Below are 55,013 nucleotides of genomic sequence, written 5' to 3'. Positions count from 1 at the left end.
GTGGCGACGCCCGCCAGGAACAGCGCGAAGCTCATCCGGCGGTAGCCGGGACCGCCCGGTGTCATGCGTGAGTCGGCCGAGGAGGAGCCGGAGGCGGCAGGGTCCGCGGAGGCGGCGGATGCGGCGTCCACGGCCGTGGACGCCCCGGTATCGGCGGGAGTCATGCCACGACGGTACGAAGCCCCTTACTCATCCGTCCAATGCATGGAATGGCCATAATCGTTCCCATGGTGCATCAGTCAAGCTCACGGCCCCGCCTGTCACCGTCCGGTGACACGGAAGACATCGTCGCGCTGCTCGCGCCCCGCCTCGCGCACTTCGCCGGCGTGGCCCGCACCGAGCACGTCACCCGGGCCGCCCAGGAGATGAACGTCCCCCAGTCGACCCTCTCCCGCGCCCTCGTCCGCCTGGAGGAGGACCTCGGCGTCGACCTGTTCGTGCGCCGCGGCCGCACCCTCGCCCTGACCGTCGCCGGGCGCACCTTCCTCGGCTCCGTGGAACGCGCCCTCGCCGAGGTGGAGCGCGCCGCCGACGAGGTCCGCGCCGACGCCGACCCGGCCACCGGCAAGGTCGCCTTCGGCTTCCTGCACACCATGGGCGCCGAGACCGTCCCCGGCCTGCTGCACGCCTTCCGCGCCGACCACCCCCGCGTCCGCTTCAGCCTCGTCCAGAACTACGGCGAGGCCATGCTGGAGCGGCTGCGCGCGGGGGAGTTGGACCTGTGCCTGACCTCCCCGGTCCCCGACGCACCCGACCTGGTCGCCCGCCGCCTCGACGAGCAGAAGCTGCGCCTGGTCGTCCCGGCCGACCACTCCCTGGCCGGGCGCCGACGCATCCGCCTCGCCGAGGCCGCCGACGAGATCTTCGTGACCCTGGAGCCGGGCTACGGGCTGCGCCGCATCACCGACGCCCTGTGCAAGGAGGCCGGCTTCCGGCCCAAGGTGGCCTTCGAGGGGGAGGAGGCGGAGACGCTGCGCGGCCTGGTCGCGGCCGGACTCGGCGTCGCCCTGCTGCCGCCGCCCGCCGTGCCCCGCCCCGGCGTGGTCGAACTGACCGTCACCGCCCCGCGCGCCGCCCGCGAGATCGGCGTGGCCTGGCTGGCGGGGCGCACGGACACCCCGCCGGTGGCGGCGTTCAAGAGGTTCCTGCTGTCGCGGCGGGGGAGCCTGCTGCCGGCGTAGCGAGCGCGCCCCGCCCGGCGAACGACGGCAGCGTCGCCGGGTCCAGCGTGTACTCCTGGGTGCCCGCGCAGCCGAGGGCCCGCGCCGCCACGGCACAGCCGAGCCGGGCCGCCCGGTCCAGGGGCAGACCGTGGGCGAGCCCCGCGAGGAAACCGGCCCGGAAGGCGTCGCCCCCGCCGGTGGGGTCGACCACCTCGGCGACCGGCACGGCCGGGACGCTCTGCGTCGGCGTGCCCCGGCGGGCGATGTCGACGCCGTCCGCGCCCCGCGTCGTCACCCATACGCCGACCCGCTCCAGCACCTCCGCCTCGGTCCAGCCGGTGCGTTCCCGCAACAGGGCCGCCTCGTAGGCGTTGGTGAACAGGAACCGGGCGCCCGTCACCAGTTCGCGGGTCTCGGCGCGGCCGAGCCGGGCCAGTTGCTGGGACGGGTCCGCCGCGAACGGGACGGAGCCGGAGCGACAGGCCCGGGTGTGCCGCACCATCGCGGCCGGGGCGTCGGCGCCCACCAGCACCAGGTCGAAGGGGCCGTGACGGCGTGCGACCGCCGCCAGGTCGATCGCCTCCGCCTCCGCCATCGCACCGGCGTAGAAAGTGGCGATCTGGTTCTGGTCCAGGTCCGTGGTGCACACGAAACGGGCGGTGTGCCGGGTGGCGCTGATGCTGACCGCGGAGGTGTCCACGCCCACCGCCCGCAGCCGCCGCGCCGGGCCGTCGAAGTCCGCGCCCGCCGCGCCGACCAGGAGCGCGCCGATGCCCAGCAGGCCGAGCCCGTAGGCGATGTTGGCCGCGACCCCGCCGTCGCGGACGGTCAGGTCGTCGACGAGGAAGGACAGCGCGACGGTGTCGAGCCGGTCGGCGACGAGCTGCTCGGTGAACCGGCCGGGGAAGGTCATGAGGTGGTCGGTGGCGATGGAACCCGTGACGGCGATGCGCATGGCGTGGCCCCTCACAGTCCGGCGGCCGAGCGCAGCGCGTCCACCCGGTCCGTGCGTTCCCAGGTGAACTCGGGCAGCTCGCGGCCGAAGTGGCCGTAGGCGGCGGTGCGCGCGTAGCGGGGCCGCAGCAGGTCCAGGTCCCGGACCAGGGCGGCGGGACGCAGGTCGAAGACCTCCCGCACGGCGTGTTCGATCCGGGCGACCGGGACCGCGGCGGTGCCGAAGGTCTCCAGGAACAGGCTCACGGGGCGGGCCACTCCGATGGCGTAGGCGACCTGCGCCTCGCAGCGCCGGGCGAGGCCGGCCGCGACGACGTTCTTGGCGACCCAGCGCATCGCGTAGGCGGCGGAGCGGTCCACCTTGGAGGGGTCCTTGCCGGAGAAGGCCCCGCCGCCGTGCCGGGCCATGCCCCCGTAGGTGTCGATGATGATCTTGCGGCCGGTCAGACCGGCGTCTCCCATGGGCCCGCCGGTCTCGAACCGGCCGGTGGGATTGACGAGCAGGCGGTAGTCGTCGGCGGCCAGGTCGAGCCCCGACTCGCGCGCGTCGGCCAGCACCTGGTCGACGACGTGTTTGCGGACGTCGGGCGTGAGCAGCCCGTCCACGCTCACGCCGGGCGCGTGCTGGCCGGAGACCACCACGGTGTCCAGGCGTACGGCACGGGCGCCCAGGTACTCGACGGTGACCTGTGTCTTGCCGTCGGGACGGAGATAGGGCAGCGTGCCGTCCCGCCGTACCTCGGTGAGGCGTTCGGCGAGCCGGTGCGCCAACTGGATGGGCACCGGCATCAGCTGCGGCGTCTCGTCGGTCGCGTAGCCGAACATCAGGCCCTGGTCGCCGGCGCCCTGCCCGTCGAGCGGGTCGCCGTCGTCGCCCGAGGCGTCCACCCCGAGGGCGATGTCCGGGGACTGGGTGCCGAGGGAGACGCTGACGCCGCAGGAGGCGCCGTCGAACCCCTTCGCCGACGAGTCGTACCCGATCTCCAGGATCTTGGCCCGGACGAGCGCCGGTATGTCGGCCCAGGCCGTGGTGGAGACCTCGCCGGCCACCTGGACCTGGCCGGTGGTGATCAGCGTCTCCACCGCCACGCGGGCGGCCGGGTCGTCGCGGAGCAGGGCGTCGAGGACGGTGTCGCTGATCTGGTCGGCGATCTTGTCGGGGTGGCCCTCGGTGACGGATTCGGACGTGAACAGGCGGCTGGGCATGACGGGTTCCTGTCGGTCGGGATCGGGCGGACGGGAAGGGTCGGGCGAGGAGGCCGTACGCGCGGGCCCCACGCGCAAGCCGCACGCGCAGGCAGCCGCAGGCACAGGCAGCGGCATGCGCAGGCCGTACGCGCAGGCCGCACGCGCAGGCCGTACGCGGCAGGCCGGCGGAGCCGGGCGCGGGCGGGTCAGAGCCAGAGGTGCACGGCGCCGAGCAGCAGCAGGTTGCACACGCCCTGCGCCACCGCGCAGGCCACCGCGGAACCGGTGACCGCGCGGCACACGCCCAGGGCGAGGCCCATGAGGAAGACGGACGGCAGCACGCCGCAGATCACCTGGGGGTTGAAGGGCCGCAGCCCGTAGTCGCCGAGGTGGACCAGGGCCCACCCGGCGGCGGTGAGGACCACCGCGGCGCGGGTGCCCCAGGGGCGTTCCACCGCGCGGAAGAGGACACCGCGGTAGCAGACCTCCTCCACCAGCGGCACCAGGACACCCATGGCGAGCACCATCGCCACGACGTCCGCCCAGGGCGCGCCGGGCACCAGGCCCTCGAACAGTTTGGGCACCCACCGCGTCCAGTTGTCCTCGTCCGTGCCGAAGGCGGCGCGGGTGGCGAGGAACGTCTGGGCGTAGACCACGGCCACCACGGCGGTGCACCACAGCAGCGGCCCCCACCCGGTGAAGCCCCGTATCCCGGCGTCCGCCCACCGCGAGCGGGGCACGAGTCCCAGGGCCGCGGCGCTCAGGGCGACCGCCAGGACCATCACCGGCACGCTGAAGGCGCCGCCGATCCGCACCGCGGCGAGCAGCGCGAAGAGGGCACCGGCCGAGGCCACCGGGGCCGCGGCCACCCGGCCGCGCAGCCCCGGGGCCCGGTGGGCGGGCGCGGGCAGGCCACTCATCGCGCGTCCGCCGTACGGTGCTTGGCGCCCCGGCGCAACCGGGGCAGCCACCAGTTGTACCGGCCCAGGAGCAGCAGCGTGGCCGGCACGAACAGCATCCGGATCACCGTCGCGTCGAGCAGGACGGCGAGGCCGAGGCCCGCGCCGTACTCCTGGAGCATCAGCGTGGACGACAACGCCATCGTGCCGAGGCTGCCCGCCATGACCAGGCCCGCCGCGTTGATGACCCGGCCGGTGTCCACGACCGCGTTCACCGTGGCCTCCTCCTGGGAGGCGCCCGCCCGGACGAGGTCGCGCACCCGGGTGACCAGGAAGATCTCGTAGTCCATGCCCAGGCCCATCATCAGGACCGTGAGGAAGATCGGCAGGTCGTCGATGACCGCCTCGCCGCGCCAGTGGTGGAAGATCAGGACGGTGAGCCCGATCGCCCAGACGTTGCTCAGCATGATCGTGGCGATCAGCCGGATCGGGACGAACAGCGACCGCAGCGTGATCACGAGCATCACGAAGACCCCGAGGCTGACCAGGGCCACCATCTGCCAGAAACTGGACCGCAGCGCGGCCCCGTACTGGAGGTCCACCTCCGTGGCCCCGCCGACCACCAGCTCCCCGACACCCGCGTCCGTCTCCCGGACGGTGTCCCGCAGCCGGTCCAGGGTGTCGGCCGCGGCGGCCGAGTAGGGGTCGTCGTCCAGCACCACGACGAACCGCAGGGTGCCGTCGCGGGCCACGTGGTCGGTGAGGAAGGCCGGTCCGGCGGCGGCCTGTTCGGCGGACCAGGGCGTCCCGAAGGGCTGCGTCGCCGAGTCCACGGAGGCCACCCCGTCGGTGGCGGCGAGCCGCTCCGTGAACCGCGCGACCGCGGCCCGCCCCTCGTCGGTCAGCGCACCGTCGCGTACGACGCCGGACGCGGCAGGACCGAGCACCGTGGTGGGCAGCGCGGCACTGTTGCCCCACTCGCCGGCCAGCGTCTCGAAGCCCTGCCGGGCGTCGGTGACCGGGCTCAGCGCGACCGGGTCGGAGGTGGAGCGGTTGCCCGCCACCAGCAGGGCGAGCGGAGCCGTCACCACGAGGAACACGGCGACGATCGCCACCTTCCGGCGGCGGGCGAAGTGCGCCGTGCGCAGCAGGTGCTGGCCCATCGCCCCCTCGTGCTCCAGATCGGCCAGCGCGCCGCGCCCCAGCGCGAAGAACCGGTCGCCGAGCAGCACCAGCAGACAGGGGGTGAGGGTCAGCGCGGCGGCGAGCACGATGGGGATGCCGAGGAGCCCGCCGTAGCCCAGCGGCGGGATCCAGTCCACCGGGGACAGCAGCGTGGCGCCGAAGGCGAGGGCCACGGCGACCGCGGCCAGCAGCATGCTCTCGCCGGCGTGCACCGTGGCGTGCACCGCCGCCTCGCGCGGAGGCCGCCCCGCGAGCCGCTCCTGGCGGTAGCGGGACGACAGCAGCATGCTGTAGTCGACGCCGGCGCCCAGCATCACGAACTGCATGATGGTCACCGTGAACTGGGTGAGCGTCACCTGCTGGCCCAGTCCGTACAGCGCGGCCTGGCTGACGCTCATGGACAGGCCCACGACCGCCAGTGTGAGGACCGCCGGCACCACGGCCCGGAAGAAGACCAGCAGGATCACGAAGATGATGACGTACGCCACCGACTCCATGAGGGCGTTGTCCGCCTCGGCCTTGGCGTACGTGTCGTGGATGAGCGCCAGTTCCCCGGTCACGTGCACCGTGAAGCCGTCGCGGTCGCCGGCCAGGTCGCGCACCGAGGTGCGCAGCCCCTCCACGTCCGGGTCGCCGTGGCCGTCCGCCGCGTAGGCGACCGACACCAGCGCCGTGCCGCCGTCCTGGGAGAGCAGCCGGGCCGCCGCGCCGCCGGGGACGTCCACGGGGAAGTCGCGCCAGTCGGTGGCGACGGTGAAGTCGCCCGCCAGCCGCGTGACCTCCTGGCGCGAAGCGGCCTCGACCGCCTTGCGCGCGGTGGGCGCGAGGGCGGCCGGGACGCGCCCGGCGGCCACCTCGGCGTCCACGTACGCGCGGCGCCCGGCGGCGGAGTCGCCCCGGTCGCGGGCCTGCTCGCGCACCCCGCCCAGCAGCGCGGCGGTCGCGTCCCGGTACAGGGTGAACGCGGACGCGGTGCTCTGGACCTCGCCGCTGCGCAGGGGGCCGGCCAGGCGGGCGTCCAGAGCGGCCAGCAGTGCGCGCAGGCCGGGGCCGTAGGCCTCGGTGGCCTCGGCCACCACCGTGACCTCACGTTCCGAGCGCTGCGGGAAGGCCCGCTTGGTGAGCTCGTCGGCGCGGGCACTGGTGGTGCCGGGCACCACCTTGGAGGCGCCCTGGTCGGTGAGGACCGAGTGCAGCTGTCCCGCGACCGGTGTGCACAGGGCGATGAGTACGGCCCACACCGCGATCACCGTCTTCGGGCGCCGGGCGAGGCCCTCGGCGAGCCGGAACAGGGCGCGCTGCACCGGGGACCGTGCCGGTGCCGGTCCGGGCGAGGGATCGGGCGGAGACGGTACGTGGACCGTGCCGGTCGCGCCAGGGGAGGTCGGAGTGTCCGTCATGCCGGCACGACCCCGTCCGGGCGGTCGGCGTGCCCCGTGCGGACGTCGGCGGGCTTGGCGCCGGTCACCACGACGAAGGTGTGCTCGATGTCCAGGGTGCCCTGCCGGCGGAGCAGCTCGGCCAGTCCGTCCTCGATCCGGCTGAGCACGAGCTGCTCCCGGTCGCTGTCCACGGCGGTCTTGAAGCCGGCCGCGGCGCCGGAACGCTGCACCCACTCCATGACGGCGGCCGGGGTGTGCGCCGGGATCGTCTGGGCGCCGTCCCGCTGGGTGCGCACGGTCAGCCCGGCCTTGGCGAACCAGCGGGCCACCGTCGCCGCGTCCTTCGGCAGCGAGACCCTGATCAGGCCGGTGAGCAGGGAGGGGTCGTCGGCGAAGACCCGCTCGAGGGCACCGGTGAGCGCGTGGTGCGCGTCGGCCCGGGTCTCGATCACGACGACGTGTCCGCCCGGCCGGAGGATCCGGTTGATCTCGGCGAGCAGCCGAGGCGGCTTCGTGTAGCAGATCGCCCACCCCACCACGACGAGGTCGGCCCGGCCCGCGGGGATGCCCCGTACGAAGCCGTCCATGTCTCCCTCGGAGAGTTCCACCCGCAGGTCCGGTGCGTCCTGGGCGAGCGGCAGCACCTTCCGCCTCGCGACGTCGAGCATGCCGGGCGACTTGTCGACGGCGAGCACGGTGCCGCGGCCGCGCAGCCGGCGCGTGATCTCGGCGGTCAGGTGGCCGGTCCCGCAGGCGAGTTCGACGACCGTGTCGCCCGGGGAGACCGGTACGTCGTCGAGGGCGGCGACGGAGTGTCCTCCCATCACCGGGCTGAAGAACGTGTCGTAGTCACCGCTGGCTGCGTCGTAGTCGGCGGTGGGATCTGCGTGCGCCTTGGTGGCGGCGAGGCGCAGCGCGCGGACGGCGAGGCCTATTCGTGACATGCGGACTCCTTCGGAGACAGGGCGTGGGCGGGAAGGCCGGAGGGAGGAGCGGAGGGGAGGCGAGGTGAGGGGACGAGGCGGCGCGGCGGTGGGGCGGTAGGGCGGTAGGGCGGTACGGCGGTGGGACGGCGGGTCGGCGGGCCGGCGGGCCGGCGGCCCGCGGACACAAGGCCGCCGGGCCCGTCACCCGGGCACGGGCGTACGGGTCAGCTGGAGCAGGCCGCAGCAGCAGGCCAGCGCACTCGCGGCAGCACGGGCCTCCGGCAGCCGGACGGCCGCGGCCGCACACCCGAGAGCGACGGCCAGACACAACAGGACCACCGCACTCCGCACGGGCACACCACCCCCGGGGCCGGAGGCTGGGGTCGAACCCGAACCCCGGCCCGGCCCTGAGTCCGGACCAGAGCCAGCACCAGCACCAGCACCCGGACCAGCACCAGCACCGCCCTCGCGCGCCGGGCCCACCAGTGCGGCCGTCACGAGCCCCGCCGCCACCGCGCAGCACGCCCCGCCCAGCAGCAGTCCCCACCGGCCGCCCGGACACGCGACCGCCAGGCCCAGGGCGAGCAGTGCGGTCGGCAGTGACCGGGGCGGTGTGCCGCCCAGGGTGTGTGCCGCGCCGGCGGTGAGGAGGAACGCGAGCAGGAGCAGTGCCGACGTCACCAGGCCGTCGTGTCGCACCACTTGGGCCGCCGCGCTGACCCCGAGCGCGAGCCCGGCCGCGGCCAGCGCCGACGTCGCCCCGGCGCGGGCGCTGACGGGCCCCGGGGCGGCGCCGGTGTCCACGCCGGTCATGCCACGCTGGTCGACGCGGCCGGCCGCAGCGCCCGCTGGTGCGGTGCGACCTCGGCGGCGAAGGCGTCGACGACCCGGTCGAGCTGCGTGACGGTGTGGGCCGCGGTGTAACTGGTGCGCAGCCGCGGCGAGGCGGCGGGCGGCAGTACGGGATTGACGTACACGCCCCGCTGTACCAGGCGCTGCCAGATCCGTACGGTGTCGGTCGCGCCGGCGGTCGGCAGGGGGATGATCGGGGTGCTGCTCTCACCGGCCAGCACTCCGGCGCGGGTCAGACCGCGCCGCACGTGGTCGGCGTTGGCGAGCGCGGTCGCCGGCAACTCCGGTTCGGCGCGCAGGATCCGCAGCGCCGCCAGGGCGGACGCCGTGTTGGACGGGGTCATGGAGGCGCTGAACATCAGGCTGCGCGCGTTGTGCTTGAGGTAGTGGATGGCCTCGCGACTGCCGAGCACGGCGCCGCCCAGCGACGCGAGCGACTTGCTGAACGTGACGGTGATCAGGTCGACCCGGTCGGTCAGCCCGAAGTGCGCGGCCGTGCCCCGGCCGCCCGCCAGCACCCCGAGGCCGTGCGCGTCGTCCACGAGCAGACGCGCTCCGTACTCCTCGCAGACGCGGGTGACGGCGGGGAGGTCGCAGATGTCGCCCTCCATCGAGTAGACGCCGTCCACCACGACGAGGCGCCCGGCGTCGTCGGGCAGGCGCTCCAGGACGCGTCGCAGCCCGGCGGCGTCGTTGTGCGGGAACTTGCGCATCCGGGCGCCGCTCAGCCGGCAGCCGTCGACCAGCGAGGCGTGGGCGTCGTGGTCGATGAGCACGTAGTCGCGCGGGGTGAGCAGGGCGGCCAGGACGCCGAGGTTGGTCTGGTAGCCCGTCGACATGACCAGCGCCGCGGGCTTGCCGAGGAACGCGGCGAGCTCCACCTCCAGTTCCTCGTGCAGTTCGGTGTTCCCGTTGAGGAACCGCGATCCGGTGCTGGAGCTGCCGTACCGCTCGGTGGCGCCGCGGGCGGCGGCCAGGACCCGGGGGTCGCCGGTCAGGCCCAGGTAGTTGTTGGAACCGCACATGACCAGGTCACGGCCGCCGGCGCGCACCGTGCTGCCCTCACCGCTTTGGAGGGCCTGGAAATACGGATAGAGCCCGGCCGCGATCAGGTCGTCGGCCGCAGTGAATGCGGCGAACCGGGAGTATATGTCGGGCGGGGATTTCACGGTTCCGCTTTTGGTGCCGAGTTCAGCTGTCACGAACTTTCCCTTTGTTGAATTCAAGTCACTAAAGGGCGTGCAGGAATGCCGAAGGGCGCGGATGAGCGCATGCGGCCAGGGCAGGATGCCGTTTCGCCCTGATCGGGTCACCGTTGACCGAGGGCGATGAAGGTGAGGCGAAGAAGGGCGGGCAGCGCCGTGGACCACGGGGCCCGCAGGGTTCGCTAAGCGCTCGATTCGATCATGTATTCCCCCGAATGATCGTATGCGCCGGCCGGTCTGGGCAGGCGAGGGCGAACATAACCGGTCGCCGTCAAGTGTGTCAACGAAATCATTTTAAGCCGTAGAATATTGCACGGAATTCATGGTTCCGGCCTTCTTGATGTCGCAGGTCAGGGCGCGTTGCGTGTGGTACGGTTCATTCGACCGTCCAGACGGTCGGGAATGCTGGTAAGCCCTTTCGGAAACGGATGAGTACGTGCGCGACCGAATCCTTGACGCCGTGGAACGCCTGCTGGTCAGGGGCGGGGTGGACGCTGTCCGGCTGGACGCCGCGGCCGCGGAGGCCCGGGTGAGCAAGGGCGGCCTGCTCCACCACTTCCCCTCCAAGCGCGCGCTCGTGGAGGGCGTGGTCACCCGGCTGGTCGACCGCTTCGAGGCCGTACTCCCGGGGCCGGACGCGCCGCCCGGGGCCTTCGCGAAGGCATGGCTCGACGCCTCCATCCCGCCGGAGGTCTCGGAGGACGGTGAACCGGCCGCCTCCGCCGTACCGGTGGCCCTGCTCGCCGCGGCGGGCGGACCGGAGGTCCTCGACATCCTCCGCGAGCGCTACGAGGCCTGGCAGCGCCGGCTGGACGAGGACGGGCTGGCACCCGGCGTGGCGACGCTGGTCCGCATGGCCGTGGACGGCTGGTGGACCACACGGCTGCTCGGCCTGGCCCCGCCGCACGGCGAAGAGCACCGCCGGCTGCGGGCGCTGGTGGAGGAACTGACGACCCGACAGGATCAGGGGGACGGCTGATGGGATTCCTGCTGGTGGCCGGAGCGATCGTGTCCGAGGTGGCCGCGACCCTCGCGTTGCGCGCCTCGCACGGACTGACCCGCCTCGCCCCGAGCCTCCTCGTGGTCGCCGGCTACGCGGCGGCCTTCGTCCTGCTGGCCCAGGCGCTCAAGTCGCTGAACGTGGGGCCGGTGTACGCCGTGTGGTCCGGCGTGGGCACCGTCGGGGCCTTCGTCGGCGGCGTCCTCCTGTTCGGCGAGCAGCTGCGCACGGCGACCCTGGTCGGCATGGTGATGATCGTCGGCGGAGTGGCCGTGATGTACCTGGGCGGAGGCGTCGAGCACTGATGAGCGCCGCGACCGACACCGAATCCGCCACCCGTGCCCCCTGCCTGACCGGCATCAAGACGGCGATGCTGGTGACCGACCTGGGCTTCCTGCTGTACTGGTCGGTGGCCCTGCTGGCGCTCATCCCGGCCGAGTACGCCTACAAGGACTACGACGACCCGGTCATGAGCGACTGGAACTACTCGTTCCTGCCCCTCGACACCGCCGCCAGCGTCACCGGACTGCTCTCCCTGGCGCTCTCCCGGGGCGCACTGGGACGCCGCGCACACCGGCACCGACCGCTCTGGCTGCCCCTGATGCTCGTCTCGCTCACCCTCACCAGCACGGCCGGACTACAGGCCGTCGTCTTCTGGGCGCTGCGCGGCGACTGGTCCCCGACGTGGTGGATCCCGAACCTGGCCCTGCTGCTCTTCCCGGTCTACGCCATCACCGTCCTGCTCCGCCACGGCGGCACCACGACGCACTGGCCGGCCCGGCGGCAGCCGGGCCGCTGACGCGCTACCGCCGCAACGACTTCCCGAACCCCGCCGCCAACGGCATCCGCAGCCCCAGCGGCGGGGGAGCGGCCAGGGCGTCCTCCACCGGACGCGAGAAGGACTGCCCGAACAGCACGCCCATCACGAAGTCCACGGCCAGCGCGGCGACCTCGTCCCGGTACTGGCGCAGCCCGTGGCCGTCGGAGTGCACCTCGAACCGGCACACGGCGCGGTTCGCCTTCTTCGCCCGGGACGCGAGCCGGAACGACAACTCCGGGTCGCTGCGCACGTCGTTGGTGCCGTGCACGAGCAGCACCTGGCGTCCGGCGAGCTGCTTCACCGGTTCGGGTGGCGCGGCCACGTCGTCCTCGGGCAGCCAGGGAGCGATCGCCAGTGCCGAGTTGACGGCCTCGTGCCCGGCCGCCCGCAACGCCGCCCGGCCGCCCATGCCGACGCCGGCCAGGCAGACCGGTACGTCCCCGTAGCGCCGTACGGCCTCGTCGGCGGCCCACTCGGCATCCCGGGCCAGGTGCGCCTCGGCGCCGTTCCAGCCGCGGTAGCGGTAGTGCACGACGTGCGTGGCCAGCCCCTCCTCCCGGCCCGCGCGTGCCAGCCTGCGCCCCAACGCGCGTACGGACGCGGCCGCGAGCAGCGCGGAGGGCCTGCGGTCGGACACCTCGTCGCCCTCGGGGAGCAGCAGCACCACACCGCTCACCGCCGTCCCCTCCGGACCGAGCGTCCGCCCCAGCCGGGCCCGACGGACCGGCGTCGCTTGCTGTGCCATGGCAGAAGATTCTCAGAAGTCCGGGTGTACGGAACCCGTCCGCGCAGTCACCGTTACATATCGGGGAGTCCGTACACCGCGCCCGGTCCCGGCATTCGCCCGGTGTTCTACGCGCGTAGGAGTTAGAGTGCGGAAATGACGAGCCGAAGCACCGAGAAGAGCGCCGCGGCGAACACCGCGGCGGTCTCGAAGACACCGTCGCCGGACCGGATCCGCCGGGCGCCCAAGGTCCTGCTGCACGACCACCTCGACGGCGGGCTGCGCCCCGGCACGGTCGTCGAACTCGCCCGCGAGACCGGCTATACGGACCTCCCCGAGACCGACGCCGACCTGCTCGGCGCCTGGTTCCGGCAGGCCGCCGACTCCGGGTCCCTGGAGCGGTACCTGGAGACCTTCTCCCACACCGTCGGCGTCATGCAGACCCGTGACGCCCTGGTCCGGGTCGCCGCGGAGTGCGCGCAGGACCTCGCCGAGGACGGCGTCGTCTACGCCGAGGTGCGGTACGCGCCCGAGCAGCACCTGGAGAAGGGGCTGACCCTCGAAGAGGTCGTCGAGGCCGTCAACGAGGGCTTCCGGGAGGGCGAGCGGCGCGCCCGGGAGAACGGCCACCGCATCCGGGTCGGCGCCCTGCTCACCGCCATGCGGCACGCGGCCCGCTCCCTGGAGATCGCCGAACTCGCCAACCGCTACCGCGACCTCGGCGTCGTCGGGTTCGACATCGCGGGCGCCGAGGCCGGTTACCCGCCCACCCGGCACCTGGACGCCTTCGAGTACCTGAAGCGGGAGAACAACCACTTCACCATCCACGCCGGCGAGGCGTTCGGGCTGCCGTCCATCTGGCAGGCCTTGCAGTGGTGCGGCGCCGACCGGCTCGGGCACGGGGTGCGCATCATCGACGACATCCAGGTCCACGAGGACGGCTCGGTCAAGCTCGGACGGCTCGCCTCCTACGTCCGGGACAAGCGGATCCCGCTGGAGCTGTGCCCCAGCTCCAACCTCCAGACCGGCGCCGCCGACTCCTACGCCGAACACCCCATCGGGCTGCTGCGGCGACTGCACTTCCGGGCCACCGTCAACACCGACAACCGGCTGATGTCCCACACCAGCATGAGCCGGGAATTCGAGCACCTTGTCGACGCGTTCGGTTACACGCTCGACGACATGCAGTGGTTCTCCGTCAATGCGATGAAATCAGCGTTCATTCCTTTCGATGAACGACTGGCCATGATCAATGACGTCATCAAGCCCGGATATGCCGAGCTGAAATCCGAATGGCTGTTCCAGCAGACGGCTTCGACCAGCGGTTCTTCGGAGTCCGAGGGCTGAGTACGGGATGGCGGTCACAGGGAAACGCGGGCGGGCTTTCACAATCCTTCCGCATTTCGATGTTTGCCGTCGGGGGGCGGGCGTGTTTACGGTCGAGGACCGCTCACATCCCCGTCTCCCCATTTACGAGGACGCATTTCCATGAAGCAGTCTGCTGCCAAGACCCTCGGTGTCGCCGCCCTCGGTGCCGCCTTCGCCGCCGCCGGCGCGGGCGCGGCCACCGCGGCCCCCGGGCTCCCCGACACCGCGCAGACGGTGGACTCCGTCGCCCGCACCCTCCCCGCGGAGACCGTCTCCCAGGTGGCGCCCGGCGCGGGCAACGCGCTGGAGCAGGGCCGCAGGATCTCCCACACCGGTCTGACCGTCGCGCAGCCGGTCGTCGAGCAGCTGGTCGCCGAGCAGCTCGCCGAGGGCCCGACCGAGCCGGTCGCCAAGCTGCTCGGCGGGGTGCCGCTGCAAGGGCTGCCCACCCAGGGCCTGCCGGTCAACGGCCTCCCGCTGGGCGGCTGAGCACCAGCGCCTCCCCCCCCGTACGCGCCGAAGGGGCGCACCCGGTCGCCGGGTGCGCCCCATCGGTGTACCAGAGGGGAGGTACGTCCTTCACCAGGCCGTGCGGGCGGCCTTCTCCTCGGACGGGAGCAGGATCCACAGGGCCAGGTAGAGCAGGAACTGCGGGCCGGGCAGCAGGCAGGAGACCAGGAAGATCACCCGCATCGTGCCGGCGGAGGTGCCGAAGCGCCGGGCCAGCGCGGCGCACACTCCGCCGATCATGCGGCCGTGGGTGGGGCGGGCGAGGCGGGACATCGCGGCTCCTTCGTGAGCGTGTGGGTGGGGCCGCCCTTCGGCTTCCCCTTCATCTGCCCTCCACGCTACGGAGACGAACGGCACAAAGCGTCGCTCTACGGGGCGATACCGACCCTGGGAATCGTCGGGGTCCGACCCTGAGCGGGCTCCTCCTGGGGGACGCCCTCGCACCCGGCCCGCCGGTACCGGCGACGGAGCCGGGCCCGGCCCGCCGGGACCACGGCGAGGTGCGCCAGGGCCACGCCCACCGTGTTGAGCAGCACGGAGTCGATGTCGACGACCTGACCGGGCACCCCGGTTTGCAGCAGCTCGATGCCCACCGACAGCAGCGCGGCGGCGGCCGTGGTGCGCAGCAGGGACGCCAGCGGCGAGACGTGCAGCCGCCCGCCGGCCATCGGCAGCAGGACGCCGAGCGGAGCCAGCAGGACCAGCGACCCGCCCAGCGAACGGGCCGCCTCGCGCCCGCCCAGCGCCAGGTCGGCGCGGATCCCGGCGAAGGGCTCCAGGTTCGGCGGCAGCACCCAGGGGACGTCCAGCGGCCGCAGCGCGTACCAGGCGACGAACGCGAAATGTGCGACGAGGAGAACACTTCCTGTCACACGGATGCGGAGCGCGGCGCTGCCGCCGAGGAACCCAAGACGCTGCACGTACCCCAAGACGCACCCCCCGCCGTGCGCGGTTCCGGGCTCTCGCCCGCAAGGGTGAGGCTTGCGCCACATGGCCCCGCGGGGGCCGCGCGGCGGTCCCTCAGCCGTCGGTGACCTCGTCGGCCGGCGGTTCGTTGCTGCCGGGCCGGGCCCGGACCTCGTCCGTGCAGGAGTAGCGGCGGGCGGGCCGGTCGGTGGGCCCGGCCAGGATCACGGAGCCGTCGCCCTCGGCCGCGGCGGAGTCCGAGAAGGTGCACACGACCTGCGCGAGGGCGTACGAGGTGAGGTCGTCGGGATCGGCGCTCAGCCGCAGTGCGTCCTCGGGGTCGCCGGACCGCGGTCCCGTCACCTTGATCCCGCGGCGCACGTCCGACGTGTACCCGGCCTCCTTCTCCGCGGCCGACGGCTGTGCCGCCAGCTCGTCCAGCAGCCCCTGGGCCACCAGCACGCGCCGTCCCGAGTCCGAGGCGCCGTCCGCCACCCGCACCGTGCGGTCCACGGCCACCAGCGACGAACCGCACAGCAGGAACACCTGCGCGGGCAGACCGGGCGCGGCCTGCGTCGACACGTCCGGCTCGGGGAGCGAGCAGCGCACCCGCGAGGGCGCCGGACCGTAGTCCGTGGGCACCTCGGTGGCGCGGATGCCGCACCCGGTCAGCAGCACGGCCAGTACCAGGAGCCCGGTCAGGGCCGGCAGCCGGCGTACGGTCATCAGACCTGTCCCTTCGCGTCCTTGCCCTTGCTCCCGTCGCCCGCGGCTTCCGCCGTGTCCTCGGCGTCCTCGTCCGCGGGCGGGGACGGGTCCTGCGGCAGCCGCAGCGTGAACACCGCACCGCCCTCGGCGGCGTTCTCGGCGGTGATCTCGCCGCCGTGGATGTGCGCGTTCTCCATGGCGATGGACAGGCCGAGCCCGCTGCCCTCGGAGCGCGGCCGGGAGGCGCTCGCCTTGTAGAAGCGGTCGAAGACGTGCGGCAGGACGTCCTCGGGGATACCGGGGCCGTTGTCCCGCACCCGGATGACGACCTCGTCGTCCGCCCGCGCCACGGACACCCTGACCGGCGACCCGCCGTGCTTGAGGGCGTTGCCGATCAGGTTGGCCAGGATGACGTCCAGGCGGCGCGGGTCCAGCCGGGCGTGGATGCCGCGCTCGGCCTCCAGTTCGACGGCGTCCAGCCAGGCCCGGGCGTCGATGCAGGCGGTGATCTGGTCGGCGACGTCCACGTCGTCCAGGACCAGGCGGGCGGTGCCCGCGTCGAAGCGGGTGACCTCCATCAGGTTCTCCACCAGGTCGTTCAGCCGCCGGGTCTCGCTCACCACCAGCCGTACGGCGGGTTCGACCATCGGGTCGAAGCTGCCGCCCTCGCCCTCACCCGCGTACTCCAGCTCCTCCTCCAGCACCTCCGTCACCGCGGTGAGCGCCGTCAGCGGCGTACGCAGCTCGTGGCTCATGTCCGCGACGAAGCGCCGGGAGGCCTGCTCCCGGCCGGCCATGTCCGCGACCCGCTTCTCCAGGTTCTCGGCGGCGCTGTTGAACGTCCGGGACAGATCGGCCAGTTCGTCGGTGCCGGACACGCGCAGCCGGGTGTCCAGCTTGCCCTCGCCCAGGCGCCGCGCCGCGGCCCCGAGCCGTTGCACGGGCTTCAGCACGGTCGTCGCCAGGGCCTGCGCGAGCAGCGCGGAGCCGAGCAGGGCGAGCGCGGTGGCGATCCCCAACGACCAGGCGAGCGAGTTCAGGTCCTTGGCCTCCGGTTCCAGCGACTTGAGCATGTAGCCGGTCGGACCGCCGCCGATCACCCGGGTGCCGGCCACCAGGTACGGGGTACCGTCGTCGGTGATCCGCTGCCAGTACAGGTGGTACGGGTGCTTGTTGGCCGAGGTGACCTTCTGCTCCTTGTTCACCGCGGTGCGCAGCGACTCGGGCACGTCGGACAGCGCGAAGCCGCCCAGGCCGCCCGAACTGCCGTACACGGCACCGCCGTCGGTGCCCTCGGCGACCAGCAGCACCGAGAACCGCTGGCTGCTGTTGGCCATCTGCCCCGCGGTGTGCTGCACCTCGTCCTGCGTGGGGTGCTCGGGCAGCGCGCCCGCCCGGTTCTGCATCTCCTGCTCGAAGTCGCGCAGCACGGCGTCCTGGGTGCGGGTCAGCACCGCCTCCCGGTTCAGCCAGTACGCGATGCCGGACGCGGACACGGCGGCGGTGAGCGCGACCAGGCCGAAGACCAGGACCAGCCGCAGCCGGAGGCTGGTGAAGCGCAGCCCGGACCAGAATCCCTTGCGCGCCGCGGCCAGGCCGCGGGTACCCCCCTGGTGTTCCCGTGTCACTGAGGCGGATCCAGCCGGTAGCCGACACCGCGCACGGTACGGATCAGGGTCGGGGACGACGGCACGTCCTCGACCTTGGCGCGCAGCCGCTGCACGCACGCGTCCACCAGCCGGGAGTCGCCGAGGTAGTCGTGCTCCCACACCAGCCGCAGCAACTGCTGCCGGGACAGCGCCTGTCCGGGCCGCCGGCTCAGTTCGAGGAGCAGTCGCAGCTCGGTCGGCGTGAGCTGGAGGTCCTCGCCGTTCTTCGTCACGGTCATCGCGGAACGGTCGATGACCAGGCTGCCGAAGCTCGCCGAGTCGGTGGACTCCCGCTCCCCGCGCCGCAGCACGGCCCGGATCCGGGCGTCGAGCACCCGGCCCTGGACGGGTTTGACGACGTAGTCGTCGGCGCCCGACTCGAGACCGACGACCACGTCGATGTCGTCGTTGCGCGCGGTCAGCAGGATGATCGGCAGCTGGTCGGTGCGCCGGATGCGGCGGCACACCTCGAAACCGTCGATGCCGGGCAGCATCACGTCCAGCACGATCAGGTCCGGCCGCTGCTCGCGCAACAGCTTCAGACCGTCCTCACCACTGGCAGCGGTGGCCACCCGGTGGCCCTGGCGGGTCAGGGAGAGCTCCAGGGCCGTGCGGATGGCGTCGTCGTCCTCGATCAGCAACAGGGAAGGCACGCGCTCATTCTGGCCCATGAGGGGGTGGGTGTTCGACCTGCGGGTGCGGTTGGGGTCCCACGACGCCGCCGGACCCTGTGAAGGAAGCGTGGCGCAGACGTGACGGACCCCTGTGACAGCTCTGTGACAGTCGGCGGACACGGCCATGAAATGGCCGGGGCAAGCTTTTCGTCACAAGCAACCGGCAGTCCACGACGGGGGGCGCGAGATGAACACGCTGAAGGGCACCAACACCAGCGCAGTGGTCACGCGTCTGCACGACGTGCACGGACACCGGGGTGCCGAGAAGTCCGGTGCCGTGAGCGGGCGGGGGTGCGCTCGCGGCACCGGGCGTCAGCACACCGTGTACATGACGGTGGTTGACGCGCACACGGGGGAAACGGGGAACACGGGGGACCGGGGGGAGACGCACGGGGGAACCGCGTACGGGGAGGCCCGGGGGGAGCGCCGCTCCCTGTCGGAGGCGGAGTTCACCGCCTACGTCCAGGAGCGCCGCTCCTCCCTGTACGCGACCGCCTACCACCTGACCGGCGACCGCTTCGAGGCCGAGGACCTGTTGCAGAGCGCGCTGTTCTCGACCTACCGGGCGTGGGACCGGATCAGTGACAAGGCGGCGGTCGGCGGCTACCTCCGCCGCACCATGACCAACCTGCACATCAGCGCCTGGCGGCGCCGCAAGCTCAACGAGTACCCGACCGAGGAACTGCCGGAGACGCCCGGCGACATGGACGCGATGCGCGGCACCGAGCTGCGTACGGTCCTGTGGCAGGCGCTGGCCCGGCTGCCCGAGCTCCAGCGCACCATGCTGGTGCTGCGCTACTACGAGGGCCGTACGGACCCGGAGATCGCGGACATCCTCGACATCAGCGTCGGCACGGTGAAGTCCAGCATCTGGCGGTCGCTGCGCCGGCTGCGCGAGGACGAGGTCCTCAGCTTCGGCCGTGACCAGGAGGACGCCTTCGGCGAACTGGTCGCCTGAAGGTACGGGCCGGGAGCACCGGCCCGGGGGCGGGGCCCCGTGAAAAGAAATTCGGAGCCGGGGTGTATCAGGGGGAGCAACCCGGGCTCTTACTCACGGGGAAGCACCACGGGGGAACAACGGGGGACACGGGGGACGGGGATCACGGGGGATCCACGGGGGAGTGGAAAGGGAGCGGGACTGGAGGGCCGGGGGGTCCGTCCAGTCCCGCTTCCGCGTGCGGGGGCGGGCGTTACACCGTCGTACGGCTGGTGGCGCACCGGCCCGCGGCCGCGGCGGCCAGCCGGCCCATCGCCTCGTCCCGGTCGCAGGCGTGGGCGCCCAGCGCCGTCTGCCGGGCGATGAGGGACCGCTCGAGCCGCATCAGCCGCCAGCCCCTGCGCAGCAGGAACGGCACGGACTTGCGGCTCTCGCGCAGGTCCCGCAGGAAGCGGCGCCGGAACGTCCTCAACGGGCCCCGGCTCAGGCACAGCGCGTCGGCCAGCACGCCCAGCTCCCGGCAGCGGTCCACCAGTTCCGCGGCGAAGATGCCCTCCGCGAGGAACAGCGGCGTCCGCCCGATGTCGACCGTCCCCTCGCCGGTGCGGGCACTCAGCGAGATGTCGTAGACGGGCACGTCGGTACGCCCCGTGCGGCACAGCTCCCCGATGGCGGCGACGGCCGCGTCCGCGTCCCAAGACGCCGGATGGTCCCAGTCGATGTCGGAACCGAGCGGCACCGTCGGCAGCGTCGGGTCGGTGCCCTCCTTGTAGAAGTCGTCGAGGCGCAGCACCGGGAGGCCGGAGTGCGCGGCGAGGAGGGACTTGCCGGAGCCGGAGGGGCCGCAGAGCAGCACGACTCGCGTCGGTATGGGCGGATGGGAGCTCACGGGACACCAGTCTGAGGCATCGGACGGCCGCCGGACGACCCCGCGGGTGCACTTTGCAGCACGCGTCACACGCCGGTTGCGCTCCGTGCGGTTTGTGCGGTGACCTGATCACGGTGTGCGCTGTTATCAGGGCAGTCCGTAGCAATCCACACCAAGAGGTGGCAGCAGCGATGGCCCGACACGCGTCCCCCCGCACCCCGCACGCACAGCGCGCCCTGGTCGCTCTCGCGACCGCCGGGGCCGCCCTGGCAGCAGGAGCGGCGACGGCTTCCGCGGACGGCGGCGAGACCATCGCCGGCCTGGCCCACACCCGTCCCACCTCGCTGGGCAACATCGACCCGCAGGCGGGCCTGGCGGCCGTGACCGGCACCGTCGGCTACGTCACCGGGCCGGTCGCCGACCTCAAGCCCAACCCGCTGGCCGGCACGGGCGTCGACCCGCTGGACAACGGCGTCGGCACGAAGGTCGCCGACTTCCAGCCGCTGACCTCGACGGCACTCACCGGGCCGGTCGCCCAGGCCCAGTCGCTGGGCGCCGTGCCGGTGCTGGGCCAGGCGACGGAGCTGCTGCGCTGACGCGGTGTCGCGCACGCCGGGCCGCGATCCCTCCGAGCGGGGGGTCGCGGCCCGTTTCCGTCACGGTGGTCCGCCCTGCCCGTTCGTCGCGGGGGCTTTGCGGGGCGGCCGTCTAATCTGTGGTGACTCACGTTTCGCGCAAGTGGTGCTAGGGGGCCGAGTGCACAACGACGACGGAATCAACGGGGCCGGCGGCGGAGCCGACGGGCATCCCGAGGATCGTCCCCCCGTCCCCCACACCGTGATCGAGGGCCGCTACGAGCTGCTGGAGCCCATCGGCAGCGGCGGCATGGGCGAGGTCTGGAAGGCCCACGACCGGCGGCTGCGCCGGTTCGTCGCCGTGAAGGGGCTCCTGGACCGCAGGGCCATGACCCCGGACACGCAGAAGGCGGCGATGCAGCGCGCCCGCCGCGAGGCGGAGGCGCTCGCCAAGATCGAGCACCAGAACGTGGTGACGGTCCACGACCAGATCGAGACCGCCGACCAGGTCTGGATCGTGATGAAGCTGCTGGAAGGGCGGTCGCTGGCCGACTTGCTGAGCCGTGACGGGGTCCTCGGCGTGCCCAGGGCCGCGGACATCGGCCTCCAGATGGCCCAGGGCCTGCGGGCGGTCCACGAGGCGTCGGTCCTGCACCGCGACGTCAAGCCGGGCAACGTCCTGGTGCGGGACGGCGGCCAGGTGGTCCTGGTGGACTTCGGCATCGCCACCTTCGAGGGCGCGGACCGGGTCACCCGGTACGGCGGAGTCATCGGCACACCCCCCTACCTGGCGCCCGAACTCTTCGTCCCCACCGCCCACGGCCCCACGTCCGCCTCCGACCTGTGGGCGCTGGGCGTCACCCTGTACGAGATGGTCGAGGGACGTCTGCCCTTCGCCGGCAACGAGGTCTGGGAGGTGCAGGCGAACATCCAGGAGTCGCCCGACCCCGTGCTCCGGTACGCCGGGCCCCTCGGCCCCGTCATCCAGGGACTGCTGGCCACGGACCCGAACGGTCGCCTGGACGCGGCCGCGGCGGAGGCGATGCTCCGGGAGGTCCTCGCCGACCCGGGCACGCCGACCCCCACGCGGGCCGCCACCCCCGCGCCCCCGCCGACGGCCCGGCCCACGCCGCCCGCCGCGCCGCCCGCCGAAGCCGTCCCTTCCGGATCTGTCCCTTCCGGAACTGTCCCTCCAGGACCCGTCCATTCCGGAACCGCGCCTTCCGGGTCGCCGTCGGCGTCGCCGGCGGCGCGCGAGGGGCGCGGCCGGTTCCGGGGCTGGAAGATCGCGGCGGCCGCGGCGTGCGTCGTACTGCTGGCCGGCGGAGGCTGGCTCGTCTCGCGGGGCGACTCCGGAGGCAAGCACGACGACGCCTCCGGGCAGCAGGGCTCCGGCTCGGCCGGGGGTGACGCGGAGCAGGCGTGGGAGCAGTGGAAGAGCGCCAGGAAGCGGCTGACGATCGGGGCCAAGGAGGACCAGCCCGGGCTGAGCTTCCACGACGAGGACACCGGCGTGTGGAGCGGGTTCGACGTCGACATCGCCTATGCCCTCGCCGAGCGACTGGGCTACGACAAGACGCAGGTGGACTTCTACGGAGTGACCACGGCCAACCGGGCGAGCAAGCTGAAGAACGGGGAAGTGGACCTGGTCGTCGCCTCGTACAGCATGACGCCCGCCCGTGAGAAGCGGGACGGCATCAGGTTCGTCGGCCCCTACTACAAGGCGGGCAGCAGCCTCCTCGTCCGCAAGAACTCCGCGAAGTACGACCTCGACGAAGCCGTCGACGTGAAGCGGAACCACGTCGAGGTGTGCACGGCGCGGGACTCCACGTACGCGGACAAGTTGCAGGAGGACGGCTACACCACGGGGAAGTGGCAGCCCGACACCTACAAGGAGTGCGTGGAGAGACTGCTGGACAAGCGCTCGAGCGTGTACGCGGTCGCCTCGGACGACGTCCTTCTCGCCGGGTACGCCCGGAACGATCCGGCGCATCTCAAGCTGCTGCCCAGCGGCGCGGGCACGGAGCCCTACGGGGTGGCGATGCGCACGGACGACCCGCTCCTGCACAGCAAGGTGTGCTCGGGGCTCCAGCAGATCCTGGCCGGAAAGGAGTGGTCGGAGATGTACATGAAGGACCTGTCCCCGCTGACGGGACGGAAGACCGCGCCGAGCAGGCCGGAGCTGAGGCCGTGCGCGGCCGAGTGAAGGCCGCGGCCCCTCCGGACGGGGAGGAGCCGCGGCCCGTCGGCGTCGGCGTCGGGTGACGGGGAGCCGGTCAGTACGACGAACCGGACGCGCCCAGTGCGCCCGTCGGGTGCCAGACCGTCTTCGTCTCCAGGAACGCCGTCATGCGGTCGGTGCCCGGCGTCGCGGACCAGTCCGCGTGCGCGCCGTCCACAGGCTGTGGACGCAGGACGCGCTTGAGGTTGTCCGCCGCCGCGATCTCCAGTTCCTTCGCCAGTTCCTCGCCGGCGCCCGCGAGGTCGATCGCGTTGACGTCCTGGTGGGAGGCGAGCGGGGCGGCGATCTCGGCCGTACGGCCGGAGAGGATGTTGACCACGCCGCCGGGCAGGTCGGAGGTGGCCAGGACCTCGCCCAGGGAGAGGGCGGGCAGCGGGGACTTCTCCGAGGCCACCACGACCGCCGTGTTGCCGGTCGCGATGACCGGGGCGACGACGGACACCAGGCCCAGGAACGACGACTCCCGCGGGGCCAGGACGGCCACGACGCCGGTCGGCTCCGGGGAGGAGAGGTTGAAGAAGGGGCCCGCGACCGGGTTGCCGCCGCCGACGACCTGGGCGATCTTGTCGGTCCAGCCCGCGTACCAGACCCAGCGGTCGATCGCGGCGTCCACCTGGGCCGCCGCCTTCGACTTCGACAGGCCCTCCGCGTCGGCGACCTCCGCGACGTACTGGTCGCGGCGGCCCTCCAGCATCTCGGCGATCCGGTAGAGGACCTGCCCGCGGTTGTACGCCGTCGCGCCGGACCAGCCGCCGAACGCCTTGCGCGCGGCAACCACCGCGTCACGGGCGTCCTTGCGGGAGGAGAGGGGGGCGTTCGCCAGCCACTTGCCCTTTGCGTCGGTCACCTCGTACACCCGGCCGCTCTCGGAACGCGGGAACTTCCCGCCGACGTACAGCTTGTAGGTCTTGAGGACACTGAGTCGTGCGTCAGACATCGAGGTATGCCTCCAGGCCGTGGCGGCCGCCCTCGCGGCCGAAGCCCGACTCCTTGTAGCCGCCGAACGGCGACGTCGGGTCGAACTTGTTGAACGTGTTGGACCAGATCACACCCGCGCGGAGCTTGTTCGCGACCGCCAGGATGCGCGAACCCTTCTCCGTCCAGATGCCCGCCGACAGGCCGTACGGGGTGTTGTTGGCCTTGGCGACCGCCTCGTCCGGTGTGCGGAAGGTGAGGACGGACAGGACCGGGCCGAAGATCTCGTCGCGAGCCACCGTGTGCGCCTGGGTGACGTTCGTGAAGAGCGTCGGGGCGAACCAGTAGCCGGAGGAGGGCAGTTCGCAGGCCGGGGACCAGCGCTCGGCGCCCTCCGCCTCGCCCTGGTCGGCGAGCGCGGTGATACGGGCCAGCTGCTCGGCGGAGTTGATCGCGCCGATGTCCGTGTTCTTGTCCAGCGGGTCGCCCAGGCGGAGGGTGGTGAGCCTGCGCTTGAGGGAGTCCAGGAGCTCGTCGTGGATCGACTCCTGCACCAGGAGGCGGCTGCCCGCGCAGCAGACCTGGCCCTGGTTGAAGAAGATGCCGTTGACGATGCCCTCTACGGCCTGGTCGATCGGGGCGTCGTCGAAGACGATGTTGGCGCCCTTGCCGCCCAGTTCGAGCGTGAGCTTCTTGCGGGTGCCCGCCACCGTGCGCGCGATCTGCTTGCCGACGGCGGTGGAGCCGGTGAAGGCGACCTTGTTCACGTCCGGGTGGGCGGTCAGGGCCGCTCCGGCTCGGCCGTCGCCGGTGATGATGTTGACGACGCCCTTGGGGAGTCCGGCCTGGCGGCAGATGTCCGCGAAGAACAGGGCGGAGAGGGGGGTCGTCTCGGCGGGCTTCAGCACCACCGTGTTGCCGGTGGCGAGCGCCGGGGCGATCTTCCACGCCAGCATCAGGAGGGGGAAGTTCCACGGGATGACCTGGCCGGCCACGCCGAGGGGGCGGGGGTCGGCGCCGTAGCCCGCGTGGTCCAGCTTGTCGGCCCAGCCCGCGTAGTAGAAGAAGTGCGCCGCCACCAGGGGGAGGTCCGCGTCGCGCGTCTCCTTGATGGGCTTGCCGTTGTCGAGGGTCTCCAGGACGGCCAGCTCGCGGCTGCGCTCCTGGATGACGCGGGCGATGCGGAAGAGGTACTTCGCGCGCTCCGCGCCGGGCAGCGCCGACCACTTCTCGAAGGCCTTGCGGGCGGCCTTCACGGCGCGGTCGACGTCCGCCTCGCCGGCCTCGGCGACCTCGGACAGGACCTCCTCGGTGGACGGCGAGACCGTCTTGAAGACCTTGCCGTCGGCCGCCTCGGTGAACTCGCCGTCGATGAACAGGCCGTAGGAGGGGGCGATGTCGACGACCGCTCGGGACTCGGGCGCCGGTGCGTAGTCGAATGCGGGTGCGGATGCCATGGGGATCAGTCCACCGTCACGTAGTCGGGGCCGGAGTAACGGCCTGTGGCCAGCTTCTGGCGCTGCATCAGCAGGTCGTTGAGGAGCGAGGAGGCGCCGAAGCGGAACCAGTGGTTGTCCAGCCAGTCCTCGCCCGCCGTCTCGTTGACCAGGACCAGGAACTTGATCGCGTCCTTTGCGGTGCGGATGCCGCCGGCCGGCTTCACGCCGACCTGGACGCCGGTCTGCGCGCGGAAGTCGCGGACCGCCTCCAGCATGAGGAGCGTGTTGGCGGGCGTGGCGTTGACCGCGACCTTGCCGGTGGAGGTCTTGATGAAGTCCGCTCCGGCCAGCATGCCGAGCCAGCTCGCGCGGCGGATGTTGTCGTACGTCGACAGCTCGCCGGTCTCGAAGATGACCTTCAGACGGGCCGACGTGCCGCAGGCCTCACGGACGGCGACGATCTCGTCGTACACCTTCCTGTAGTGCCCCGCGAGGAAGGCCCCGCGGTCGATGACCATGTCGACCTCGTCCGCGCCCGCCGCCACGGCCTCGCGCACGTCGGCCAGCTTGACGGCCAGCGAGGCGCGGCCGGCCGGGAAGGCGGTGGCCACCGAGGCGACCTTCACGCCGGACCCGGCGACGGCCTCCTTGGCGGTGGGCACCATGTCGGGGTACACGCAGACGGCGGCGGTGGCGGGCGCCGTGCGGTCGGTCGGGTCGGGGCGGACCGCCTTCGCGCCGAGCGCCCGGACCTTGCCCGGGGTGTCCGCGCCTTCCAGCGTCGTCAGGTCGACCATCGAGATGGCGAGGTCGAGGGCGTACGCCTTCGCGGTGGTCTTGATGGAACGGGTGCCGAGGGAGGCGGCGCGCGCCTCGAGGCCGACCGTGTCGACGCCGGGCAACCCGTGGAGGAAGCGGCGCAGCGTGCTGTCGGACGCGGTGACGTCGGCGAGTCCGTGTGCGGGGCCGTTCACGGGGCCCTGTGCGGCGGGTGCGGTGGTGGGCATGGTCACCAGGTGAGCATATCTACGCGCGTAGCGGTCTGTACAGTCCCGGGCGGCGGTTCGATGGACCGGCACCGCGTGGGCCGTCCGGCGGTTCGATGGACCGGCACCGCGTGGCCGTCCGGCGGTTCGATGGCACAGCCTGTGGCGTCCGGCGGTTCCATGGCACCGCCTGTGCCGTCCGGCGGTTCGATGGCACCGCCCGTGACCGGCCGGCGGGCCGTCGGGCACAATCGGCTGCATGACGACCCCGGAGCCTCAGTCGCCCTCGCCGCAGCCGTCGGCACCCGTGTCCAAGGACCGGGTCTACCGTTCGCCCGCGGGCATCTCCGGAGGCGTGCTCGTACTCGCCCTCGCGTTGTGGCTCGGCATCGACGCCCTGGTCACCGGCGAGGGGGACACCCGCTGGAAGGCGCTCGCGGCGCTGGTCTTCCTGGTGCCGCTCGTCGCCGCCTACACCGTGCGGCCCGCCGTCTTCGCGAACGAGGACCGGCTGCGGGTGCGCAATCCGTTCCGCGTGATCGTGCTCCCCTGGGGGGAGGTCGCCTCGTTCCGGTCCGCCTACTCGAACGAGGTCTTCGCCGAGGGCGGCGACAAGTACCAGCTGTGGTCCGTTCCCGTCTCGCTGCGGGGCCGCAAGAAGGCCGCGCGGCGGGAGGACCGGCGGGCGGCCGGCGGCGGGCGCGGGCGCGGCATCCTCGGCGGCATGGGGCAGATGCAGCCCGGTGGGCGCACCGACGGTGCCGGGGCCACCGCCGTGCAGGCGGAGGGGCCGGTACGGGCCCAGGGCGACAAGACCATGGACGAGCTGCGCGAGCTGTGGGAGGCGCGCAAGGACGCCGCGAGCTCCAAGGGCGAGGTGACGGTGCGGTGGGCCTACGAGATCCTCGTGCCGGTGGTGGCCGGGGCGGTGGGGCTGGCGGTGCTGCTCGGGGTGGGGTGACTGTCCCGGGGCGGCGGTGAGTGTTCCGAGGTGGTGGGTGAGTGGTGTCCGGGGGCCCTTGCGGGCCCCCGGTCGCGTCAGATGCCGGCTGCCGTCGACAGGTCGCGCTTGAGCGCCGTCAGCAGGTCCGCCGCCTTGGCCCGGGCCGCCGGGAGGTCGGCGAGCGCGGCGACCGGGACGACCACCTCCAGGTAGCACTTCAGCTTGGGCTCGGTACCGCTCGGGCGGACGATCACCCTGGCACCGTCGAGCGTGTAGCGCAGGCCGTCGGTGGGCGGGAGGGTGTCCGTGCCCCGGGTGAGGTCCTCCGCGGTGGTGACGGGCAGGCCCGCGAGGGTCGACGGGGGCTGTTCGCGCAGGCGGTTCATCGCCGCGGCGATGAGGGAGAGGTCCTCCACGCGGACCGAGAGCTGGTCCGTGGCGTGCAGGCCGTGTTCCACGGCGATGTCGTCGAGGAGGTCGAGGAGCGTGCGGTCCGCCTGCTTGAGGGTGGAGGCCAGCTCGGTGATCAGGAGGGCCGCGGTGATGCCGTCCTTGTCGCGGACGCCCTCCGGGTCGACGCAGTAGCCGAGGGCTTCCTCGTAGCCGTAGCGGATGTCCTCGACGCGGGCGATCCACTTGAAGCCGGTGAGGGTCTCGACGTGCGGGAGGTTCGCCTTCGCGGCGATGCGGGCCAGGAGGGACGACGAGACGATCGACTCCGCGAACGTGCCGTGCGCTTCGCGGGTGACCAGGTGGGCGGCGAGGAGGGCGCCCACCTCGTCGCCCCGGAGCATGCGCCAGCCGGTGGCCTCCGCGGCGTCGGGTACGGCCACCGCGAGACGGTCCGCGTCCGGGTCGTTGGCGATGATCAGGTCGGGGGCGGACTCGCGGGCCGCCGCGAAGGCCAGGTCCATCGCGCCGGGCTCCTCCGGGTTGGGGAAGGCGACGGTGGGGAAGTCCGGGTCGGGCTCGGCCTGCTCGGTGACGAGGGTGGGGCGCGGGAAGCCCGCGCGGGCGAAGGCGGCGAGGAGGGTGTCCTTGCCGACGCCGTGCATCGCGGTGTAGACGGTGCGGGCGGTGCGGGGAGAGCCGGGGGCGAGGACGGCGTCCGTGCGGGTGAGGTAGGCGTCGAGGACGTCGTCGTCGAGGGTCTGCCAGCCGGTGTCGGGGCGCGGGACGTCGCGCAGGGTGCGTACGGCGTCGATCTCGGCGGCGATGTCGGCGTCGGCGGGGGGCACGATCTGGGAGCCGTCGCCGAGGTACACCTTGTAGCCGTTGTCGCGGGGCGGGTTGTGGCTGGCGGTGACCTCCACGCCGGCGACGGCGCCGAGGTGGCGGATCGCGAAGGCGAGGACGGGGGTGGGGAGGGGGCGGGGGAGTACGGCCGCCCTGAGGCCGGCGCCGGTCATGACGGCGGCGGTGTCGCGGGCGAAGTCCGCGGACTTGTGACGGGCGTCGTAGCCGATGACGACGAGGCCGTCGGTGTGGCCCTGCTTCTTGAGGTACGCCGCGAGTCCGGCGGCGGCGCGGATGACCACCGAGCGGTTCATGCGCATCGGGCCGGCGCCGAGTTCGCCGCGCAGGCCGGCGGTGCCGAACTGGAGGGTGCCGGCGAAGCGTGCGGTGAGCTCGTCGTGGTCCCCGGCGTCGATGAGGCGGGCGAGTTCCGTGCGGGTGTCCGCGTCGGGGTCCTCGGCCAGCCATGCCTTGGCTCGTGCGAGGAGGTCGTCTTGCACGTCTTGCACGTCGGTCAGCCTCTCGGGGGTCGGTGGTGCGGGTGCCTGCGGCGCCTGTGCGGGGTGGTGGGGGTGCGCGCCATGCCTGCGGCGCCTGTGCGGGTTCGGTGGGGGTGCGCGTAGCGCGGTGCGTTCGGTGGTGGGTCGGGGCCGCGCCGGCGGGTGTTCGTCCTCGGAACGGCGCGGAATCGGTTGGCCACAGATCTTTCCGGCGTTGACGCGCCAACCGCTGCGGGCGAACACCCCCCGACACGTCCCCTTCCCGCCGTACGCGGCTGCGGGCCGTCGCCCCGTCGCCGCGGGCAGTCGTGCCTCCCCCAGTGCCTGAACGGCCTGGGAGGTACCCCCAGGCGGCACGGGTGGGCGCGGCGGTACCCCGGCAGCGCCGGGCCACGCGACCCACCCCCGCGCCGGATGCCGGGGAACCTGGGCCTCGGCTACAGCCGGGCCAGGACCTGTGTGAGCAGCTTCCCCATGCGTGCGGCGGAGTCGCGGCCCGCCTGGAGGACCTCCTCGTGGTTGAGGGGCTCGCCCGTCATGCCCGCGGCGAGGTTGGTGACCAGGGAGATGCCCAGCACCTCCGCCCCGGCCTCGCGGGCCGCGATCGCCTCCAGGACCGTCGACATGCCCACCAGGTCGGCACCGATGACGCGGGCCATGCGGATCTCGGCCGGGGTCTCGTAGTGCGGGCCGGGGAACTGGGCGTAGACGCCCTCCTCCAGCGTGTCGTCGACCTCCTTGCACAGCGCCCGCAGGCGAGGGGAGTAGAGGTCGGTGAGGTCGACGAAGTTGGCGCCGACGATGGGGGAGGTGGCGGTCAGGTTGATGTGGTCGCTGATCAGGACCGGCTGGCCGGGGCGCATGCCCTCGCGCAGGCCGCCGCAGCCGTTGGTCAGGATGATCGTCTTGGCGCCGGCCGCCACGGCCGTGCGGACGCCGTGGGAGACGGCGGCCACCCCGTGGCCCTCGTAGTAGTGGGTGCGGCCCAGGAAGACCAGTGCGCGCTTGTCGCCGAGGGTGTACGAGCGGACCTTGCCGCCGTGGCCCTCCACCGCGGGCTGGGGGAAGCCCGGGAGGTCGGTGACCTGGAGATCGGCCTCGGGGGCGCCCAGGGCGTCCACGGCCGGTGCCCAGCCGGAGCCCATCACGAGGGCGACGTCGTGGGTCTCGGCGCCGGTGAGTTCGCGCAGCCGGGCCGCGGCGGCGTCGGCGGCGGCGTAGGGGTCGCCCTGGATGTCGTCCGGAAGAAGAGATGCGTTCACGCCGAAGAGGGTAGCCGGTTTACGGCTACGCGCGTAGATGGCGGAGGTCACGGGATGCGGGTTTTTGGGTTGGAGGTTTTGACGGGACGGCGCTCAGCAGGGGCGTTTGCGGAGTTCCATCACGTAGTCGTGGGGGGCGCCGGCCGATTCGGCGGCGTCCGCCACCTCGCCCAGGTAGCGGGCGGAGGGCAGGCCGCCCTCGTACGCGTTCAGGACGTAGGTCCAGGCGCCCTCCTCGCCCTCCAGGGTGTGCGCGCGGACCCGGGTGCGGCGGTAGATGTCCATGCCCACGCCCTCCCAGCGGTCCAGGGAGTCCTCGTCCATCGGAGCGATGTCGTAGAGGGAGACGAAGACCTGGGAGATCGGGTCCTCGACCAGGGTCGCCAGTGCGCCCTCCCAGCCCATGTGCTCGCCCCCGAAGGTCAGCCGCCACCCGTTCAGCCAGCCGGTGGCGCGCAGCGGCGAGTGCGGGGCGCGGCGGGTCATCAACCGCGCGTCGAGGTTGCCGGCGTAGGCGGCGTAGAGCGACATGAGGGGAAGGGTACGGCAGGGGTGTCGGGCATCGCCGTCGTCGCGGTGGTGGCCCCGGGCGGCCTCTCGTTGAAGGGTGCGGGACAATGGGGTACGTGACTCGGATCGTGATCATTGGCGGCGGACCCGGCGGATACGAAGCGGCGCTGGTGGCCGCGCAGCTCGGCGCGGAGGTGACCGTCGTCGACTGCGACGGTCTGGGCGGGGCGTCGGTGCTGACCGACTGCGTGCCGTCCAAGACCCTCATCGCCACGGCTGAGGTGATGACCACCTTCGACTCCTCCTACGAGGAGCTGGGGATCATCGTCGCCGACGACACCCCGCCCATGGAGCAGGCCGCCCGGGTGGTGGGCGTCGATCTGGGCAAGGTCAACCGGCGGGTGAAGCGGCTCGCGCTGGCGCAGTCGCACGACATCACCGCCTCCGTGACCCGTGCGGGTGCGCGGGTCATGCGCGGGCGCGGTCGGCTGGAGGGCATGCAGGGGCTCGACGGCTCGCGGAAGGTCGTGGTGCGCGCCGCCGACGGGAGCGAGGAGACGCTGACCGCCGACGCGGTGCTCATCGCTACGGGTGGGCATCCGCGGGAGCTGCCGGACGCGCGGCCCGACGGGGAGCGGATCCTGAACTGGACCCAGGTCTACGACTTGGACGAGCTGCCCGAAGAGCTCATCGTGGTGGGGTCCGGTGTCACCGGTGCCGAGTTCGCCGGGGCCTATCAGGCGCTCGGGTCGCGGGTCACCCTCGTGTCGTCGCGGGACCGGGTGCTGCCCGGTGAGGACCCGGATGCGGCAGCCGTATTGGAAGACGTGTTCCGGCGGCGTGGGATGAACGTCATGTCGCGGTCGCGGGCCCAGTCCGTCAAGCGGGTGGGGGACCGGGTCGAGGTGACGCTGTCGGACGGGCGGGTCATCGGCGGGTCGCACTGCCTGATGGCCGTCGGCGCCATTCCCAACACGGAGGGGATGGGGCTGGAGGAGGCGGGAGTCCGGCTCAAGGACTCCGGGCACATCAAGACCGACCGGGTCTCGCGGACCTCGGCCCCCGGCGTGTACGCCGCCGGTGACGTCACCGGCGTCTTCGCGCTGGCCTCGGTGGCGGCCATGCAGGGGCGGATCGCCATGTACCACTTCCTCGGGGACGCCGTGACCCCGCTGAATCTGAAGACCGTGTCCGCCAACGTCTTCACCGACCCCGAGATCGCCACCGTCGGGTACTCGCAGGCCGACGTGGACGCCGGCAAGATCGACGCCCGCGTGGTGAAACTGCCGCTGCTGCGCAACCCGCGCGCCAAGATGCAGGGCATCCGGGACGGGTTCGTCAAGATCTTCTGCCGGCCCGGTACCGAGATCGTGGTGGGGGGTGTGGTGGTGGCGCCGCGTGCTTCGGAGCTGATTCATCCGATCTCGATCGCCGTCGACAACAACCTGACGGTCGAACAGATCGCCAACGCCTTCACCGTGTATCCCTCGCTCTCGGGGTCGATCGCGGAGGTGGCACGGCAGTTGCACACCCGGAAGGCCGGCGGGGAGCAGTAGTCCGGCGGACGCGGCTTGAAATGACTCCCCGCTGGTCACGGGGAGTTGCGGCGCTTGCGAGCGGCATAGGCGGCCGGGGTAGACCCGTATACCACTTCCGGTGGTGGCATGCGAACAACTTCTGTTATTCGGCGCATACTGCTGAAAGCAGACGGTCGTTGGGGTTACTGTCAGTTTCGTGTTCGCTGCAGAACGTCGCCAATTGATCCTCGAAATGGTGCGAGCGAACGGGGCCGTGTCGCTCCGTGAGCTCGCCCGCGTCGTCCAGACCTCCGAAGTGACCGTACGGCGGGACGTGCGCGCACTGGAGGCAGAAGGACTCCTCGACCGCCGGCACGGCGGTGCGGTACTGCCGGGCGGGTTCACGCGAGAGTCCGGCTTTCCGCAGAAATCCCATCTCGCGACCGCCGAGAAGACGGCCATCGCCGATCTCGCCGCGGGCCTCGTCGAAGAGGGCGAAGCCATCGTGGTGGGGGCGGGTACGACGACGCAGGAGCTGGCCCGCCGGCTCGCGCGGGTGCCCGGGCTGACCGTCGTCACCAATTCGCTGCTGGTGGCCCAGGCACTCGCCCATGCCAACCGGGTCGAGGTGGTGATGACCGGAGGCACCCTCAGGGGCTCCAACTACGCCCTGGTGGGGTCGGGGGCCGAGCAGTCCCTCCAGGGGCTGCGGGTCTCCAAGGCCTTCCTGTCCGGGAGCGGGCTGACCGCCGAGCGGGGGCTGTCCACCTCCAACATGCTGTCGGCCTCCGTCGACCGGGCGCTGGTCCAGGCCGCCGCCGAGGTCGTCGTCCTCGCCGACCACTCCAAGCTGGGTACGGACACCATGTTCCAGACCGTGCCCACCGACGTCATCACCCGTCTGGTCACCGACGAGTCGCCGGTCCACGACGAGCGTGCCGCCACCGAGCTCCAGGCCCTGGCCGACCAGGGCGTGCAGATCGCCGTGGCCGGGGCGTCGGGGGGTGGTACGGCTGATGGCACCGGGACACCGGGTGCCTCGGGGGGTGATGCGGTGGCGCGTCAGCAGCGTCGGGACGTGCCGCTCCCGGGGCCACGCCGTCAGGTTCCGGGTGCGGCGGCGGGGCTGCGCTCGGCAACCGCTCTGAGTGAGCAGAACGGCGGGACGGAGCGGGCGCGCGTCGCCGACCTGCGTCGCCGGTAGGCGCCCGGCGGTCCCGCCGGACCGTGACAGGGGCGTCCGGCGGACCGTGTGAGGTGGTCCGCCGGGCGCCCCTGTCGTGTGGTGCGGGTGGTGCTCAGTCCTTGATCTCGCAGATCGCGGCACCGGAGGTGATGGACGCGCCGACCTCGGCGCCCAGGCCCTTGACGGTGCCGGACTTGTGGGCGTTGATCGGCTGTTCCATCTTCATCGCCTCAAGGACGACGATCAGGTCGCCCTCGGCGACGTCCTGGCCTTCTTCGACGGCGATCTTCACGATCGTGCCCTGCATCGGGGAGGCGAGGGTGTCACCGGAGACCGCGGGGCCGGACTTCTTCGCCGCGCGGCGCTTGGGACGGGCCCCGGCCGCCAGGCCGGTGCGGGCCAGCGACATCCCCAGACTCGAGGGCAGGGACACCTCCAGGCGCTTGCCGCCGACCTCGACGACGACGGTCTCCCGCCCGCTGTCCTCGTCCGCCTCACCGTCCGCGGGCGCGGTGAAGGGCTTGATCTCGTTGACGAACTCCGTCTCGATCCAGCGCGTGTGGACCGTGAACGGGCCGCTGGAGCCGGTCAGTTCCGGGGCGAAGGCCGGGTCGCGGACGACGGTGCGGTGGAAGGGGATCGCGGTGGCCATGCCCTCGACCTGGAACTCGTCCAGGGCGCGGGCCGCGCGCTGGAGGGCTTCCCGGCGGGTGCGGCCGGTCACGATCAGCTTCGCCAGCAGGGAGTCCCAGGCCGGGCCGATCACCGACCCGGACTCGACCCCCGCGTCCAGCCGCACCCCGGGCCCCGTCGGGCCCTCGAAACGGGTGACGGTGCCGGGAGCGGGCAGGAAACCACGGCCGGGGTCCTCGCCGTTGATCCGGAACTCGAAGGAGTGACCGCGCAGCGGCGGGTCGTCGTAGCCCAGTTCCTCACCGTCGGCGATGCGGAACATCTCCCGGACCAGGTCGATACCGGCGACTTCCTCGGTGACCGGGTGCTCGACCTGAAGGCGGGTGTTGACCTCCAGGAAGGAGATCGTGCCGTCCATGCCGACCAGGAACTCCACCGTCCCGGCGCCGACGTAGCCGGCCTCCTTCAGGATCGCCTTGGACGACGCGTACAGCTCCTCCAACTGCGCCTGGGACAGGAAGGGCGCGGGGGCCTCCTCGACCAGCTTCTGGTGACGGCGCTGGAGCGAGCAGTCACGGGTGGAGACCACGACCACGTTGCCGTGGGTGTCGGCCAGGCACTGGGTCTCCACATGGCGGGGCTTGTCGAGGTAGCGCTCCACGAAGCACTCACCCCGGCCGAACGCCGCCACCGCCTCACGCACCGCCGAGTCGTACAGCTCCGGCACCTCTTCGAGGGTGCGGGCGACCTTGAGGCCGCGGCCGCCGCCGCCGAACGCGGCCTTGATCGCGATCGGCAGGCCGTGCTCCTTGGCGAAGGCGACGACCTCGTCCGCGCCCGAGACCGGGTCGGGGGTGCCGGCGACCAGGGGGGCACCGGCCCGCTGGGCGATGTGCCGGGCGGCGACCTTGTCACCCAGGTCGCGGATGGCGTGCGGGGGCGGACCGATCCAGATCAGACCCGCGTCCAGGACCGCCTGCGCGAACTCCGCGTTCTCGGAGAGGAACCCGTAACCGGGGTGAACGGCGTCCGCGCCCGACTCACGCGCGGCTTTGAGGACCTTGGCGATGTCCAGATAGCTGGTCGCGGGGGTGTCACCACCCAGGGCGAACGCCTCATCAGCGGCGCGGACATGCAAAGCGTCCCGGTCCGGGTCCGCGTAGACGGCCACGCTCGCGATCCCGGCGTCCCGGCAGGCCCGGGCCACGCGGACAGCGATTTCGCCACGATTGGCGATGAGCACCTTGCGCACGATTGAGGCTCCCTCCTTGAAACAAGCCGAGTTTAGGGACTGCCGACACGGCACTTCGACCCGTCCCCAATGGTGAGCTTGCCCACACGGAGCGTGATTCGAGGCTCGCTCGACCCCCGAAAGCCCTTGTAGTACCGCGGTACGCAGGGCTCCTGGGGGAAACCCTAGCCCTCCTGTGTGGTCAAGGTCTCTGTAAGAGCGTGCTGCGGGCCACTCGGTTTCTTTGTGGAGTCCCTACTAATGGCCCAATGATTCTTTGCTCGTGCCGGAACCCTTGTGGCGAGGTTTACCCGTTAGTAGCGTTCCTCGGGTTGAAGAAAGGACGTGGCCCGGAGGGCCTCCATGAGGGGTGGCGGTCGGGCGACGGGCGGGCGTACTTGGGGTAACAGCTGTCCTGTGCGGCAGCGGTCGAAGGTGGGTGGGGACCGGTGTCAGTGCGCAGGCCGGTGGCGTGGACCGTGGCGGTCGTGCTCTTCGTGGAGGCGCTCGGCGTCGCGGCGCTGAACTGGTTCCTGGGGATGGTCGTCGACCGTCAGGACATGTCCCTGGCCGGTCTCGACCCCCACATGATGTCCCTCTCCTCGAAGATCGGCGGGGTCGTCTTCGGGCTGTACTTCGCGCTGTGCGGCCTGGTCGCGCTGCTCGTGGCGCTGCGCGACCGCGCGCCCGCGGGGCTCGGCCGGATCCTCCTGATCAGCGCCGCCGTGGTGCACGGGCTGCTCGGCGCCTTCACCTGGGGGCTGGTGGGACCCGGCGCCTTCGTCTTCATGATCGTCGTACTGGGTCTGATCGTGCTGCTGCTGATGACGTACGACGCCCGGGAAGCGCCCGCGGCCGCCGGGCAGCGGCCCGAGGAGGGTCAGGGCGGTGACGGCTCGCCGGTCAGCCCTCCGCCGGCGCCCACAACTCCGTGATGCCGGTGCCGAGGTCGGCGAGGAGGCGGCGCAGCAGGGGCAGGCTGAGGCCGATGACGTTCCCGTGGTCGCCGTCGATGCCGTCGATGAAGGGGGCCGAGCGGCCGTCCAGGGTGAACGCCCCGGCGACGTACAGGGGCTCCCCGGAGGCTACGTAGGCGGCGATCTCGTCGTCGGTCGGCTCGCCGAAGCGGACGACGGTGGACGCGGTCGCCGAGACGTGGCGGCCGGAGGCGGTGTCCCAGACGCAGTGGCCGGTCTGGAGCGTGCCGGCCCGGCCGCGCATCGCCTTCCAGCGGGCGGTGGCCTCCTCGGCGTCCGCGGGCTTGCCGAGCGCCCGGCCGTCCAGGTCGAGCACCGAGTCGCAGCCGATCACCAGGGCGCCCTGCACCTCCGGCTTCGCGGCCACCACGGACGCCTTGGCCTCGGCCAGTGCGAGGGCCAGCTCGGCGGGGGTGGGGGCGGTGACGGCCTCCTCGTCGACACCGCTCACGAGCACCTCGGGGGCCAGTCCGGCCTGGCGCAACAGGCCGAGCCGGGCCGGGGACTGGGAGGCGAGAACGAGGCGGCGGCGGGGCTGAGCAGCAGTCATGGGGTCACATTAGCCACCGGGGGCGGGCACGGCTCACCCCAGGCCGAGGACGATCATCGCGAGGACCATGGCCAGCGCCAGGAAGACGCTCAGCCGCCGCAGCATGTCCTGCATGTCGCGCAGTTCCTTGGGCGGCTCGTTCTCGGGGTCGGACCACAGCATGTCACCAGCGTGGGGCTTGGCCGTGGAGGTGACTTGAGTACGGGTACTTAAATCGGGGCGCGGGGTTCCTCTTCCGTGCGGCCACGCGGCGGAGCCGCAGATCGACACAGCCCCGCGCCCCTGGGACGACCGGCCTCAGGTCGGCCAGTAGGTGCGGCCCCATGCCGTCGGGCCCGGGTGGGGCATGTGGTGGGTCGCGATGCGGGACGGGTCCGACCAGGCGTCGTGCGGGCGGTCGGTGGTGGACGGCTCGGCAGCCGCCGTCACCGCGCGGGCCCTGACCACCGTCAGGGCGGCGGCCAGTTCTTCGGGGGTGGGGTTGCCCCGTACGACCTTGATGGTCACAGCGGCTCCTTACAGGGGGATGTTGCCGTGCTTCTTCGGCGGCAGCGACTCGCGCTTGGTGCGCAGCTGACGCAGGCCCCGGACGATGTGGCGGCGGGTGTCGGACGGCATGATCACCGCGTCCACGTAGCCGCGTTCGGCGGCGGTGTAGGGGTTGAGCAGGGCGTCCTCGTACTCCTGGATCAGGCGGGCGCGGGTCGCCTCGGTGTCGTCACCGGCCTCGGCGATGGTGCGGCGGTGCAGGATGTTGACCGCGCCCTGGGCGCCCATGACGGCGATCTGGGCGGTGGGCCAGGCCAGGTTGAGGTCGGCGCCCAGGTGCTTGGAGCCCATGACGTCGTAGGCGCCGCCGAAGGCCTTGCGGGTGATGACCGTGATGAGCGGGACCGTGGCCTCGGCGTAGGCGAAGATCAGCTTGGCGCCGCGGCGGATGATGCCGTCGTGCTCCTGGTCCACGCCCGGCAGGAAGCCGGGGACGTCCACGAAGGTGAGCACGGGGACGTTGAAGGCGTCGCAGGTGCGCACGAAGCGGGCGGCCTTTTCGGAGGCGGTGATGTCCAGGCAGCCGGCGAACTGCATGGGCTGGTTGGCGACGATGCCGACCGGGCGGCCCTCCACGCGGCCGAAGCCGGTGAGGATGTTCGGCGCGAACAGCGGCTGGGTCTCGAGGAACTCGGCGTCGTCCAGCACGTGCTCGATGACCGTGTGCATGTCGTAGGGCTGGTTCGCCGAGTCCGGGACGATCGTGTCCAGCTCCGCGTCCTCGTCCGTGACCACGAGGTCCGCCTCCTCCGGGAAGGCGGGGGGCTCGGAGAGGTTGTTGGACGGCAGGTACGACAGCAGCTGCTTGACGTACTCGACGGCGTCCTTCTCGTCGCCCGCCATGTGGTGGGCGACGCCCGAGGTGGAGTTGTGGGTGCGGGCGCCGCCCAGCTCCTCGAAGCCGACGTCCTCGCCGGTGACGGTCTTGATGACGTCGGGTCCGGTGATGAACATGTGGCTGGTCTGGTCGACCATCACCGTGAAGTCGGTGATCGCGGGGGAGTACACCGCGCCGCCCGCGCACGGGCCGACGACCAGGCTGATCTGCGGGATCACACCGGAGGCGTGGGTGTTGCGGCGGAAGATCTCGCCGTAGGCGCCGAGGGAGGCGACGCCCTCCTGGATGCGGGCGCCGCCGGAGTCGTTGATGCCGATGACCGGGCAGCCGGTCTTGAGGGCGAAGTCCATCACCTTGACGATCTTCTGGCCGTAGACCTCGCCCAGCGCGCCGCCGAAGACGGTGAAGTCCTGGGAGAAGACGGCGACCGGGCGGCCGTCGACGGTGCCGTAGCCGGTGACGACGCCGTCGCCGTAGGGGCGGTTGGCGTCGAGGCCGAAGTTGGTGGAGCGGTGCCGGGCGAACTCGTCCAGCTCGACGAAGGAACCCTCGTCGAGGAGGAGGTCGATGCGTTCACGAGCCGTCAGCTTGCCCTTGGCGTGCTGTTTCTCGACGGCGCGCGCGGAACCGGCGTGCGTCGCCTCCTCGATACGGCGCCTGAGATCCGCGAGCTTGCCCGCGGTCGTGTGGATGTCGGGCTGCTGCTCTTCCGGCTCGGACATCGGGATGCGGCTCCCTGCCTGCTCAAAAGGGGGGACGGTTACTCGTTCGTAGAGTAGTAGGGGGCCTTCCGTTCGGCAGTGCGGTCTTTCCCACACCTAGGGTGGGTTGCATGACGCCCCGAGATTCCTCCGACGCACCGAACGACGCTCCGAACAGCCGGTGGTCCGACCTGGACCGGCCGCCGCTCAGCAGCACGGCCCTGCGCCGGGGCCTGGTGCGGGAGGGAGGACTGTGGCGTCGGGTGGACGTCGTGCAGCGCACCGGGTCCACCAACTCCGACCTCGTGGCCCGGGCCGCCGCGGACGACCTGGCGGAGGGCGTGGTCCTCGTCGCCGAGGAGCAGAGTGCCGCGCGGGGGCGGCTCGACCGGCAGTGGACGGCACCCGCCCGCTCCGGGCTGTTCTTCTCCGTCCTGCTGCGGCCCGCCGAGATCCCCGTGGCCCGCTGGGGCTGGCTGCCGCTGCTCACCGGCGTCGCCGTGGCGACCGGGCTGTCCCGCGTCGCGGGCGTCGACACCGCCCTGAAGTGGCCCAACGACCTGCTGGTGACCGTCGGCGACGAGGAGCGCAAGGCCGGCGGCATCCTCGCCGAGCGCGCCGGGGGCGACGGCGTCGTCATCGGTGTCGGCATCAACGTCTCGCTCCGCGCCGACGAACTGCCGGTCCCGCGGGCCGGGTCGCTGGCGCTCGCCGGGGCCGCGAACACCGACCGGGACCCGCTGCTGCGCGGGGTGCTGCGGTCGCTGGAGGACTGGTACGGGCGCTGGCGCGAGGCGGGCGGCGACCCGGCGGCCAGCGGCCTCCAGGAGACGTACGCGGCGGGCTGCGCGACGCTCGGGCGCATGGTGCGGGCGGAGCTGCCGGGGGACCGGTCGCTCGTGGGGGAGGCGGTGGCCGTGGACGGGGACGGACGGCTGGTGCTGGCGACGGAGGCGGGCGTGCAGGAGCCGGTGGGGGCCGGGGACATCGTGCACCTGCGGTTGGCGTGAGCGCGGCCCCGGGGCACTCTCGGAGTACGGGACGCACGGGAGTGAGCTGGGGCACACCTGACGTAAAGTTGGGGCCGGTCGAACCTGACCGCGGCAGATCGGAAAGGCAACAGGCGTGACCGTCGACGACACCGGCTCCGGCGCGGACGGGGACGGCCGGGTGGACCCCGAGCCCGCCCCGGACTCCGCCGACCCCGGCGAGGACCCGCTCGCGCTACGCCTCGAAGGGCTCATCCTGGGCGCCGAGCGCCGCTACACGCCCTTCCAGGCCGCCCGCAGCGCGGGCGTCTCCATGGAGCTGGCCTCCCGGTTCTGGCGGGCCATGGGCTTCGCCGACATCGGCCAGGCCAAGGCGCTCACCGAGGCCGACGTCCTGGCCCTGCGGCGGCTGGCCGGTCTGGTGGAGGCGGGGCTGCTCAGCGAGGCGATGGCCGTCCAGGTCGCCCGGTCCACGGGGCAGACGACCGCCCGGTTGGCCGAGTGGCAGATCGACTCCTTCCTGGAGGGCCTGACCGAGCCCCCCGAGCCCGGGATGACGCGCACCGAGGTGACGTATCCGATCGTCGAGCTGCTCCTGCCCGAGCTCCAGGAGTTCCTCGTCTACGTCTGGCGGCGCCAGCTCGCCGCCTCGGCCGGCCGGGTCATCCAGGCCGGGGACGACGAGGAGATGGTGGACCGGCGGCTCGCGGTGGGCTTCGCGGACCTCGTCGGCTTCACCCGGCTGACCCGGCGGATGGAGGAGGAGGAGCTCGGCGAGCTGGTCGAGGCCTTCGAGACCACCTCCGCCGACCTGGTGGCCGCGCGCGGCGGACGGCTGGTCAAGACCCTCGGCGACGAGGTGCTCTACGCCGCCGACGACGCCGGTACGGCCGCCGAGATCGCCCTGCGGCTCATCGAGACGATGGCCAACGACGAGACCATGCCGGAGCTGCGCGTCGGCATCGCCTTCGGCACGGTCACCACCCGGATGGGCGACGTCTTCGGTACGACCGTCAACCTGGCCTCCCGGCTCACCTCGATAGCGCCCAAGGACGCCGTCCTCGTCGACACCGCCTTCGCGGAGGAGCTGATCCGCACCCGCGACGCCCCCGCCTCGGAGGCCGCCGCGGCCGAGGAGGCCGCGGCCGCGGAGAAGGAGGGCGAGGAGCCGCCGGTGTACCGCTTCGCACTCCAGCCGATGTGGCAGCGCCCGGTGCGCGGTCTCGGCGTGGTCGAGCCGTGGCTGCTCACCCGCCGGGACGGTGGCGGCGGGGAGTCGTAGCCCCCCGGTCGTGGGCGTCCGCGGTCGTAGGCCGTCGCGGGGCGCGGCCGTCGCCCGTCAGCCGCGGAGCAGGTCCACGCAGAGGCCGATGACCGGCACGCACAGGCCGGGGTCGTCGGGTTCCGGCTCCGGATCGGACGTCGGTGGTGTGCCGCGGTCCGGCGGAGGGGGCGAAGTGGTGCGGTCGGACCGCGACGGCTGCGGCGTCCCCGGGGCCGGAGCCCGGTCGCCGGGGTCGTCCGGGTCTCGGCCCTCCCCCTCCCCTTCCGTTCGTTCGCCCTGTCCCGGGCTCCGCCCCTCGGGGGCGCCCGGACCGTCCGGCCCGGTCGTGGCGGCGGGCCGGGGGGCCGCGGGGTCGCTCGCCGACGGGCCGGGCACGAGACCGGGGACGTGATCGGGTGCGGGGGAGCCGCTCAGGCCGCCCATGGCGGACGTCGCCGAAGGACTGGCTCCGGGCGGCCGGCCGCCGGTGGCCGCGGCGCCGGGCGACGCGGCCCGGTCCGGTGCCGCTCCCCGGCCCGGCCCCTCCACGCGCGGACCGGCCCCGGCACCGAAGGCCCCCGGGTCGCCGCCGGGCTCGGGCAGCAGGCGTACGACGCTCAGGGCGCCCGCCGCCAGGGCGAGGCCGCCGGCGGCCAGCAGCACCTTGCGGGGGCGGGGGCGGCGGTGCCGGCCGCGGCGGCCCCACGCGTACCGCGGCTCCGTCGGTGTGCCGGTCGTCGTCATGATCCCTCCCCGGTGCGCACGCGCCCCCGCTGCGCCGTGGCGGAGCGAGGCTATGGTCTGCCGCGGGCCGGGGTACGGCGGTCGCTCACATGTCACTCGAACGGGTGGGCGGGGGCCGGTGCGCGGAGCGTGCGGGTCCGGTCTTTCCCCGCGCGGGTCCGCCTGCGATGATCGGGCGGTCGAGTAGTTAACACGCGTTAACCGGAGGGTGTCATGAGCGAGGAGCGGTTCGGAGAGTTCGTCCTGGTGCGGCGGCACGCGGACGGGCATGTCGCGGAGCTCGCGCTCGACCGGCCGAAGGCCATGAACGCCGTCTCGACCGCGATGGCCCGGTCCGTCGGCGCGGCCTGCGCGGCGCTGGGCGAGGACCGGGACGTACGGGTGGTGGTGCTGACGTCGACGCACGAACGGGCGTTCTGCGTCGGGGCGGACCTGAAGGAGCGCAACTCCTTCTCCGACGCCGACCTGCTGCGGCAGCGGCCGGTGGCGCGGGGGGCGTACACCGCGGTGCTGGAGCTGCCGGTGCCGACGGTCGCGGCCGTACACGGGTTCGCGCTGGGCGGCGGGTTCGAGCTGGCGCTGTCGTGCGACGTGATCGTGGCCGACCGTACGGCCGTGGTGGGGCTGCCCGAGGTGTCGGTCGGGGTGATCCCGGGCGGTGGCGGTACGCAGCTGCTGCCGCGCCGGGTGGGCGCGGCGCGCGCCGCCGAGCTGGTGTTCACGGCGCGGCGGGTGGCGGCCGAGGAGGCGCGCGAGCTGGGGCTCGTGGACCAGCTGGTGGAGGAGGGCCGGGACCGGGAGGAGGCGCTGGAGCTGGCCTCCCGGATGGCCGCGAACTCGCCCGTGGGGCTGCGCGCGGCCAAGCGTGCGCTGCGCCTCGGGCACGGCCTCGACCTCCGGGCGGGTCTCGAGGTCGAGGACGCGGCGTGGCGGTCGGTGGCGTTCTCGGGGGACCGGGCGGAGGGCGTGGCGGCGTTCAACGAGAAGCGGGCACCGCGCTGGCCGGGTGAGTGAGCCGGTCACACGAACGCGCCGACGGTACGGGCGCGCCCCGGGCCGTCCGGGGGGCGGCCGGCCCGGGGGTGCGGTCGTGGTGCGCCGTGCGGCGCCGAGGGCGCGGCCTGGACTCAGGGGGGTGGCCGGCCGGGGGCTGTGGTCGTGGTGCGCCGTGTGGTGCTGACGGTGAGGGTGCTGCCGGGGCCTTGGGGTCGCCCGGCCCGGGGCTAGGGTCGTGAGGCACCGCGTGGTGCCGAGGGTGCGGCCCGGACCCAGCGGGCCGCCGGCCCGGGGCTGTGGTCGTGACCGAGGGAGCGGCCCGGGCCCAGGTGGCGGTCGGCAGGCTGTGGTCGTGGTGCGCCGCGCGGTGCCGACGCCGAGGTGCTGTCCTGGCCCAGGGATCGCCCGGCCGTGGCCGTGGTGCGCGGCGTACGTCCGGTCGCACGGGCGGGGGCACCGGGCTTGGTCCGCCCCGCTTGCCGCGATCCGGCGCGGGGAGTGCCGTGAGGGGCGCGGGTAATCGCCCGGTTCGCCCCGTTTGAGTAACGTTTCTTCGTGAATCTCCCTAGCCTGGAGTGATGGGTGACGACAGGCGGCTCGCGGCCGTGGTGGCGCTTGCGCAGGGGATGGCCGCCGCGCAGAGCGCGCATGAGGCGTGGCGGGCTGCGGCCGTCGGCGGATGCCTGGCGCTGGGCGGCAGCTTCGCCGCGCTGTCGGTGTGGGAGCGGGAGCTGGGCCGGCTCCGGGTGCTCGTGAACGTCGGCAGGCGGGCCGAGGACGAGGAGGAGTTCCCGGAGGACGAGTCCTACCCGGTGCACCAGTTCGCGGAGATCACCGAGTTCCTGCACGAGCGCTGGGCCGGCGGTGGTGAGCCCGACGCCTGGGTCGAGACGGCCGCGGGGCCCGCCGCCGGGCGCCCCGGGTACGTCCACCAGCGTGTCGCCGCCCTGCGCCGCCGGGGCCGGGGCTGCTGCGTGGTCGCGCCGATCGTGCTGCACGGGCGGGCGTGGGGCGAGCTGTACGTGGCCCGGCCGGTGGGGGAGCGGGTCTTCGAGCGGGCCGACGCCGACTTCGCCACCGTGCTGGCGTCCGTCGTCGCCGCCGGGATCGCGCAGACCGAACGCCTTGAGGAGGTCAGGCGGCTCGCGTTCACGGACGCGCTCACCGGGCTGGCCAACCGCCGCGCCGTCGACTCCGCGCTCGACGAGGCCGTCGAACGGCACCGCGAGGAGGCGGTCGTCGTCAGCCTCGTCGTCTGCGACCTGAACGGCCTCAAGCGGGTGAACGACACGCACGGCCACGCCGTCGGGGACCGGCTCCTGGAGCGGTTCGGGTCGGTCCTGTCGCTGTGCGGGGCGATGCTGCCGGGGGCGCTCGCGGCGCGGCTCGGCGGGGACGAGTTCTGTCTGCTGGCCGTCGGGCCGCCCGCCGACGCGGTGGTCAAGGCGGCCGAGGAGCTGTGCCGCCGGGCGGCCGAGCTGGAGCTGGGGGACGGCGTGGCCTGCGGGGTCGCGTCCACGGAGGACCCGGTCGGACCCGTCCGGTCCGCCCGCCGGCTGTTCCGGCTCGCGGACGCCGCCCAGTACCGGGCCAAGGCCGAGCGGGCGGCCGGGCCGGTCGTCGCGGGGCGCGAGGGGCCCGACGACCCCGTCGTACGACTCGCCGACGAGCCCTCCCGGAAGGAGGACGGGGAGCGCCGGCGGTTCCGCGGGCGGCACTCGCCGTGACGCCGAGCCGGTAAGGGGCGCAGACCGTCCCCATCCGTGACGCATCCCCTCGTGACATCATCGAATTCACTGCGTACGCTCCTGAATATGGATATGCACACTGTGGTGGTGGGGACGTCGGGGGTCACCGCGTCCGACGTTCTCGCCGTGGCGCGCGCGGGCGCCCGGATCGAGCTCTCCGAGGAGGCGGTGGCGGCCCTCGTCGCGGCCCGCTCCGTCGTGGACGCGCTGGCCGCCAAGCCGGATCCCGTCTACGGCGTGAGCACCGGCTTCGGCGCCCTGGCGACCCGGCACATCAGCCCCGAACTGCGCGCCCGGCTCCAGCGCAACATCGTCCGCTCGCACGCCGCCGGGATGGGCCCGCGCGTCGAGCGCGAGGTGGTGCGCGCGCTGATGTTCCTGCGGCTGAAGACCGTCTGCTCCGGCCGCACCGGGGTCCGCCCGGAGGTCGCGCAGACCATGGCCGACGTGCTCAACGCCGGGATCACCCCGGTCGTGCACGAGTACGGCTCGCTGGGCTGCTCCGGGGACCTCGCCCCGCTGTCGCACTGCGCGCTCACCCTCATGGGCGAGGGCGACGCCGAGGGCCCCGACGGCACCGTGCGGCCGGCCGGTGAGCTGCTCGCCGCGCACGGGATCACCCCGGTCGAGCTGCGCGAGAAGGAGGGCCTCGCCCTCCTCAACGGCACCGACGGCATGCTCGGCATGCTGGTCATGGCCCTCGCCGACCTCGACACCCTCTACAAGTCGGCCGACATCACCGCCGCGCTGACCATGGAGGCGCTGCTCGGCACCGACCGCGTGCTCGCCCCGGAGCTGCACGCCATCCGCCCGCACCCCGGGCAGGCCGCCAGCGCCGCCAACATGGCCGCCGTGCTCAAGGGCTCCGGCCTGACCGGCCACCACCAGGACGACGCGCCCCGCGTCCAGGACGCCTACTCGGTGCGCTGCGCCCCGCAGGTCGCCGGCGCCGGACGCGACACCATGACGCACGCCGGTCTCGTCGCCGAGCGGGAGCTGGCCGCGGCCGTCGACAACCCGGTGGTCCTGCCCGACGGGCGCGTCGAGTCCAACGGCAACTTCCACGGCGCCCCGGTCGCCTACGTCCTGGACTTCCTCGCCGTCGCCGCCGCCGACCTCGGCTCCATCGCCGAGCGGCGCACCGACCGGCTCCTGGACAAGAACCGCAGCCACGGCCTGCCGCCGTTCCTCGCCGACGACGCGGGCGTCGACTCCGGCCTGATGATCGCCCAGTACACGCAGGCCGCCCTGGTCAGCGAGTTGAAGCGGCTGGCCGTACCGGCCTCGGCGGACTCCATCCCCTCCTCCGCGATGCAGGAGGACCACGTGTCCATGGGCTGGTCGGCGGCGCGCAAGCTGCGCACGGCCGTCGACAACCTCGCGCGGGTGATCGCCGTCGAGCTGTACGCGGCCACGCGCGCGATCCAGCTCCGCGAGGGACTGACCCCGGCGCCCGCGTCGCAGGCCGTCATCGACGCCGTACGGGCGGCCGGTGTGGAGGGGCCGGGACCCGACCGCTACCTGGCGCCCGACCTCGCCGCGGCGGACGCGTTCGTGCGCGCCGGGCACCTGGTCGCGGCGGCGGAGACGGTCACCGGGCCGCTGCGCTAGCGGGTGACGTACTCCGGGGGCTCCGGCGGGACGACGCCGGGGCCCCCGCGTGCCGTCCCGGGACGCTCCCGGTGATCGGGAGGCGCCCGGAGAGTCAAAGGGGCCAAAAGAACGTCAAGTTCTCTCAAAGGCCGAGGCGTTCCCGGCGGACCGAGTAGCCCACGAAGCCGGCGCCGAGTCCGAGGCAGAGGGCGCCCCCGACGACGTACGGCGTGCTGTCGAAGCTGCCGGTGTCGGCCAGCCGGGTGGTGCCCTCGCCGGTCGCCGCCGTGTCCGTCGCCGTGTCCGCCGAGGCTGCTCTCGCCTGGGCTGTGACCTGCGGAGACGGGGCAGCGGCCGCGGACTCGAGGACCGGTGTCCCAGGTGTCGCGGTGGCCGACGGGACGAACCACAGGGCGCACAGCAGGCCCCCCGCGGCGGCGGCGGTCAGCAACGAACGGCGAGCGGATGACACGGAATATCGATCCCCTTGTGGCGCTGGCGAATTGGCCGTGTGGGCAGATGTTAGTGAAAGGCGCGGGTCACAGGAAAGTCACGGGAGCGGTCGGCCTTACGCTCCGGACATGAGTACTCCTGAGACATCACGGTTTGTACGTGTTCGCGTCGAGCTGGTTCTCGAGGTCGACGACGAGGAGGCCGTCACCGGGGCCGCGCTCCAGGCCCTCGCCGACGACACCGAGCTGTCCGACGCGGAACGGGCCGACTCCGAGCGCGCTGTGACGGAGGACACCGCCGAGGCCCTGGCTCATCTGGTGGACCCGTTCGACCTGGTCAGCGTGGTGCCCGGGGTCGAGCTGCGGCAGGCCTCCTGGAGCAGTGAGCAGATCGACTACGACCCCGATTCGCCCGAGTGGGACCTCGGCGAGGATGATGGCGGCGAGAACGACCCGGAAGACGAGGAAATGACGGTCGGCTGACGCGGTGTGGGGAAAATCCTGACCCCGGGCGGCAACCGCCGCCCGGGGTTTCGTCGTCTCACGGTGCGCACTGACCGACACCTCCCCGCACCGCCTCCCGCCTTCTACGGCAAACGTGGCATGCCCCACACCCGTGAGCGATGTGGAACGGGACGAACCGGTCGTAGCGTTGAAAGTTATTGACGGGGTATCTCGGGGTTTCGGGAATCGGCAACGATGGAGAAGCGTGTGATGACGGACGGTAAGCGGCGCAAGGGCCTGGCGGCCGCGTCCGCACTGCTCGGCGGTGTGCTGGTGCTCTCTGCATGTTCCAGTAGCGACGCCGACACCTCCGGGGGTGGGGACAAGACCTCGCAGGCGGAGGTCGACGAAGCGGCGGCCAAGAAGACGTCCGAGGCCCAGATCAAGATCACACCCAAGGGCGGCTCGGACAACGCCTCCATCAACAACTCCGCCGGCGTCACCGTGAGCAAGGGCACGCTCACCGAGGTGAAGATGACCGCCTCGGACGGCACCGAGGTCAAGGGCGAGATATCCGCCGACAAGACGAGCTGGAAGCCCGGCGGCCAGCTGGAGCGCGCCACCAAGTACCAGATCACGGCGACCGCGCAGGACTCCGAGGGCCGTGCCGCCCACGAGAACGCGTCGTTCACCACGGTCTCCCCGCAGAACAGCTTCATCGGGACCTTCACCCCGGACGACGGCAAGACCGTCGGCGTCGGGATGCCCGTGTCGATCAGCTTCGACAAGGAGATCACCAACAAGGCCGCCGTCCAGAAGGGCATCACGGTCAACAGCAGCAGCGGCCAGGAGGTCGCCTGCCACTGGTTCTCCACCCAGCGCATGGACTGCCGCCCCGAGAAGTACTGGACTGAGGGTTCGACCGTCACCCTCAAGCTGGCGCTCGACGGGGTCGAGGGCGCCAACGGCGTCTACGGTGTCCAGCAGAAGTCGGTCACCTTCAAGATCGGCCGCAACCAGGTCTCCTACGTCGACGCGAAGACCAAGCAGATGAAGGTCACGCAGGACGGCAAGACCGTCAAGACCATCCCGATCTCGGCCGGCTCCCCGGAGAACAAGACCTACGAAGGCCAGATGGTGATCTCCGAGAAGTTCAAGGAGACCCGGATGGACGGCTCGACCGTCGGCTTCACCGACGACGACGGCAAGGGCGAGTACGACATCAAGGACGTGCCGCACGCCATGCGCCTGAGCACCTCCGGCACCTTCATCCACGGCAACTACTGGGGCAAGGGCATCTTCGGCAGCGTCAACACCAGCCACGGCTGCGTGGGCCTCGCCGACGCCAAGGGCGCCAACGACCCGAACACGCCGGGTGCCTGGTTCTACAACAACTCGATCATCGGTGACGTGGTCGTCGTCCAGAACACCGGCGACAAGACCATCGCCCCGGACAACGGCCTCAACGGCTGGAACATGGACTGGGCCCAGTGGAAGGCGGGTTCGGCGGTCTGACGCCGACTCCCGCCGGGCCGACCGCACTTCGCACGGGCGCCCGCCACCCCTCGACGGGGCGGCGGGCGCCCGCCGTTTCCCGGGCTTCTCATCCTCCTCTTACGCGGGCCTTATCCCGCCATCACGGGCCGTGCCTAGCTTGCGCCCATGTTCTTCACCTACCTGAGGCGCGAGCTGCGCCGCCGCAGAAAGGCGGCCCTCGTCGTCGCCTCCGGACTGGCCCTGGGCATCGCGCTGGTCATCGTCGTCGACTCGGTCTCCTCCGGCATGGGCCGGGCCCAGGACAAGGTCCTGCAATCCCTGTACGGGCTCGGCACGGACATGACGGTCACCAAGGCCGCCGAGGCGTCCTCCGGCGGCACCGCCGAACGGCCGCGCTTCCGCTTCGACGCGCAGGACGACGGCTCCGAGGAGGAGCAGAGCACCGACCGCGTCATGGTGCAGGGCTTCCAGACGCTGGCGAGTTCCACCGTCGGCAAGGTCGCCGGGCAGAGCGGTGTCGCCGACGCGGTGGGCGGCCTGAGCCTCCAAGTCGTCAAGGTCAGCGGCGAGTTCTCGCGCGGCCAGTTCCAGCAGGACGCCTCCGGCGGCGGCGCGGGCGGAGCGGGCGGCACGGGTCAGGGCGGCGGCCCGGGCGGCGGCCAGTCCCCGCAGGGCCGCGTCCAGGGCGGCGGCGCCGACTTCGACGTCAACAGCTACTCCGTCTACGGCACCGACGTCACCGAGCCCGCCCTCGGCCCGCTGACCACGTCCACCATCACCAGCGGACGCACCTTCAAGGAGTCGGAGACCGACGCCAGGGTCGCCGTCGCCGACTCGGCGTACGCCAAGGAGAAGAAGCTCAAGACCGGCAGCACGGTCACCGTCAAGGACACGAAGTTCGAGATCGTCGGCATCGCCACGGCCGACAGCGGCGACGCGGCGGCCAACCTCTACGTGCCGCTCAAGCAGGCCCAGACGCTGGGCGACGCGAAGGACAAGGTCACCACGATCTACGTCAAGGCGACCGACTCGCAGCGGATCGACGGCGTCAAGTCCGCGGTGCAGAAGAACATCCCGGGTACCACCGTCACCACCTCCGCCGACCTCGCCGACACCGTCTCCGGCTCCCTGTCCACCGCCTCCTCGCTCGCCACCGGCGTCGGCAAGTGGCTGTCGATCGTCGTCCTCGTGGCCGCCTTCCTGGTCGCCGGTCTGCTCACCTCCTCCGCCGTCTCCCGCCGGGTGCGCGAGTTCGGCACGCTCAAGGCGCTCGGCTGGCGCTCGGGCCGGGTCACCCGGCAGGTGATCGGCGAGGCCGTCGTCAACGGCCTGGTCGGCGGCGCCCTCGGCATCGCGCTCGGCCTCGCGGGCGCCTACGCCGTCACCGCCGTCAGCCCGACGCTGGAGGCCCAACTGGGCGGCGGCACGGGCACGGGCGGCGGTGCGGGCGGTCCCGGCGGCCTCGGCGGGGGCGGCATGGGCGGCCCCGGCCGGCAGGCCGCCGCCAGGACCCTGGACATCGCGCTGACCGCCCCCGTCAGCCTCACCACCATCGCCCTCGCGGTGGCCCTCGCCGTGGCCGGCGGACTCGTCGCCGGCGGCTTCGGCGGCTGGCGCGCCTCGCGACTGCGCCCCGCGGACGCCCTGCGCCGCGTCGAGTAGCGCCACCCTCCCCCCGTACTCCAGGAGTTGCACCATGTACGAACTCAGCGACGTCACCAAGCACTACACCCGCGGCAAGGCCACCGTGCACGCCCTCGACGGCGTCGACCTGACCATCGCCGACGGCGACCGGCTCGTCATCCAGGGCCCCACCGGCGGCGGCAAGTCCACCCTGCTCCAGATGCTGGGCGCCCTCGACCGGCCCAGCTCGGGCCGGATCGTCCTCGACGGCACCGACCTCGCCACGCTCCCCGAGGCCAGACTGACCCGGGTGCGCAGCGAGAGCATCGGCTTCGTCTTCCAGTCCTTCAACCTGATCCCGACCCTGACCGCCCAGGAGAACGTCGAGACCGCCCTGGTCCCGCTCGGGGTCAAGGCGAAGGAGCGGCGCGAGAAGGCCGCCGAGGCCCTGGCCTCCGTCGGCCTCGGCGAACGTCTCGGCCACCTCCCCGGCGAGATGTCCGGCGGCCAGCAGCAGCGCGTCGCCATCGCCCGCGCGCTGGTGAAGCAGCCCAAGGTGCTCCTGGCCGACGAACCCACCGGAAACCTCGACGAGTCGACCCGCGACGAGATCATGGACGTGCTCGACCGCATGTGGAAGGAGCTGGGTCTCACCTTCGTCATGGTCACCCACGACTCGGCGATCGCCAGGAAGGCCCCCCGCGTGGCCACGATCCGCAAGGGCCGCATCACCGTCAAGGAGAACGCGTCGGCCTGACCGGGCCGCGGACGGTGACGGCGCGTCAGGCGGTGTAGTTCTTCCCCGGGGGCCGTCCGGGCACCGGCTTGCCGACGAGGGCGACCGGGGTGAACAGGCTGACGTGGCCCAGATACAGGGTGAGGTGCCAGATCTCGTCGGTGTCGTAGTACCCGGACAGCCGGGCGAACAGGTCGTCACTCACCCGGTCCCCGAACGGGTTCGGGGTGAGGACGGCCTCCGCGAGCTCCAGCGCGGCCCGCTCGGGACCGGAGAAGCAGGGGGCGCTCTGCCAGGTGGCCACGGCCGTGATGCGCCGTTCCTCCTCGCCGGCCTTGCGCAGGGCGTCGGTCGCCGCGACGCCGTGGTAGGTGCTGCCGATCACCTGTGCGGTGCGCAGGCGCATCAGAGCGAGGGTGGCCTGCGGGACGGGACCGTCACGGAGGGCCTTCTGCACGGCCGCGGAGAGGGCCGTCAGCTCCGGGTACAGCCCGGTGGGGTCGGGCAGGCGGGACCGTGTCCCGTCCGGTCCCGCGGTGGTGGTCGTGTCCTCGGCGATGGTCGGGTCCGCCTTGGTGGCCGTGGCCTCGGTGGTGGTCATGACTGAGTCGCTCCTTCGAGTCGGTCGGACGTCGTTCCACCTCTCCGACGCCGTGGCGCCCCGAAGTGTGAGCCCGCGCCCGGGACCTGGCGCCCGGACCCGTGCCCCGGCCCGCATGTCACACATGGCCGCGCTGTCGCGTCGTAGGGGAGTGAGGACACGCGCGCACGCGGCAGAAGGAGCGTCGGAAGCAATGACCACCCGACCCGCGCCGGTCACCGGCGAGCGGCGGCAACTGATCAACGTGGCCTACCGGATGCTCGGCTCGCTGGCCGACGCGGAGGACGCCGTCCAGGAGGCGTACGCCCGCTGGTACGCGATGCCCGCGGACCGGCGGGAGGCCGTGCTGTCCCCGGGGGCCTGGCTCACGACGGTCGTCAGCCGGGTCTGCCTCAGCCACCTGCGCTCCGCGCGGGCCCGGCGGGAGCACTACGTGGGCCAGTGGCTGCCCGAGCCGCTGGCCGACCCCGCCGAGCGGAACGCCGCACGGACACCCGGTATCGCCTCCGACCCGGCCGACCTGATCACCCTCGACGAGTCGGTCGGCATGGCCTTCCTGATCGTCCTGGACTCGATGTCCCCCGCCCAGCGGGTGGCCTTCGTCCTCCACGACGTCTTCCGCTATCCGTTCCCCGAGGTGGCCAGGATCGTCGGCCGCACGCCGGCCGCCTGCCGCCGGCTGGCGTCCACCGCGCGCCGGGGGATCCGCACCGCACAGGAGTCCGCCGCCGCGTCGACGGCGCAGGACGCGGTCGTCGTACGCGAGCTCAAGTGGGCCTGGGAGACCAACGACGTCGACGCGCTGATCCGGCTCCTCGACCCCGAGGTGACCGCGGTCGGCGACGGAGGCGGTGTGGTGCGTGCCCTGGAGTACCCGCTGCGGGGCAGCGAGCGGATCGTGCGCGGCCTGCTCCGCTTCGGCCCGCGGCAGTCCGGGCAGACGCTGCTCGAACGCACGGTCAACGGGCGTCCGGGACTGGTCGGCTGCCAGGACGGCGCGGTCGTCACGGTGTACTCCTTCGGCCTCTCGGACCACCGCGTCCGCCACCTGTGGGCGATGCGCAACCCCGAGAAGCTGCGCTCCTGGGCGACGGCCCCGGCCGCGTGAGCCGGAGGGGGCCGGGCGCACGGTGTCCGGTCACGTGGCCGGGCCGAGCCACACCCTGACGGCCCGTACGCGTGCGCGCCGCCCGGCGTGCGCGCGGAACCCGGCCTCCGGGTCGGCCACCTCGACGTAGCCCGCGATCTTGTCCGGCCGCTCCGGCTCGTAGTGGATCGGCACCGGGAACCGGGCGTCGAGGATCTCCGCGGCCGCGGCGGGGCTCTGTCACCTGGGCAGCGAAGCCGGCGCGTCCGTCCCCCAGCTCGCCAGCAGCCGCAGCGCGTCCGCCGACGGGGAGCCGGGCTCCGCGTGGTACGTGATGAAGGCCTGTTCGTCGTCGTCGACCAGGCGGAACGTCTCGAAGGACAGCGTCAGGTCACCGACCAGCGGATGCCGCATCCGCTTGACGCCGTAACTCTTCTCCTTGACGTCGTGCGTGGCCCACAAACGGCGGAACTCCTCGCTCTTCACGGACAGCTCCCCGACGAGCGCGGACAGTCGCGGGTCGTCCGGGTGCCGGCCCGCGTCCATGCGCAGGAAGCTGACCATGTCGTAGGCCTTCTGGTCCCAGTCGACGAACAGCTCGCGGTAGTCCGGGTTCAGGAAGACCAGGCGCGCCCAGTTCCGCTCGGCGGCCGGCAGCTTGCCCCAGTCGCCGAAGAGGGCCGCGGACATCCGGTTCCAGGCGAGGATCTCCGAGCGGCGGCCCGTCACGTACGCGGGCACCGTGTCGATCGAGTCCAGGAGCTGGAGCAGCGCCACCCGCACCGGCTGCTTGCCCCGCGGGGCCCCGGCCCGCCGGCGCTGCTGCTTCGGCTTCGCCAGATGTGTCAGGTGCGCCTGCTCCGCGTCGGTCAGCCGCAGCGCGCGGGCGATGGCGTCCAGGACCTCCGCCGACACGTTCTGCCCGTTGCCCTGTTCGAGACGGGTGTAGTACGCCACCGACACCCCGGCCAGCTGCGCCAGCTCCTCGCGCCGCAGCCCCGGCACCCTGCGGTGCCGCCCGAAGGACTCCAGGCCCACGTCCTCCGGCTGGAGCCGGGCCCGCCGGGTGCGCAGGAACTCGCTCAGTTCGGCCCGCCGGTCTAGCTGTCCATCCATGCTTCCAGTATCACCGGACGTATTCCCGGTCGTACGCACACGAGCCTGTCCTCGTCGGTAGTACGCGCGCCGGTCGTACGCAAAGCCGTGGTCTGGGTGGATCCGCAGGTCGCAGGCAGGGTGGAAGCATCACCCAGTCACGCCAAGAGAATCCCGGAGAACCCGGCATGACCACTGTCGCCGCGTACGCAGCACCCGCCGCCAAGGCGCCGCTGGAGCGCACTACCATCGAGCGGCGCGAGGTGCGGGAACACGACGTCCTGATCGACATCAAGTTCGCCGGCATCTGCCACTCCGACATCCACCAGGTCCGCGAGGGCTGGGGCGAGGCCATCTTCCCGATGGTCCCCGGCCACGAGATCGCGGGCATCGTCTCCGCCGTCGGCCCCGGCGTCACCAAGTTCGCCGTCGGCGACCGGGTGGGCGTCGGCTGCATGGTCGACTCCTGCCGCGAGTGCGAGAACTGCAAGGCCGGCCGTGAGCAGTACTGCACGGGCGGCAACGTGATGACGTACAACGGCGTCGGCAAGGACGGCGAGCCCACCTACGGCGGCTACTCCGAGAAGGTCGTCGTCGACGAGAACTTCGTCCTCGGCATCCCCGAGGGCATCTCCCTGGACGAGGCCGCGCCCCTGCTGTGCGCCGGCATCACCACGTACTCCCCGCTCAGGCGCTGGAACGCCGGCCCCGGCAAGAAGGTCGCCGTCGTCGGCCTCGGCGGCCTCGGCCACATGGCCGTCAAGCTCGCGCACGCCCTGGGCGCCGAGGTGACCGTGCTGTCGCAGTCCCTGCGCAAGAAGGACGACGGCCTGAAGCTGGGCGCCGACCACTACCACGCCACCAGCGACCCGGCCACCTTCGAGGAGCTGGCCGGCACCTTCGACCTGATCGTCTCCACGGTCTCGGCCCCGCTCGACTTCGCCGCCTACCTGGGGCTGCTGAAGACGGAGGGCACGCTGGCCAACGTCGGCGCCCCCGAGGAGCCGGTCTCCCTCAACCTGTTCGCGCTGCTCGGCGGCGGCAAGTCCCTGACCGGCTCCATGATCGGCGGCATCGCCGAGACCCAGGAGATGCTGGACTTCTGCGCGGAGCACGGCATCGGCGCCGAGATCGAGCTGATCGCCGCGTCCGAGGTCAACGACGCGTACGAGCGGGTGCTCGCGAGTGACGTGCGGTACCGCTTCGTGATCGACACCGCGACGATCTGATCCCGGAGGACGATCTGATCCCGGAGGAAGATTCTTCCGGATTACTTCCTCCCTCCTGTCACACAGCCGCCCCGCCCCGGGTCATACCGCCACCACATACGGCGGACGTCCGGGCGGGGCGGTCCCCCAGCGGCCCCCACCCCGCCTCCCGGACGCCACGGACACCGGGAGCAGCAGCCATGACCCACCCCTCGACCTCCACGACGC

56 protein-coding genes (2 of these 56 running past the window's edge) are annotated in these 55,013 nt (G+C 72.6%); 25 read left to right on the top strand and 31 right to left on the bottom strand.

The genetic code is table 11. The annotated features are described in order from the left end of the window. Window positions 1-164: the start of an MFS transporter gene (locus tag B9W62_RS14565; RefSeq protein ID WP_087807594.1), read on the bottom strand. It extends 1,153 nt beyond the left edge of the window; the window shows 164 of its 1,317 coding nt (coding positions 1-164); it begins with the start codon at window positions 162-164; its stop codon lies off the left edge, out of view. Between the two features lie 63 nt (window positions 165-227). Here B9W62_RS14565 and B9W62_RS14560 point away from each other — a divergent pair, with 63 nt between their 5' ends. Next, window positions 228-1,181: a LysR family transcriptional regulator gene (locus tag B9W62_RS14560; RefSeq protein WP_087807593.1), complete on the top strand. Its 954-nt coding sequence runs from the start codon at window positions 228-230 to the stop codon at window positions 1,179-1,181. Here the strand turns inward: B9W62_RS14560 and B9W62_RS14555 are convergent. The 7 genes from B9W62_RS14555 to B9W62_RS14525 all read right to left on the bottom strand — a co-directional run bounded on the left by B9W62_RS14555 (window position 1,135) and on the right by B9W62_RS14525 (window position 9,751). Beyond that, window positions 1,135-2,118, bottom strand: coding sequence for a carbohydrate kinase family protein (locus B9W62_RS14555; protein ID WP_087807592.1), 984 nt, complete (start codon window positions 2,116-2,118; stop codon window positions 1,135-1,137). The two genes, B9W62_RS14560 and B9W62_RS14555, sit on opposite strands and share 47 nt — an antisense overlap. A gap of 11 nt (window positions 2,119-2,129) precedes the next feature. Then, entirely contained in the window at window positions 2,130-3,323 is a 1,194-nt protein-coding gene (gene metK, locus B9W62_RS14550; protein ID WP_087807591.1) for a methionine adenosyltransferase, read from the bottom strand. Between the two features lie 188 nt (window positions 3,324-3,511). Then, window positions 3,512-4,225 carry a CPBP family intramembrane glutamic endopeptidase gene (locus B9W62_RS14545; RefSeq protein ID WP_087807590.1) on the bottom strand — a complete coding sequence of 238 codons (714 nt, stop codon included), beginning with the start codon at window positions 4,223-4,225 and terminating at the stop codon, window positions 3,512-3,514. Continuing rightward, complete coding sequence (locus B9W62_RS14540; RefSeq protein ID WP_256976351.1) at window positions 4,222-6,693, bottom strand: MMPL family transporter; 2,472 nt, start codon at window positions 6,691-6,693, stop codon at window positions 4,222-4,224. The genes B9W62_RS14545 and B9W62_RS14540 overlap by 4 nt, the downstream gene beginning before the upstream one ends. A gap of 92 nt (window positions 6,694-6,785) precedes the next feature. Beyond that, entirely contained in the window at window positions 6,786-7,715 is a 930-nt protein-coding gene (locus tag B9W62_RS14535; RefSeq protein ID WP_087807588.1) for a class I SAM-dependent methyltransferase, read from the bottom strand. A 183-nt stretch (window positions 7,716-7,898) separates the two neighbouring features. Beyond that, window positions 7,899-8,510, bottom strand: coding sequence for a hypothetical protein (locus B9W62_RS41120; RefSeq protein ID WP_087807587.1), 612 nt, complete (start codon window positions 8,508-8,510; stop codon window positions 7,899-7,901). Further along, complete coding sequence (locus B9W62_RS14525; protein ID WP_256976350.1) at window positions 8,507-9,751, bottom strand: aminotransferase class I/II-fold pyridoxal phosphate-dependent enzyme; 1,245 nt, start codon at window positions 9,749-9,751, stop codon at window positions 8,507-8,509. The genes B9W62_RS41120 and B9W62_RS14525 overlap by 4 nt, the downstream gene beginning before the upstream one ends. 439 nt (window positions 9,752-10,190) lie before the next feature. On the opposite strand from B9W62_RS14525, the gene B9W62_RS14520 reads away from it, so the two are divergent. From B9W62_RS14520 to B9W62_RS14510, 3 genes are read left to right on the top strand one after another with little or no spacing between them, the layout of a single operon-like run. Next, complete coding sequence (locus tag B9W62_RS14520) at window positions 10,191-10,733, top strand: TetR/AcrR family transcriptional regulator (RefSeq protein WP_087807585.1); 543 nt, start codon at window positions 10,191-10,193, stop codon at window positions 10,731-10,733. After that, complete coding sequence (locus tag B9W62_RS14515; RefSeq protein ID WP_087807584.1) at window positions 10,733-11,059, top strand: DMT family transporter; 327 nt, start codon at window positions 10,733-10,735, stop codon at window positions 11,057-11,059. The genes B9W62_RS14520 and B9W62_RS14515 overlap by 1 nt, the downstream gene beginning before the upstream one ends. Next, window positions 11,059-11,553 carry a DUF5360 family protein gene (locus tag B9W62_RS14510; protein WP_179235492.1) on the top strand — a complete coding sequence of 165 codons (495 nt, stop codon included), beginning with the start codon at window positions 11,059-11,061 and terminating at the stop codon, window positions 11,551-11,553. The genes B9W62_RS14515 and B9W62_RS14510 overlap by 1 nt, the downstream gene beginning before the upstream one ends. A gap of 4 nt (window positions 11,554-11,557) precedes the next feature. Here the strand turns inward: B9W62_RS14510 and B9W62_RS14505 are convergent, their stop codons facing one another. After that, the gene (locus B9W62_RS14505; RefSeq protein WP_087807583.1) at window positions 11,558-12,319 is read right to left on the bottom strand and encodes an alpha/beta fold hydrolase; all 762 of its coding nucleotides are present in this window, start codon (window positions 12,317-12,319) and stop codon (window positions 11,558-11,560) included. Between the two features lie 135 nt (window positions 12,320-12,454). Here B9W62_RS14505 and B9W62_RS14500 point away from each other — a divergent pair, with 135 nt between their 5' ends. Both B9W62_RS14500 and B9W62_RS14495 read left to right on the top strand, forming a co-directional pair. Beyond that, the gene (locus B9W62_RS14500; protein WP_087807582.1) at window positions 12,455-13,645 is read left to right on the top strand and encodes an adenosine deaminase; all 1,191 of its coding nucleotides are present in this window, start codon (window positions 12,455-12,457) and stop codon (window positions 13,643-13,645) included. 141 nt (window positions 13,646-13,786) lie between these two features. Continuing rightward, complete coding sequence (locus B9W62_RS14495; protein ID WP_087807581.1) at window positions 13,787-14,155, top strand: ATP-binding protein; 369 nt, start codon at window positions 13,787-13,789, stop codon at window positions 14,153-14,155. 90 nt (window positions 14,156-14,245) lie between these two features. Here B9W62_RS14495 and B9W62_RS14490 read toward each other — a convergent pair whose 3' ends face one another. From B9W62_RS14490 to afsQ1, 5 genes are all read right to left on the bottom strand, one after another. Beyond that, entirely contained in the window at window positions 14,246-14,449 is a 204-nt protein-coding gene (locus B9W62_RS14490) for a PspC domain-containing protein (protein WP_061442869.1), read from the bottom strand. Between the two features lie 95 nt (window positions 14,450-14,544). After that, window positions 14,545-15,096, bottom strand: a complete 552-nt coding sequence (locus B9W62_RS14485) for a VanZ family protein (protein WP_087811910.1) — start codon at window positions 15,094-15,096, stop codon at window positions 14,545-14,547. Window positions 15,097-15,196: 100 nt separating this feature from the next. Next, window positions 15,197-15,808 (bottom strand): hypothetical protein, encoded by a 612-nt coding sequence (locus tag B9W62_RS14480; RefSeq protein ID WP_087807580.1) that lies wholly within the window; start codon window positions 15,806-15,808, stop codon window positions 15,197-15,199. Continuing rightward, a complete protein-coding gene (gene afsQ2, locus B9W62_RS14475; RefSeq protein WP_087807579.1) occupies window positions 15,808-17,418 on the bottom strand; it encodes a two-component system sensor histidine kinase AfsQ2 in 1,611 nt (536 codons plus the stop codon). Before afsQ2 ends, B9W62_RS14480 begins: the two co-directional genes overlap by 1 nt. Next, on the bottom strand, window positions 17,415-18,092 hold the full coding sequence (afsQ1, locus tag B9W62_RS14470) for a two-component system response regulator AfsQ1 (RefSeq protein ID WP_003974066.1): 678 nt from the start codon (window positions 18,090-18,092) through the stop codon (window positions 17,415-17,417). The genes afsQ2 and afsQ1 overlap by 4 nt, the downstream gene beginning before the upstream one ends. A 208-nt stretch (window positions 18,093-18,300) precedes the next feature. Between afsQ1 and B9W62_RS14465 the strand changes: the two genes are divergently transcribed. Beyond that, window positions 18,301-19,071, top strand: coding sequence for a SigE family RNA polymerase sigma factor (locus B9W62_RS14465; protein ID WP_179235491.1), 771 nt, complete (start codon window positions 18,301-18,303; stop codon window positions 19,069-19,071). A 232-nt stretch (window positions 19,072-19,303) separates the two neighbouring features. On the opposite strand, the gene B9W62_RS14460 is transcribed toward B9W62_RS14465, so the two are convergent. Next, entirely contained in the window at window positions 19,304-19,906 is a 603-nt protein-coding gene (locus B9W62_RS14460) for a uridine kinase (RefSeq protein ID WP_087807578.1), read from the bottom strand. 203 nt (window positions 19,907-20,109) lie between these two features. On the opposite strand from B9W62_RS14460, the gene B9W62_RS14455 reads away from it, so the two are divergent. Both B9W62_RS14455 and B9W62_RS14450 read left to right on the top strand, forming a co-directional pair. Then, a complete protein-coding gene (locus B9W62_RS14455; RefSeq protein WP_087807577.1) occupies window positions 20,110-20,514 on the top strand; it encodes a hypothetical protein in 405 nt (134 codons plus the stop codon). A 160-nt stretch (window positions 20,515-20,674) separates the two neighbouring features. Beyond that, window positions 20,675-22,699 carry a bifunctional serine/threonine-protein kinase/glutamate ABC transporter substrate-binding protein gene (locus B9W62_RS14450; protein ID WP_087807576.1) on the top strand — a complete coding sequence of 675 codons (2,025 nt, stop codon included), beginning with the start codon at window positions 20,675-20,677 and terminating at the stop codon, window positions 22,697-22,699. 70 nt (window positions 22,700-22,769) lie between these two features. Here the strand turns inward: B9W62_RS14450 and B9W62_RS14445 are convergent, their stop codons facing one another. The 3 genes from B9W62_RS14445 to deoC are packed head-to-tail and all read right to left on the bottom strand — an operon-like array spanning window position 22,770 to window position 26,096. Next, the gene (locus B9W62_RS14445) at window positions 22,770-23,672 is read right to left on the bottom strand and encodes an aldehyde dehydrogenase family protein (RefSeq protein ID WP_087807575.1); all 903 of its coding nucleotides are present in this window, start codon (window positions 23,670-23,672) and stop codon (window positions 22,770-22,772) included. Beyond that, a complete protein-coding gene (locus B9W62_RS14440; protein ID WP_087807574.1) occupies window positions 23,665-25,107 on the bottom strand; it encodes an aldehyde dehydrogenase family protein in 1,443 nt (480 codons plus the stop codon). The genes B9W62_RS14445 and B9W62_RS14440 overlap by 8 nt, the downstream gene beginning before the upstream one ends. A 5-nt stretch (window positions 25,108-25,112) precedes the next feature. After that, window positions 25,113-26,096: a deoxyribose-phosphate aldolase gene (deoC, locus tag B9W62_RS14435; protein WP_087811908.1), complete on the bottom strand. Its 984-nt coding sequence runs from the start codon at window positions 26,094-26,096 to the stop codon at window positions 25,113-25,115. A gap of 238 nt (window positions 26,097-26,334) precedes the next feature. Between deoC and B9W62_RS14430 the strand changes: the two genes are divergently transcribed. Beyond that, complete coding sequence (locus B9W62_RS14430; RefSeq protein WP_087807573.1) at window positions 26,335-27,036, top strand: PH domain-containing protein; 702 nt, start codon at window positions 26,335-26,337, stop codon at window positions 27,034-27,036. A gap of 77 nt (window positions 27,037-27,113) precedes the next feature. Here the strand turns inward: B9W62_RS14430 and B9W62_RS14425 are convergent, their stop codons facing one another. The 3 genes from B9W62_RS14425 to B9W62_RS14415 all read right to left on the bottom strand — a co-directional run bounded on the left by B9W62_RS14425 (window position 27,114) and on the right by B9W62_RS14415 (window position 30,547). After that, window positions 27,114-28,754 (bottom strand): phospho-sugar mutase, encoded by a 1,641-nt coding sequence (locus B9W62_RS14425; RefSeq protein WP_179236005.1) that lies wholly within the window; start codon window positions 28,752-28,754, stop codon window positions 27,114-27,116. A gap of 437 nt (window positions 28,755-29,191) precedes the next feature. Continuing rightward, window positions 29,192-30,016, bottom strand: a complete 825-nt coding sequence (locus B9W62_RS14420; RefSeq protein WP_087807571.1) for a purine-nucleoside phosphorylase — start codon at window positions 30,014-30,016, stop codon at window positions 29,192-29,194. Window positions 30,017-30,109: 93 nt separating this feature from the next. Continuing rightward, entirely contained in the window at window positions 30,110-30,547 is a 438-nt protein-coding gene (locus B9W62_RS14415; protein WP_087807570.1) for a gamma-glutamylcyclotransferase family protein, read from the bottom strand. 86 nt (window positions 30,548-30,633) lie between these two features. On the opposite strand from B9W62_RS14415, the gene B9W62_RS14410 reads away from it, so the two are divergent. Further along, window positions 30,634-32,082: an NAD(P)H-quinone dehydrogenase gene (locus tag B9W62_RS14410; protein WP_179235490.1), complete on the top strand. Its 1,449-nt coding sequence runs from the start codon at window positions 30,634-30,636 to the stop codon at window positions 32,080-32,082. A gap of 178 nt (window positions 32,083-32,260) precedes the next feature. Then, window positions 32,261-33,247 (top strand): DeoR/GlpR family DNA-binding transcription regulator, encoded by a 987-nt coding sequence (locus B9W62_RS14405; RefSeq protein ID WP_087807569.1) that lies wholly within the window; start codon window positions 32,261-32,263, stop codon window positions 33,245-33,247. 94 nt (window positions 33,248-33,341) lie between these two features. On the opposite strand, the gene B9W62_RS14400 is transcribed toward B9W62_RS14405, so the two are convergent. Continuing rightward, on the bottom strand, window positions 33,342-35,114 hold the full coding sequence (locus B9W62_RS14400; RefSeq protein WP_087806875.1) for an acetyl/propionyl/methylcrotonyl-CoA carboxylase subunit alpha: 1,773 nt from the start codon (window positions 35,112-35,114) through the stop codon (window positions 33,342-33,344). 428 nt (window positions 35,115-35,542) lie between these two features. On the opposite strand from B9W62_RS14400, the gene B9W62_RS14395 reads away from it, so the two are divergent. After that, window positions 35,543-36,028 (top strand): hypothetical protein, encoded by a 486-nt coding sequence (locus B9W62_RS14395; RefSeq protein ID WP_087807568.1) that lies wholly within the window; start codon window positions 35,543-35,545, stop codon window positions 36,026-36,028. Here B9W62_RS14395 and B9W62_RS14390 read toward each other — a convergent pair. From B9W62_RS14390 to B9W62_RS14375, 4 genes are all read right to left on the bottom strand, one after another. Next, entirely contained in the window at window positions 35,997-36,620 is a 624-nt protein-coding gene (locus B9W62_RS14390; RefSeq protein WP_087807567.1) for a nucleoside triphosphate pyrophosphatase, read from the bottom strand. The genes B9W62_RS14395 and B9W62_RS14390 overlap by 32 nt on opposite strands. 33 nt (window positions 36,621-36,653) lie before the next feature. After that, entirely contained in the window at window positions 36,654-36,782 is a 129-nt protein-coding gene (gene mmpB, locus B9W62_RS40720; protein WP_042825042.1) for a morphogenic membrane protein MmpB, read from the bottom strand. 135 nt (window positions 36,783-36,917) lie between these two features. Next, window positions 36,918-37,127: an acyl-CoA carboxylase subunit epsilon gene (locus tag B9W62_RS14380; RefSeq protein WP_003974048.1), complete on the bottom strand. Its 210-nt coding sequence runs from the start codon at window positions 37,125-37,127 to the stop codon at window positions 36,918-36,920. Window positions 37,128-37,136: 9 nt separating this feature from the next. Beyond that, window positions 37,137-38,729 (bottom strand): acyl-CoA carboxylase subunit beta, encoded by a 1,593-nt coding sequence (locus tag B9W62_RS14375; RefSeq protein ID WP_087807566.1) that lies wholly within the window; start codon window positions 38,727-38,729, stop codon window positions 37,137-37,139. A gap of 110 nt (window positions 38,730-38,839) precedes the next feature. Between B9W62_RS14375 and B9W62_RS14370 the strand changes: the two genes are divergently transcribed. Together B9W62_RS14370 and B9W62_RS14365 are read left to right on the top strand one after the other, a co-directional pair. Then, a complete protein-coding gene (locus B9W62_RS14370; RefSeq protein WP_087807565.1) occupies window positions 38,840-39,718 on the top strand; it encodes a biotin--[acetyl-CoA-carboxylase] ligase in 879 nt (292 codons plus the stop codon). Window positions 39,719-39,833: 115 nt separating this feature from the next. Continuing rightward, on the top strand, window positions 39,834-40,979 hold the full coding sequence (locus B9W62_RS14365) for an adenylate/guanylate cyclase domain-containing protein (RefSeq protein ID WP_087807564.1): 1,146 nt from the start codon (window positions 39,834-39,836) through the stop codon (window positions 40,977-40,979). Between the two features lie 57 nt (window positions 40,980-41,036). On the opposite strand, the gene B9W62_RS14360 is transcribed toward B9W62_RS14365, so the two are convergent. Continuing rightward, a complete protein-coding gene (locus B9W62_RS14360; protein WP_256976347.1) occupies window positions 41,037-41,705 on the bottom strand; it encodes a hypothetical protein in 669 nt (222 codons plus the stop codon). A 213-nt stretch (window positions 41,706-41,918) separates the two neighbouring features. Between B9W62_RS14360 and B9W62_RS14355 the strand changes: the two genes are divergently transcribed. The 3 genes from B9W62_RS14355 (at window position 41,919) to hutH (ending at window position 46,060) form a co-directional block, all read left to right on the top strand. After that, entirely contained in the window at window positions 41,919-42,719 is an 801-nt protein-coding gene (locus B9W62_RS14355; RefSeq protein ID WP_087807563.1) for an enoyl-CoA hydratase/isomerase family protein, read from the top strand. Between the two features lie 560 nt (window positions 42,720-43,279). Further along, on the top strand, window positions 43,280-44,428 hold the full coding sequence (locus B9W62_RS14350) for a GGDEF domain-containing protein (RefSeq protein ID WP_179235489.1): 1,149 nt from the start codon (window positions 43,280-43,282) through the stop codon (window positions 44,426-44,428). Between the two features lie 93 nt (window positions 44,429-44,521). Further along, complete coding sequence (hutH, locus tag B9W62_RS14345; protein WP_087807562.1) at window positions 44,522-46,060, top strand: histidine ammonia-lyase; 1,539 nt, start codon at window positions 44,522-44,524, stop codon at window positions 46,058-46,060. A gap of 124 nt (window positions 46,061-46,184) precedes the next feature. On the opposite strand, the gene B9W62_RS40175 is transcribed toward hutH, so the two are convergent. Continuing rightward, a complete protein-coding gene (locus B9W62_RS40175) occupies window positions 46,185-46,514 on the bottom strand; it encodes a hypothetical protein (RefSeq protein ID WP_179235488.1) in 330 nt (109 codons plus the stop codon). Between the two features lie 109 nt (window positions 46,515-46,623). Here B9W62_RS40175 and B9W62_RS40170 point away from each other — a divergent pair, with 109 nt between their 5' ends. From B9W62_RS40170 to B9W62_RS14325, 4 genes are all read left to right on the top strand, one after another. Beyond that, window positions 46,624-46,977: a hypothetical protein gene (locus B9W62_RS40170; protein ID WP_179235487.1), complete on the top strand. Its 354-nt coding sequence runs from the start codon at window positions 46,624-46,626 to the stop codon at window positions 46,975-46,977. Window positions 46,978-47,208: 231 nt separating this feature from the next. Then, window positions 47,209-48,453 (top strand): L,D-transpeptidase, encoded by a 1,245-nt coding sequence (locus B9W62_RS14335; RefSeq protein ID WP_087811904.1) that lies wholly within the window; start codon window positions 47,209-47,211, stop codon window positions 48,451-48,453. A 147-nt stretch (window positions 48,454-48,600) separates the two neighbouring features. Then, window positions 48,601-50,097: an ABC transporter permease gene (locus tag B9W62_RS14330; protein WP_087807560.1), complete on the top strand. Its 1,497-nt coding sequence runs from the start codon at window positions 48,601-48,603 to the stop codon at window positions 50,095-50,097. A 34-nt stretch (window positions 50,098-50,131) separates the two neighbouring features. Continuing rightward, complete coding sequence (locus B9W62_RS14325) at window positions 50,132-50,815, top strand: ABC transporter ATP-binding protein (RefSeq protein WP_087807559.1); 684 nt, start codon at window positions 50,132-50,134, stop codon at window positions 50,813-50,815. A gap of 25 nt (window positions 50,816-50,840) precedes the next feature. On the opposite strand, the gene B9W62_RS14320 is transcribed toward B9W62_RS14325, so the two are convergent. Next, window positions 50,841-51,395, bottom strand: a complete 555-nt coding sequence (locus B9W62_RS14320) for a carboxymuconolactone decarboxylase family protein (RefSeq protein ID WP_087807558.1) — start codon at window positions 51,393-51,395, stop codon at window positions 50,841-50,843. 193 nt (window positions 51,396-51,588) lie between these two features. Between B9W62_RS14320 and sigJ the strand changes: the two genes are divergently transcribed. Then, window positions 51,589-52,503 (top strand): RNA polymerase sigma factor SigJ, encoded by a 915-nt coding sequence (sigJ, locus tag B9W62_RS14315; protein ID WP_087807557.1) that lies wholly within the window; start codon window positions 51,589-51,591, stop codon window positions 52,501-52,503. Between the two features lie 30 nt (window positions 52,504-52,533). On the opposite strand, the gene B9W62_RS14310 is transcribed toward sigJ, so the two are convergent. Together B9W62_RS14310 and B9W62_RS14305 are read right to left on the bottom strand one after the other, a co-directional pair. Then, window positions 52,534-52,677, bottom strand: coding sequence for a hypothetical protein (locus B9W62_RS14310; protein ID WP_256976346.1), 144 nt, complete (start codon window positions 52,675-52,677; stop codon window positions 52,534-52,536). A gap of 45 nt (window positions 52,678-52,722) precedes the next feature. Then, window positions 52,723-53,598, bottom strand: coding sequence for a helix-turn-helix domain-containing protein (locus B9W62_RS14305; protein ID WP_087807556.1), 876 nt, complete (start codon window positions 53,596-53,598; stop codon window positions 52,723-52,725). Between the two features lie 167 nt (window positions 53,599-53,765). Between B9W62_RS14305 and B9W62_RS14300 the strand changes: the two genes are divergently transcribed. After that, a complete protein-coding gene (locus B9W62_RS14300; protein ID WP_087807555.1) occupies window positions 53,766-54,806 on the top strand; it encodes an NAD(P)-dependent alcohol dehydrogenase in 1,041 nt (346 codons plus the stop codon). Window positions 54,807-54,985: 179 nt separating this feature from the next. After that, window positions 54,986-55,013, top strand: the beginning of a protein-coding gene (locus B9W62_RS14295; RefSeq protein WP_087807554.1) for an SDR family oxidoreductase. The gene runs 758 nt beyond the window's last position; the window shows 28 of its 786 coding nt (coding positions 1-28); it begins with the start codon at window positions 54,986-54,988; its stop codon lies off the right edge, out of view.

This window comes from Streptomyces sp. CS113, assembly GCF_002188365.1.
Taxonomy (GTDB): Bacteria; Actinomycetota; Actinomycetes; order Streptomycetales; family Streptomycetaceae; genus Streptomyces; species Streptomyces tendae.
The sequence above is the reverse complement of the archived record's forward strand: the minus strand, read 5'-3'. Positions and strand labels throughout refer to the sequence as shown.

Coding starts and splice junctions, on each gene's coding strand:
- B9W62_RS14305 (WP_087807556.1), bottom strand. CDS start 53,598: ATGGATGGACAGCTAGACCGGCGGGCCGAACTGAGCGAGTTCCTGCGC.
- B9W62_RS14535 (WP_087807588.1), bottom strand. CDS start 7,715: ATGTCACGAATAGGCCTCGCCGTCCGCGCGCTGCGCCTCGCCGCCACC.
- sigJ (WP_087807557.1), top strand. CDS start 51,589: ATGACCACCCGACCCGCGCCGGTCACCGGCGAGCGGCGGCAACTGATC.
- B9W62_RS14495 (WP_087807581.1), top strand. CDS start 13,787: ATGAAGCAGTCTGCTGCCAAGACCCTCGGTGTCGCCGCCCTCGGTGCC.
- B9W62_RS14300 (WP_087807555.1), top strand. CDS start 53,766: ATGACCACTGTCGCCGCGTACGCAGCACCCGCCGCCAAGGCGCCGCTG.
- B9W62_RS14415 (WP_087807570.1), bottom strand. CDS start 30,547: ATGTCGCTCTACGCCGCCTACGCCGGCAACCTCGACGCGCGGTTGATG.
- B9W62_RS14410 (WP_179235490.1), top strand. CDS start 30,634: ATGGGGTACGTGACTCGGATCGTGATCATTGGCGGCGGACCCGGCGGA.
- B9W62_RS14335 (WP_087811904.1), top strand. CDS start 47,209: ATGACGGACGGTAAGCGGCGCAAGGGCCTGGCGGCCGCGTCCGCACTG.
- B9W62_RS14510 (WP_179235492.1), top strand. CDS start 11,059: ATGAGCGCCGCGACCGACACCGAATCCGCCACCCGTGCCCCCTGCCTG.
- B9W62_RS14430 (WP_087807573.1), top strand. CDS start 26,335: ATGACGACCCCGGAGCCTCAGTCGCCCTCGCCGCAGCCGTCGGCACCC.
- B9W62_RS14490 (WP_061442869.1), bottom strand. CDS start 14,449: ATGTCCCGCCTCGCCCGCCCCACCCACGGCCGCATGATCGGCGGAGTG.
- B9W62_RS14465 (WP_179235491.1), top strand. CDS start 18,301: ATGAACACGCTGAAGGGCACCAACACCAGCGCAGTGGTCACGCGTCTG.
- B9W62_RS14330 (WP_087807560.1), top strand. CDS start 48,601: ATGTTCTTCACCTACCTGAGGCGCGAGCTGCGCCGCCGCAGAAAGGCG.
- B9W62_RS14370 (WP_087807565.1), top strand. CDS start 38,840: ATGACGCCCCGAGATTCCTCCGACGCACCGAACGACGCTCCGAACAGC.
- hutH (WP_087807562.1), top strand. CDS start 44,522: ATGCACACTGTGGTGGTGGGGACGTCGGGGGTCACCGCGTCCGACGTT.
- B9W62_RS14560 (WP_087807593.1), top strand. CDS start 228: ATGGTGCATCAGTCAAGCTCACGGCCCCGCCTGTCACCGTCCGGTGAC.
- B9W62_RS14500 (WP_087807582.1), top strand. CDS start 12,455: ATGACGAGCCGAAGCACCGAGAAGAGCGCCGCGGCGAACACCGCGGCG.
- B9W62_RS14355 (WP_087807563.1), top strand. CDS start 41,919: ATGAGCGAGGAGCGGTTCGGAGAGTTCGTCCTGGTGCGGCGGCACGCG.
- metK (WP_087807591.1), bottom strand. CDS start 3,323: ATGCCCAGCCGCCTGTTCACGTCCGAATCCGTCACCGAGGGCCACCCC.
- B9W62_RS14440 (WP_087807574.1), bottom strand. CDS start 25,107: ATGGCATCCGCACCCGCATTCGACTACGCACCGGCGCCCGAGTCCCGA.
- deoC (WP_087811908.1), bottom strand. CDS start 26,096: ATGCCCACCACCGCACCCGCCGCACAGGGCCCCGTGAACGGCCCCGCA.
- B9W62_RS14455 (WP_087807577.1), top strand. CDS start 20,110: ATGGCCCGACACGCGTCCCCCCGCACCCCGCACGCACAGCGCGCCCTG.
- B9W62_RS14445 (WP_087807575.1), bottom strand. CDS start 23,672: ATGTCTGACGCACGACTCAGTGTCCTCAAGACCTACAAGCTGTACGTC.
- B9W62_RS14480 (WP_087807580.1), bottom strand. CDS start 15,808: ATGACCGTACGCCGGCTGCCGGCCCTGACCGGGCTCCTGGTACTGGCC.
- B9W62_RS14375 (WP_087807566.1), bottom strand. CDS start 38,729: ATGTCCGAGCCGGAAGAGCAGCAGCCCGACATCCACACGACCGCGGGC.
- B9W62_RS41120 (WP_087807587.1), bottom strand. CDS start 8,510: ATGACCGGCGTGGACACCGGCGCCGCCCCGGGGCCCGTCAGCGCCCGC.
- B9W62_RS14360 (WP_256976347.1), bottom strand. CDS start 41,705: ATGACGACGACCGGCACACCGACGGAGCCGCGGTACGCGTGGGGCCGC.
- B9W62_RS14325 (WP_087807559.1), top strand. CDS start 50,132: ATGTACGAACTCAGCGACGTCACCAAGCACTACACCCGCGGCAAGGCC.
- B9W62_RS14390 (WP_087807567.1), bottom strand. CDS start 36,620: ATGACTGCTGCTCAGCCCCGCCGCCGCCTCGTTCTCGCCTCCCAGTCC.
- B9W62_RS14320 (WP_087807558.1), bottom strand. CDS start 51,395: ATGACCACCACCGAGGCCACGGCCACCAAGGCGGACCCGACCATCGCC.
- B9W62_RS14505 (WP_087807583.1), bottom strand. CDS start 12,319: ATGGCACAGCAAGCGACGCCGGTCCGTCGGGCCCGGCTGGGGCGGACG.
- B9W62_RS40170 (WP_179235487.1), top strand. CDS start 46,624: ATGAGTACTCCTGAGACATCACGGTTTGTACGTGTTCGCGTCGAGCTG.
- B9W62_RS14545 (WP_087807590.1), bottom strand. CDS start 4,225: ATGAGTGGCCTGCCCGCGCCCGCCCACCGGGCCCCGGGGCTGCGCGGC.
- B9W62_RS14350 (WP_179235489.1), top strand. CDS start 43,280: ATGGGTGACGACAGGCGGCTCGCGGCCGTGGTGGCGCTTGCGCAGGGG.
- mmpB (WP_042825042.1), bottom strand. CDS start 36,782: ATGCTGTGGTCCGACCCCGAGAACGAGCCGCCCAAGGAACTGCGCGAC.
- B9W62_RS14515 (WP_087807584.1), top strand. CDS start 10,733: ATGGGATTCCTGCTGGTGGCCGGAGCGATCGTGTCCGAGGTGGCCGCG.
- B9W62_RS14555 (WP_087807592.1), bottom strand. CDS start 2,118: ATGCGCATCGCCGTCACGGGTTCCATCGCCACCGACCACCTCATGACC.